The sequence below is a fragment of the Rhizobium grahamii CCGE 502 genome (genome assembly GCF_000298315.2).
In the GTDB taxonomy this organism is placed as follows: Bacteria; Pseudomonadota; Alphaproteobacteria; order Rhizobiales; family Rhizobiaceae; genus Rhizobium; species Rhizobium grahamii.
Genome location: NZ_AEYE02000011.1, coordinates 220,138 through 276,225 on the forward strand (window position 1 = coordinate 220,138; position 56,088 = coordinate 276,225).

Consider the following 56,088-nt stretch of genomic DNA (forward strand, 5'->3'; position numbering starts at 1 on the left):
GTTCGGGCCCGTAGTTCCTGATCTCTACCATGACCTTAAGCACTTTGGCAGCGGGCCCGTAAGTTCATACGTCAAGAACCCGTTCGAGGATAAGCCGTTTGTGGTCAACCCGATGAAAAAGGCGCTTTACGAGTCTCTGGATATTGCCTGGGAAAAGTATATCGGGATTCCGGCAGTCAATCTCTCGGCCATGACCCATGAGGTTGGCTCACCATGGGACGTGGCAAGGCGACAGGGTCTATCAACAATACCCAATGCACTGATACGAGATTATTTTGTTAGATCTGCCTCCCGTTGAGACTACTCTCGTATCGATAGAAGATGCTCGGAGGGCCGAACCAACGGTACGGCCGCCAGACGAGCTTGCTCTCGAGGAGATGAAGAACAATCATGCCGCCCGCACACACAGGATGCAACGCGGCCTGATTGGACTTATTGTCGGGACGGGGCCGGAAAAGGCAGGAAACGTTGCGACCGTGGCAATCGTCGCGTCGTTTGCACTCGTGATGATCGCGTTCTTCAGATTTGATTTCGCCACTCAGTTCGAGCTTTTCTTCAAGATCCTTACAACGATGCTGGGGCCGGTCGGCCTGGCTCTAGGCTATCTGTTTGGGTCGAAAGAAAAGGGCAGCTAGAACCAGCCGCGCCGCACTACGCGCTCGTAACCAAGCCGCCTCTCCTTAGCCGGGGAGGCGGCCTTTTTTATTCTACCGTGTCGGGTTGCATCCTGCCTTGGCGATGGGGACTATAAGCCCATACTCATCCACCCCCTGTTTCATGAGGTCACAAAGTACGGGGCTCGATCCAAACGCCACCATAAATGTGTTTCTCCATCCCTCGTATGTTTTGTGGCTCCAACGCCTCGCCGCAAACGAGAGGATAGCATCCATAACGTCCAGCCTGCTCTCCGCCACAGCCAAGATCAGGTTCCTGTTGGGATCGTCGTCTTTCATCGTCTTCCCCTCGAAGAAGTACGGCCGGAGGTCGGGCTTGGCGACGAAAGTTTGCAGTTGCGCTTGCCAATCGGACGTCATCTTTTGATAGACGGTGTGGTCGGCTAGCCTGTTCGCTTCGAACCACTGCAGCGCGGCAAATAGAATGCTACAGGTAGCCAAGAGCGAAATCGCTGTTTTAAGATATTCAAGCCGAAGCTTTATTTCTTCCCGACGCTCGGCTCTTTCCCGTCCCGAACCTCCGTTTTCAGCCACTGAATCCCCTCCAGCAAATTGATTCGCTTGGGCAGCCACAGGCTGTAATTACAGCACCCTGATACGGTTCCCGCTAAGCATCTCGATATCGCCTTCAGATTGCATCGCATAGAGGGCATTGACAACCTCGTCCTGCGTAAAATTCATCTCGATCACAAGGCGAGGCCCGATATCCAAGAGGTCGATGGGGGTGCCTGGTGCCGCCTTGCTGTTGGCAGCATCGATAATCGCCGCTCTGATGTCTCTGGTGTCCATTAGCTCTTTAGATAGTGAACCCATTTCTGCAAACAAATAAACTCGAGGCCAAGGACTGATTCCACGCAGCCCTTGGCCAAGGATCTTACGACCCTGCGTCGCGGTTAACCAAACCCGTGCTCAACGCCCAGCCACGATGCCTGCCGAGGTGCCGAAAAGATATCCGTAAAATGTCGTATTTTTTGCGCGGCAGGTAAGAAAAAGCCCCACCTGAACAGGAGAACAGGCGGGGCTCTGGGACTAGGAAAGCGGAAAAAGAGGACTGTCATCTCCTTTTCCGAGCGTCCAACAAACCGCCTGGGCGTTTGTTCCCATCATCCATCGCACAAAAAGCGCTTTCTCATAAAGAAGCCCCGCCTGACACGGATCAAGCGGGGCGAGGTGGGGACTCGGAACAGAAGGAACAGGATGACGGTCCTGCACTTTCCACTGCTGCAACAAGCAGGCCCCGCAATTGTTCCTAGCAGAGAATGATCGGGTGGAAGGAAGGCTCGGGCGACAACCCCTGTGGGTAAGACCGGGAAGCTTCGACGGGTTCTTGCAACATTGCTCGAAGCCTCCCGGCGTCCGACAGGATCGGACAGTAAAGCTCGAACAAAGCATCCCGCCCTCTTGTTCCAACATACACTGCGAAAAAAGCCCTGCGCAGGCAGGGATGATAATTACTGAGGGGTTTCAAGCGACTACTGGATCGTTCACATCCCTATTGTAGCGGCAGAACTGCTGCCCCCTCGGACGGGTAATCAACCCATCCGCGATCACGGCAATATTGCTCCCCGGCAAGTACGGCTAATCGTTGACTGTCGAACGGGCCGAGCATTTGAATCGTTCCACGGAAGCTCACAATCAAGGTGCGATCGACCAAGTCGAAGATCAGTTGCATCCCATCTTCATAAGGCATAGGCCGCTCGTCATTGCTATCTTGGCTAACTGGCTCAGCTTACCAATGTTCCCGGCTAAAGGTAGCCTTCTTACGAAGGAGCTTGGTAAGACGACGATGGTAGGTCGAGCGCGGGGAAGCAGAAAGAGGGCATTTGAACTGGTTCCCAGACTGTTCGCTACCGTACAGGACGAGCAGGCGGCCGACCCACTCAATGCAGCACTGCCCTTCATGAGCCGGCCTCGCGCCGTCGTTTTGGGGTGGTCCGGCGCTTTCAAAGACATAGTGACGAGCGACTGTATCTTCTATGTAACGAACGTACGAACAGAGAAGGGGAGCCGGGAGCGGGGTGTTGCTCCCGGCGTCGAGCCCGCTACAGGAGTGCAGTGGAAGTGGGTTCGGCTTCCCTGAACAACGAAATAGGCCGACTGTTCCAGGGCAGCCCTAAAAATGCACCGCAGGACGCAACAAATTGCGGGATAATCAAGTTGGGGATGTGCCGAGGTGAAAGCAGCTCATGCGGCCGGATGCGGAACTGTATTCGAGTTCGGGCAGTATTCGAGACGCGGGCCGGCCCTACCGTCAAGTTGTATGGTCAGCGGAGGCCCTGGGGCGTGCTATATGGGGCTGGTCGATCCTCAGGGCCACCTACCGAGTTATCAGCGGGTATACGCTCCCACGGGTAACCCGATCATCGTACGCCTGTCCTCAGTTCAAGGCAAACAACCACGCAATACTCGAAGTGGGCTCGCGGCCTTCGAAACGCCACTTGGCCATCCTTGTCTCCACCAGACGTGCCGACGCCCGCACGCCTCGTATAGGGGCTGCGAGAAAGTCAGGACAATGCCGATCTACGATCGATCAAACAAGCTAGCAAGGATCAAGGGGAGCCGTTCAGACAATCGCCGGAAGAAGCACGGGTTCCGCCCTTCGTGTATGCTACTTGAGCATTTTGCGAACGGCTTCGAGAAGGAAGCTCGGCTCCGTCGGCTTCCCCAGGTTGATGGCGTCGGAGAGCACCGGGTTATATCTCAAATCATCGGCGGTATGCGCAGAGGCAAGGACGAACGGGATTTCCAATCGTTGAAGCTCCAGCGCTACCGGCGTCACAATCGTTCCATGAAGATTGACGTCGAGGACTGCGACATCTGGCCGATCCTCCTCTATCAAATCGAGCGTGTGCTCGTTGGTGGCGGCCGGGCCTAGTACCAGGAACCCTGCCGAGGTCAATATTTGTTGAAGGTCGTCAGCGATGAAAAACTCGTCTTCGACAACGAGGATTTTAATCCTGTCTGCGTCTTTCTCGTCGCCCAGGCTGCTCACGTTACCTCACAGTGGAATCTTGATGGTGGCCTTAAAGCCGTCAGGCGGATAGGTAAGTTCCGCACTCCCGCCAATATGGGCGGCGAGACCTTCGATCAGGTCGGTTCCATAGCCCTTTCGCTCCGGCCGAGAGACACGCGGACCTGCTTCTTCCCGCCAGTGGCACAGGAGGAAATTTCGTCCCCGCTTGCCGGCTTCCAGCTCCCACGTTACCCGGACCTTACCATCAGGAACAGAAACGGACCCATGTTTCATAGCATTGGTAGCGAGTTCATGAAGTATCATGCTTGCTGGAACAACCTTCGCAGATTGCAGCTCAACGGGCGGGCCAGAGCATTCGAGCCTTGACGCGACCGTCGGGCCGACTGATTCTCTCAACAGCGTTTCGTACTCAGTCATCACGCCACGTGCGGCAATTTCCTGGCTCAAAAAGGTCATGCCCAGTCTTTCAAGGACCGATTCCTTCAAGCGCGCCGCAGCCGGATCGTCGGCCCTGATGTTCTTTACGACAGTCAAGGCGACGGCCGATTGGTTCTTCATACGATGACGCATCTCCGCGATAATGAAGTCCATTTCCGCGTCATGGCGCCGACGCTCCGTGACATCTTCGAAGATGACCATAAGGTTGGGACTGTTGTCGTCCGGATGAACGAGGCGTCGAGCGTCGACGAGAAAGGTACGCTGGCCCAGCGTCGGAAAAGTGTGCGTTACTTCGAAGCCAATTACGGCGGCCGATCGCGGGATTACGAAAGATAGGAGCTGTCGCAGATCAGGAATGTTCCATTGCCCATCTCCGAGGCCGAAGAAGTTTTGCGAAAGAACATTCTCACGTTCGACTTGGAACGCCTTTATGAAGGCATTGTTGGCCGTAGTTACACAGTAATGCTGGTCCAGGACGACAACCGGCTGAGTCATGGTATCGACCACGCCTTGAGCCTGCACATGCCCTGTCTTCATCAGGCGATACAAATCTTCCAGTAACATTGATACCCCGGCGACCAGTCCATCCGCTGTAAGCCTCGTGGCTGTTAGGAACTAATAGCGGTAACCGCGATTAGTTCCATGACACTGCCAACAACAAGGAGAAGAACAATGGCGAACCCGGGTCCAATCGCATCAATAGACAAAAGACCTGAAACCAGAAATAAGCTCAACAAGCGATCCAAGGCTAACGCCTTCCGAACTGTCCAGGTACTACCCCCGCATAGGGTCGATCTGACGCTGCATCCGACCACTCAGGAGCAGATGAGCATTCCCCCGAAGATCAATCGCAAGAATTAGAGGCCGGCACCTACCAGTGTCGACCTCTGGTTGTCCCCGATACTAACGGCTCGAACAGTTCTTGCTGCGCATTGCGTTCTGAATCGCCTGCACCTTGCCCTTGGCGACAGCGACTTGGCCTTCCTTGTCGCCACCGAACGTGCTTGATGTCGGGACGCCAATTAGGAACACGCCGACGGCATCGCCTGTTGCGGCGTCGTTCTGGGCCTTGGAGACAGTAGCGAGGTTTTCCTGTTCTTTCACCAGTTCAGCTGCGAGCACCGGACAGCTCGACCCAGTGTATGCTGCCATTGGAATGTCAACCGGCACGATCGCGTCAGGACGCTTCGCACAGGAAGTAGCGGCCAGCAGGCTTGCCAGCACGACGTATCGCAATTTCATGAAAACCCCTCGGAAAATAGTCTTAACCCGCGGCTACCTATGCATGCCGTTAATTTGCGGGGAAGGGGTCATTTAAGGTTGCGCGGACTTTTCCACTGCAGCAACTATGCGAGCGCACCAGCACAAACAAAAAAGGCCGGCGCCTCCCCAGCGTCGACCTTCCTCAACCTGTCTCAACAACAACCGCCAGTACATGCGTGGTCGGGCCGATGGAGACACGGTAAATTGAGTGTAGACCTTTGTAGGCAGGCGTCAAGTATTGCTCACGGAGCGTGCTGCCACCACTTCACGATGCGCTGCACCTCCGCCTTGCCTTCGTCTGTCAGCGCGTATGTCTCAACCCCATCGCGGTAGCCTGCAAAGCGAATAGCGCCCTTGTCAATCAACCATTGAATATGGCTCGGGCCGGCCAATGGGATCTCATCCAAGGTCTCGCATTCCGGATGATTGGCCATGAACATGAGTACGCGCTCGAGCTTCCTGTCTAAGCCGAGCTGCGGCCGGTATTTCTCACGCCGCTTCTGCTTCTTGATTTTCCATTGATCGTAATTGCTCAATGGGTGCTCATCGTCCTCCGACGGCGCTTCCGCAGAAGCTGCTAAACCGCTCAGATCATCGAGCTTTAGGTCGATCGCCTTCCGATCCCATTTGCGGGTGCCTGGGATTGCGGGCGGCATCTTGCCGGATGATACCCACATAGAAAAACAAGTTGGCCAGACCCCGCAGTAGGCGGCGGCTTCTTTGCGTCCGATGAGGCGGGGAGGGTCGGTCATGAGCCACCCCATTTAACGTGGGTGCGGCTCGCCAGAAGTGGGTCCTTCCACCAATCCAGACTACGCCAGAGATCCGGTACGGGCAGGGTGTTGATCGTCTGTAGCAAGGACTCGCGCGGCACGTTGGTGTAGAGACGGCTCATATCGTCGGCAGCGTGGCCCAATATCTGGTCTTTGATGTGCTGGTGGACGCCGTTGACAACTAGCTGTGTCGAGACACTGTGCCTGGCTGTGTAGGGGCTAATGTCGTTGATGGGATCCATGGCCCTGGCAAGGCGCTCGCGTGCGCCGCTAATCGACCCTTTCAACTGGCCGCCCCTGCCTTCGAACAGGGTGTATGGGCGGCCTCTGTAAGTGCGAAACAGCTGGCGGTACTTGTCCCTGCGCGCTTTCAACGACGCAAATAGCGGCACCAGGAACTCATGCATTGGCACTCCTCTCGCCTCGCCAGTCTTTGAACTGCAGACCACGATCCACCGCTTGTCGACATTCACGTCCGCCGCCTCGAGCGTGAAGAGTTCGATTGGGCGCATCCCTGTGTAAAACAGCGCAGTCATTACCATGGCTGGTGCGGGCGACATATTGCTGACGAAGACTGCCGCACGATCATATTCAACTGGCCGATTACCGCTCCTCGAACTGGTCCGGCGCCTTGCCGTTCCTTTTGGCTTGCGCGGCCGTTGCCACTTCCGCAGATCCGCCCAGTCGTTCTTAATTGCGTTGTTCCACACAGCAATAAACGGGGTGTAGCACTGTCGATTTCTGGTCTCGGGCAGCGCGCCCTCGTAGAGCTTGAACGCGAGCGCATCGATGTCGCGCTGGTTTATCTCGCGCAGCAGCTTCGATCCAAAGGCTTCCGTCAGCGTCGAGAGATATCGTGGGGAGCCGCCGCTGTGCAGATAGGCGTCAGCGGCCTCTTGAAACGTCACGCTGACTTTCTTGCCAAAAATGCTTTCCTGAAGCAGCCGCTGCTCTCTGACAATGCGTATCATCTCAGCAGCGTCACGGTCCGAGGTTTTGGTGCTTTCCCTGACTTTTAGGCCACGCACGCTTCCTTGCAGGATCCAATTGGGGGACTCGCGACGCCTGACCAATTTCAATGGCATGACCTTGACCTCCGGAAAGAGTAAACCTTTGCCGCCGGCACGAATGCCGAGAGCTGAGCGAGGTCTCCTCTTGGTGGTGGTGTCCGTTGTCCGAAGACCGCGGGTGCGGATTGGTGAGCCGCAAGGGAAATTTAGGCAGCCGGTGAGGGCGGTCAACCTTGAATGTATTGGCTGAAGTGTTCCGAGACTAGCTCGAATAAGTCGTCCGCTTCCCGTGGATCGAGCCCTTGCACGATGAGGAACCAGGCCGTCCATTCACAATCTGACGCTCGGTCTAGATGACTAATGAGGTGGCGGCCAACTACCTCCATAGTCGAGGTGGCGCCGTCGCCGTTGATGGTGAGAGTGATCCGGTCCCCAACACTCGGAACAGTGTTGCTCAGATCGGACAGCAAGTGCTCGGCTTGGATCTCGTATTTTCCGTCGCTATCTCGCTCAAGGAAATACACCACGTCATCGATGATTTTGTTTGCCAATGGGCCATCCTATCCGCCGATGGTGCCGGTGCCGCTTTCTGGGCGGTCGCGTAGCTTTATGACACCTTCGCCGCGGTCCTCCTCGATGAAGACGACGCCGGCCGATTCGAGGGCGGATTGGATTGCGGCAAGGTTGTTTGCGATCGGCATGCGCTTGCCCGATTCAAAATCCCGTAAAGTGGATGGTGAAACCCCTGCTGCGGCAGCGAGAGACGGCTGCGTCATCTCTACCATGGCCCTAGCGGCTCGGCATTGTGCGGGAGTCATAGCTGGCAACCTCATAAAAAAACGACAATGTCATTATTTTTTATTGACATTGTCTTGGTGTTGGTGTTTTCTACTGACATACACAATTGGTAATGCCAACGCAACGAGGAGCCACCACAATGACCACTCACGCACCCATCAAACATTCCGACAGAACCGCTTTGCCGCGCGGCCTCCTTCCGAGAAGACGACGGTTCGTGAATCCTGATTATGAAATGACTTACCAGATCGGCCAGCCGGTCACCCTCAAATGCACGGACGAGGCCGCGTATGTAGTCGGCCGGATCCAGATCGTCGGATGCTTGGACGAGTATTTAATCCAAATCGTCGGCGCAGATTGCGACGCGCTCCGAGTGCTCGAGCATCAGATTAGTTGAGTTTCTTACCCCGGCCGGGGCGGCTTGGCGCTTGAACACGTCGGGCCGGCCGGGCGGCAGGTGGCACATGACGCCTCCGCCCGGTACACCTTGAGGCGCGATGTTGCGCGCCGGCTAGCGAAAACGCTGGCCTCTTTTCTTCGCCGGTCTCACCAATCGGCAACGCCCGAGCCACCACGAAGGGCGCACCACAGAGGAGACTGGGCCGTCGGCGCGAATGCCGCCGGTTTTTTTTGTTTACCGGATCTCAGGTGCCGTCTTAACCGGGACCACCTGATATTTCGCCATCAGCTCGTCGAGGTAGTTTTCGAAACGCCGATCGTACCCGCCGAACTCTTCGGATGTCGGGTCTGTTTCAATGTACTCTCTGTAGCTTGGCCACCGGAGCATCGCGATGATAAATCGCTCCCAGCCGGGCCATTGGAAATCGGCGATCTCCGTCGTCCGCGCTCGATTCACCCACGCATTTTCAAAGATTGACGTAAGCATGTCGTAGAAAAGCATCCTGCGTGCACGGTCTGCCGATGACATTTTGTCGGGAGTGTCCATCCACGGCATGACTCCAAGCTCTGGATACTGAAGCAACGTGGTTAGAAGACTGAAGTATTTGTCATTGATGGACCGATATCCATCGTTATATGCATCGATCCGAGCTTGTTCGGCCGCCTCCGCCGCCTCTCTGGCTTCCTTCCTTCGCTCTCTCAACCAGTTGAACCCTTCCCAAAGGAGCCCGAGAGCACCAAGCGAGAGAAGTGCTTTTACGTAGACTACAAGATCACCCCAATAGACAGCAAACAACGACCACAGAGTGTCCATGCCAATCGCCTCACCGGTTCGATCCTCGGATGCTGCCAGAAGTAGTGTGTGGTGTCGATTGCGCGATTCCGGCGGCCGGCTGCTCAGCCGCAGTATTGCGTAGCGAACGACGTGGGGCGGATTAAAAAGGCCCGGAAAACTGGGAGTAACCGGCCCCCTGGCCCCATGAGGGTTAGAGGCCAGCTTTGCAATGTGGCTGTCATAGAACATTGCGGATCGTAACTGATACCGATGCGGAAGGTTCCAAAGAAAGGCCCGGCGGGGAGGGTACCAGCCGGGCCTTTTGCGGACCTTGGCAAATGGGCAATGCTTGGTCCCAGCAGCGTGTGTGTGGGGGCGCTGCAGCTAGGTAAACAGACGGCGAGGTAAAAGGTTCCGAATGGCCACCGCTGACGTTTTAGTGATTGCTTAAGTATTTGGCGGTTACATTCACGTGGTCACGGAGGTTATCGTGACAACGCAACGCCGACTTGACTCGAAAGGCTCGTCTCCTGTTCCTAGTGGCGAGCCTTTTCTTATGGCGCTGGCAAAAAAGGCCCGACGCTAATGCTCGAGCCTCCAGCGCTGGACTCTGTTGGGACTGGATTCCAGCTTTGCAACGGTTGTGACATCATTGCTACCAGCAAACATACAGCCGAAGCGGAAGTTCCGTCCAGAAAAGCGAAGCCAGGCGAGGGAGGGCATCCTACGCCGGGCCTGATGTGGACCTGCGATGCTTGGTCCCACAGCGTGTGTACGCAGCGCTGCAACAGTAAAACCTGCGCGGCGGCAGAAAGTTCCGTTCTAAATTTTAGTAATTACTTAAGTAATGGCAGCTACAGTCAGATTGTCGCGGACAGGTTATCGTGACAGCAGGCAACATCTACATGCATGACTCGAAAGGCTCGTCCCTGTGCTTAGTGGCGAGCCTTTTCTTATGGAAGAACTAGGGCATCCAGCCCGGGGGCGGATGCCGGGGCTTTTTAGGTGCCGTCGTTAACGGAGACAATGTCCCGTGCGGGCTCTAAGATCCGCATCGCATGGCATCGTCGTCACTTGCACTTCCAAGTTTTGCTAAACGACACAGCCATGAGGCCGGCGGCGCCGTCATTTCTGTACTCTGGAAACGTCTTCAGATACTTACAATACACGTCGGCCAACTGTCCGGCAGTCACCCCTGATGGTATACAGTAGAACCGCGTAGCGTTGTCTTTCTCAGTAAGCAGTTGATACGTGTCTACGACACCCATCACCTAGCTCAATACGGAGCCGCGACGATCGTCGGTACGGCACTGCTCGTAGATGTCGTTTCCCGTCAGGAAATCACAGAAGCCCTGCGAAGGGAGCAAAGCAACGGCTCCGGCGATAATGAGTTTTTTCATATCGCGAGGGACCTACTGATTTTTCGTCCGACCGACTTCAGCAAGCCAATAGGCATGGGCCTCAGCCTTGCTGTGAAAATCCCTTTCCTGACGAGCCTTGCCGTCGGCGTTCGTGGTGACGACCCGCCACCCCCCATCTTTTTCTTCTATCCCAACAGTTACCGTTGGTTTGTCCCTGAAACCCATTTTCCCCTCCAAGCTGGCCGATCCGGCAACAAACGCATACGAGTTGATTTGCGTCAATGGCAGGATTGCAACACGAGACCGGCCGTCTAAATCTTATCTCCGTGGCCCCGCAAGAATTTCCTCTGTCGGGATAGCATCTTCCAGAATCAGGTCCGCCCAGATCTGCGCCAATGCCTTGCGCCTCTCGATATGCTGAGCTCGGTTATAGGCGCCTTCGACCTTATCTTTGGGAACGTGGGAAAGCATCAGGTCGATTACTCGATTGTCGGCCGGGAAACGCTCATTCATCACCGATGAGAAGGTGGACCGCCAACCGTGCGGGACATGACGTCCGTGATAGCCGGCGCGATTGAGGAGATACCCGATCGCATTCTCGCTCATAGGCTTGTGGGAGTGTCGGGTATTCGGAAATACCCACGGTCCTCGGCCTGTGAGGGCGCGCAATGCGGCGATGACTTCGGTGGCTTGCCTTGGCAGCGGAACAAGATGATCCCTTGCTTCATCGTCCTTGTGACGCAGGCGCATCTTCATCCTAGCAGCGGGGATGACCCAGAGATCGTCATAGATACCATTGAGTTCCGACCATGGTGTAGTCTGGACGGCACCGGGTCGGACAAATGTCATGGCCAGGAGACGATGCGCCAATTTTGTGACTGGATGGGCTTTCTCTTGCTCCACCCGTCGAAGCATTTCCCGTGCCTCTTCGAGGCTCGTTATTGCGGGTTGACGCCCCTTCTTCAACGGAGCGAGTGCGCCGATGACCTGGGTAGCCGGGTCGAATTCGGCTAATCCAGACGAAATTGCGAATTGAAAGACAGCGCTTATTCGTTGTCGGAGCCGACGGGCCGTCTCAATTGCTGGCCGGGCCTCGACCAACCTCAGCACTCCGACCAGGCTAGGAACATTGATCTCCCGGACGGGCACATTTCCAATGTGCGGAAAAACCATCTTCTCTAGGCTACCGATCACGTCATTCGCGTGTCGCGGTACCCAAGTTTCCTTGTTGAGCTTGAACCATTCGCGCGCGACAGCTTCGAAGGTATTTTCGACATTCTGGACAGCACTGAGCTTTTGCAGTTTTTTGACTGTCCCTGGATCTTTCCCGGCGCGAAGAAGTGCTTTCGCCGAATCACGCTGACTCCTTGCCTCCAGCAGGGAGATTTCAGGGTAGGGGCCGATTGACAGAAGTTTTTCGGAGCCGTTGTACCGGTACTTTAGTCGCCAGAGCTTCGATCCGCTTGGGGCAAGTAGGATATAAAGGCCGCCACTATCAGCCAGCTTCTTCGGCTTTTCCGAAGCCTTTGCCTTCTTGATCTGCATGTCAGTTAGCATCAATACCCCCAATCTATCGCCATGCTACCCCCATATGCACCCCCAGAAATGCGGGATCGCACGAAAAAGCATGGGAAGGCACGGCAAAAGCAACAGCCAGAAAACCCAGGTTTTCAAGGCTTTCCGACAATGTATGGGAAAAGGTGAAAAAGACAATTGGCGGAAGAGGTGGGATTCGAACCCACGGTACGGTTTCCCGCACGCCGGTTTTCAAGACCGGTTCCTTAAACCACTCGGACACTCTTCCATGCAGTCGATTGAATGCCGTTTTTGAAACCGGCTATTTTTGCTGCGTCGCCTATCGCGGTCAACGCAGGCATGGAGCGTTTAAAGCCGTTCGCTGACAGCGTCAACTGGTCTATCGGCGTAGGGTTAGTACTGGAAGGAACTTTGCGCCTGCTGCGTCACTCGTGGAGCGCATTATCGGGAGTCTTAAATTAGTGATTTATTAACCATATTAATTAGAATTATCCCTATCTTGGCGAAATGCTTCGCAAAATTGCCATGAAAGCCGCATGATTAAAGTCTCGTTAGGTTGGTGGGATTAGGGGTGTCTGACCCGGATCGGGGCAGATTTCTTAACCATAACGGTCTTGAGCGGCGTGGGACATATGAGACGAGACTACGGGGCGGCGTCATTCGCAACAGGAATGCGATGGGTTGGGCTATCGCTGATCTGTGCAACGGTTACGGCTTGTGGCACCGCGCCGACACCGACAAAACGCACGCACGGCAAGGAATATTTTTCCGAGAAGGAATACGGCGTCAAGGCCAGTCCGCGCGTTGCCACCGGGAACAATATCCCGAAGGGCGGCGGCCGCTATATGGTCGGAGACCCCTATGTCGTGAAGGGCAAGTGGTATTATCCGAAGGAAGATTTCTCCTACAACAAGGTCGGCATCGCGTCCTGGTACGGCTCGGCCTTCCATGGTCGCCTTACGGCAAACGGTGAAGTCTACGACCAGATGCACCTTTCCGCTGCACATCCGACATTTCCCTTGCCGAGCTATGCGCGCGTGACGAACACGGAAAACGGTGCGTCCGTCGTCGTGCGTGTCAACGACCGTGGCCCGTATCACGAGGGGCGCATTATCGACCTATCCAATAAGACCGCTGATATGCTCGATCTGCAGCATAGTGGCACCGGAAACGTCCGCGTTCAGTATGTTGGTCGTGCCCGCATGGATGGCCACGACATGCCCTATCTGATGGCCTCCTATGTGCCGAAGGGCAGCCGCATTCCAGGGATCAATCCGGGCGGGGGACAGATCGCCAGTGGCGTTATGGTCGCCTCCAACAGCAAGCGCATAACGGCTGATCAGTTGCAAAGCTTCGGCGGCTTCACGCCGGAACCGGAAAATGTGCCTGTGCCGGTTTCGGCGACGTCTTATGCCGGCTCGACCCCCAGTGCCCGCTACAACGCCACGCCTATTCCGACGCCAATGCCGTCACCGTCCTTCGGTGGCGTCGCTCCCTTGGCGGAGCCAGGGGCCGGGCAGATGGTTGTCCTGCCGGAGTTTGGACCCTTCCCATACGAGCGTCCCTATGGCGGCTCACGGGGTTCTCTCGCGATGGGATATCAGGAGGAACGTGCAAAGACCGTGACGGTCGAGCTCGCCTTCGATGCGGTGATGGTTCGCAACGATGGACTGACGCAGGACTCCATCCTTGCATCCTTCAAACGGCAGAAGGCGGCGGCTGTATCCGGCAAGTAACAGACGCGATTGCGTCGCGGCCGGTCCGCCATTAGCATCTTCAAAGTCGCCCGAGCTATGGGGTTTTCGGTGTTGAAGCGTCTCGTTCAACTCTGTGTTTGTATCCTGCCTTTTGCAACGGCGGCCGTTGCCGCAAGCAATGATATCAACGCATCCTTTGTCACCAAGGCCGCGCAAGCCTATATGATCGAAGGATCCACCGGCACGGTGCTTCTTGCCAAGAACGAGAACCAGACTTTCTCGCCGGCGTCGCTGGCGAAGCTGATGACGATGGATCTCGTCTTTGATGCGCTCGCGAAGAACCAGATCACCCTCGATACGCAATATCCCGTTTCCGAATATGCTTGGCGAACCGGCGGTGCGCCATCGCGCACGGCAACGATGTTTGCTGCCCTCAAATCGAACGTCCGCGTCGAGGATCTGATCAAGGGCATCGCCATTCAAGGGGCTAACGACAGCTGCATCATTCTCGCTGAAGGAATGAGTGGCGGCGAGCCTGCCTTTGCCGCCGCCATGACCCGGCGGGCTAAGACTCTCGGCATGGAGCGGTCCGTCTTCGGCAATTCGACCGGACTGCCTGATAGCAAGAGCAAGACGACTGCGCTCGACATGGTGACTTTGGCTGCGGAATTGCAGAAATCCTATCCCAATCTCTATCCCTATTTCGCCCAGCCAGATTTTGAATGGAACAGGATCTTCCAGCGCAACCGCAATCCTTTGCTCGGTTTCAACATGGGTGTTGATGGGCTGGCCACCGGCTTTGCCGAAGGGGAGGGGTACTCGATCGTCGCCTCGGCTGAGCGCGACGGCAGGCGGCTGTTCATGGCGCTGGGCGGGATTGCCTCCGACAAGGAGCGCACGGAGGAAGCGAAGCGAGTGCTCGAATGGGGGCTGACCGCATTCGAAAGCCGGCAGATTTTCGCCGACGCCGAGGTAATTGGCCAGGCAAGCGTGTATGGCGGAACGCCGCGCAGCGTAGATCTCGTCGCCAGGGCTCCTGTGAGCGTCTATATACCGATCAATAATCCCGAGCGGCTGTCGGCGCGCATCGTTTACCGCTGGCCTTTGGTGGCGCCGGTGGAGGCGGGGCAGGAAATCGGAACGCTTCGCATCTCAGCGGGCGCCCGCCTGCTGCGTGAGGTGCCGCTCTATACGAAGGAGACGGTGGCAGTGGGCTCGTTGAGCAGCCGCGCCGTCGATGCTCTCATGGAACTTGGTGAGACGCTGCTGTTCTCGTGGCTGTGGGATAAGCCCGAACCCACCTGATTGCCTTATTTAGTGTTCACCATGAGAGTTGCTGTCGGGCGGTTTCGTTTTTCGCCGCCTTCCGCTAGATGTACGGCAGTGATGCGCCGTAATGCAGGAAGTAGTCATTGCCATCCAGTACTGGATTGTTCGTAACGTTTGAGGGCGGGGAGGGCGCGGGTAAGTCGACTCAGATCCGTCGCCTTGCCGAAGCTCTTCGCACTCGGGGCCATGAGGTGCTGCTGACGCGAGAGCCGGGCGGTTCGCCAGGTGCGGAAGCGGTGCGTCATGTGCTTTTGTCGGGTGCAGCCGAAGCCTTCGGGACACGCATGGAAGCGATCCTTTTTGCAGCCGCGCGCAATGATCACGTTGAGGAAATCATCCGACCCGCGCTTACGGGCGGAAAGGTTGTCCTTTGCGATCGTTTCATGGATTCTTCCCGCGTCTATCAGGGCGTGACCGGCAATCTGGAGTCGGAATTCATCGAGGCGCTGCAGCGCGTGGCGGTGAATGGGATCGTGCCGGATTGCACGCTTGTTCTCGATCTGCCGGCCCAGGTCGGCTTGGAGCGTGCCCGCAGACGGGGGGTGGCGGTCGACCTAAGCCCGGATCGTTTCGAGAAGGAAGAGCTCGAGACCCACGAGAAGCGCCGGGAAGCCTTTCTCGATATCGCCGCCCGCGAGCCAGGCCGTTGCAGCGTGATCGACGCAATGCAGACTGAAGAGGCCATCGCGGTAGAGATTCTGGAGATCGTCTGGCAGCGTCTGCAGCACCCGGCGGCGGAGAAGGTAGCGGAAGCAGCGCATGAGTGATGAACGGCCGGGATTGCTCGACGGCGCCATTTGGCCAGCCGAGAACATGAAGCTATTTGGTCACGAGAACGCCGAGGAGTTCCTTGCGCAATCGTACCGCTCGGGTAAGGGTCACCACGCGGTTCTAATCGAAGGGCCGCCGGGCATCGGCAAGGCAACTCTGGCGTTCCGGTTTGCCAATCATGTCCTAACGCATCCTGATCCTGCGCGTGCGCCGGCGTTGTTGGCGGATCCTGATCCCGCTTCACCGGTTAGCCGCCAGATTGCCTCCGGCGCGTCGCACAATCTGCTTTACCTGGCGCGTCCCGTTGATGAGAAGACGGGGAAGGTCAAGTCCGCGATCACTGTCGATGAGGTGAGGCGGGCAGGGCGCTTCTTTTCACAGACATCTGGCACCGGTAATTGGCGGATCGTCATCATCGATCCGGCGGACGACATGAACCGCAATGCCGCCAACGCCATCCTGAAAATTCTCGAGGAGCCGCCGAAGCGCGCCCTGTTCCTGCTCATCTCGCATGCTCCCGGAAAACTGCTGCCGACGATTCGCTCTCGCTGCCTGCCGCTGAAGCTAACGCCGCTTGAAGACGGCGCCCTCGGTGCGGCGCTTGCACATCTTGGCATCGAGGCCGGCGACCCTGATCTGCTTGCCGCCGCGAACGGCAGCGTCGGCGAGGCGCTGAAGCTGGTGAACTACGGCGGCGGCGAGATTGTCGAAGCCTACAACGAGGTTCTGCGAACGCAAGGGGCATCGGCGCGCAGGGCGATGCATCGGCTGGCGGATGCCCTTTCCGGCAAGGACAGCGACACAATCTTTGAGTTCTTCACGGGTCACGTCAGCGAAGACCTGATGCGCAGGGCGCGGGCGGCCGCGATTGCGGGGCAGGTTGCGGCCGCCGAGCGGCTCGCCCGCCTGCATTCCGACATAAGCGAGCGGCTGACGGTTTCGGACGATTACAATCTGGATCGGAAGCAGACGATCCTCAGTATCCTGGGCGACATCAAGCAGCCCGGTCCTTGATCAGGTCGCCAGCAGCTTCCAGGCGACGACGGAGAGTGTCAGCGCAAGGACGATGCGGATCGTTCGTTCATGAAGCTTTGGTGCGATCAGGCTGCCGGCAATGATGCCCGGTATCGAGCCAACCAGAAGCGCAAATAGCATTCCCCAGTTGATCTCACCGATCATCCAATAGCCCATGCCACCAATCAGCGTCAGCGGGACGGCGTGGACGATATCCGAGCCGACGATTTCTCGGACATCAAGTCGCGGGTAGAGCACGAGCAGGACAGTCACACCCAGGGCGCCGGCACCAACCGATGTCAGGGTCACCAGTATGCCAAGAGCCAGGCCGAGCACCGTTGTCCAGATGGCAACCGTAACCGGCTTAGGTGGAGAGCGCTCTCCGATTGCGCGTAAGGCGAATCCCAGGACCTGCTTGCGAAAAACCAGCATCAACGCCGTCATGACAAGCAGCCACCCAAGCGCCGTCGTGATCGTGTGTGCGACTTCCACGCTTTTGCGGTCGACACCCGCCATCAGCCAAAGCATCAATAGGGCAGCTGGAACGCTGCCAGCGGCAAGACAGCCGACGATACGCCAGTTTATCCTACCGTGCATGCCGTGCACCGCCGTGCCTGCCGTTTTGGTGACTGCCGCGTAGAGCAGGTCGGTGCCAACGGCCGTGGCCGGATGAACACCAAAGACCAGCACCAGCAGTGGCGTCATCAGCGATCCGCCACCAACGCCGGTGATGCCGACCAGCGCGCCGACGAGTAGCCCCGAGAGGGAGTAGAGAGGGTCGAAGCTCGAAAAGTCAGTCAAGCAGGCGACCTCGGTTCTGCGCGTGAATGCTGCTGCCAAGTGCTGGAGATGTCACGTCGCCGATGCCCCGCCTTTTGAGTTTTCTTTGGGTAGAATGCGCCTAAAATCGAGTCAAGTGCAGCACACCAGTCATCGGCAAATCGCCGATGCTTTCGAAACTTGGTGTTTCGCTTCGCCATGACATGCGCTAAGAGCGGCTAACAAATTTTATAGAGTAAGCCGGACAAGAATGGCCGCCATGACAGACAAGACACCCTTTTACATCACCACCGCGATTTCCTACCCGAACGGCAAGCCGCATATTGGCCATGCCTACGAATTGATCGCGACGGATGCGATGGCGCGCTACCAGCGCCTTGATGGCAAGGATGTGTTCTTTCTGACCGGCACCGACGAGCATGGCCAGAAGATGCAGCAGACGGCTCGCGCTGAAGGCATTTCGCCGCAGGAGCTTGCGGACCGCAACTCCGGCGAATTCCAGGCGATGGCGAAGCTGCTCAATGCGTCGAATGACGATTTCATTCGCACGACACAGGAGCGTCACCACGAGACGTCCAGAAACATCTGGAACCTGATGGCCGATAACGGCGATATCTACAAGGATTCCTACGCGGGCTGGTACTCGGTGCGCGACGAAGCCTACTATCAGGAAAACGAAACCGAGCTGCGCGCCGACGGCGTGCGCTACGGCCCGCAGGGCACCCCTGTCGAATGGGTGGAAGAGGCCAGCTACTTCTTCAAGCTTTCCGAATATCAGGAAAAGCTGCTCGCACACTATGAAGCCAACCCGGATTTCATCGGCCCGGCCGAGCGTCGCAACGAAGTGATCTCGTTCGTGAAGTCGGGGCTCAAGGATCTGTCGATCTCGCGGACGACGTTCGATTGGGGCATCAAGGTCCCGAATGACCCGTCCCACGTCATGTACGTCTGGGTCGACGCCCTGACCAACTACATCACCGCGACCGGCTATATCGAAGACAAGAATAGTCCCCGCGCCAAATACTGGCCGGCAGATGTTCACATCATCGGCAAGGACATCATTCGCTTCCATGCGGTCTACTGGCCGGCCTTCCTGATGTCCGCCAAGCTGCCGCTTCCCAAGCGGGTCTTCGCGCACGGCTTCCTGCTCAACAAGGGCGAGAAGATGTCGAAGTCGCTCGGCAACGTTGTCGACCCGGTCAACCTTGTGAACCACTTCGGCTTGGATCAGGTGCGCTATTTCTTCCTTCGCGAAGTTTCCTTCGGCCAGGACGGCAGCTACAGCGAAGAAGCGATCGGCACTCGCATCAACTCCGATCTTGCCAACGGCATAGGAAACCTTGCCAGCCGCTCGCTGTCGATGATCGTCAAGAATTGCGACGGCATGATTCCGGAATGCGGCCCGCTGACGGATGAAGACAAGGCCATGCTGGCTCAGGCCGACGCGCTGCATGCTTCGACGCGCGACGATATGGGCAAGCAACTCATTCATCGTGCGCTGGCATCGATCATCGCGGTCGTTTCCGAAACGGATCGCTATTTCGCTGGTCAGGAGCCCTGGGTGCTGAAGAAGACTGATCCGGCGCGCATGGGCACCGTGCTCTATGTCACGGCCGAGGTCGTACGCCAGATCGCGATCTTGCTGCAGCCTTTCGTGCCGGAATCGGCCGGCAAGCTGCTTGATCTTGTTGCTGCACCTGCCGGAAAACGCGACTTCGCCGCACTCGGCGAGAGCGGTCGTCTTGTCACTGGCACGCCTCTCGAAGCGCCGAAGCCAGTCTTCCCTCGCTACGTTGCGCCGGAAGCGTGAGGACGTCATGCTGATCGATACGCATTGTCATCTGGACTTCGCCGACTTCGAAGAGGAGCGCGACGAGATCGTCAAGCGCGCTCACGATGCCGGTGTTAAGCAGATGGTGACGATCTCGACGCGCGTGCGCAAGCTCGATGGACTGCTGGCGATCACCGAGAGATATCCGTCGGTCTTTTGCTCCGTTGGTACCCATCCGAACAATGCTGGCGACGAGCTTGATATCCTGACGGACGACCTCGTCCGACTGGCCAACGCACATGAGAAGATCGTTGCGATTGGTGAAGCCGGTCTGGATTACTTCTACGATACGCAGAAGCCGGAAGACCAACAGACCGGATTGCGGCGCCATATTGCGGCGTCGCGTCAGACGCAGCTGCCGCTGGTGATTCACAGCCGCAGCGCCGACGAGGACATGGCGACAATCCTCAACGAGGAAACGGGGAAGGGGGCGTTCCCTTTCATTCTTCATTGCTTCTCGTCAGGTGCGGAACTCGCACGAGTTGGCGTTGAACTGGGCGGTTACGTCTCCTTCTCGGGCATCCTGACTTTCCCGAAGTCGGAGGAGCTCCGAGACATCGCCAAAACCATCCCGCACGATCGTTTGCTCGTTGAGACCGATGCACCCTATCTGGCGCCGAAGCGCTGGCGCGGCAAGCGCAACGAGCCATCCTATGTCGTGAATACGGCTGAGGTTCTGGCCGAGACGCTCGGTCTCAGCTATGCCGAGATGGCTCGGATTACGACCGAAAACGCATTCCGCATTTTCTCGAAGATGCCAAGGATCTGACAGCGTGGGTTACAGACGGCGTTTCACCATTCTCGGCTGTTCGTCGTCGCCTGGCGTGCCGCGCATCACCGGCGATTGGGGTGCCTGCGATCCCGCCAATCCGAAGAACCGCCGCACCCGTGCAGCCTTCATGGTGCAGCAATTCGACGACAATGGCGGCGTCACGACTCTCATCGTCGACACGGGGCCGGATTTTCGCGAGCAGATGATTGCCGCGCGTGTCACGCACATCGACGCAGTCCTCTATACACACGCTCATGCCGACCATATTCACGGTATCGACGATCTGCGCGGCTATTTCTACGGTGGCCAACAACGGGTTCCGATCCATGCGACGCCGGATACGATGGACCGCATTCGTCAGGGTTTCGGCTATTGCATCGAAACGCCGCCCGGTAGCAACTATCCGCCAATCGTTGAGGCAAAAATCATCCAAAACCTCGATTCTCCGCTGCGGATTAGCGGCGCCGGCGGGACCATTTCCATCTGGCCACACCTCCAGCAACACGGCGATATTCACTCACTCGGCATTCGGGTTGGTGACGTGGCTTATTGCAGTGATATCAGTGACTTTCCGCCGGAAACTGTCGAAAAACTTCAACAGCTCGATGTTCTCATCATCGATGCCTTGCAATACCGATATCATCCCAGCCATCTGTCGCTCGAGCAGTCTCTGGATTGGATCGATCGCCTGAAACCGAAGCGTGCGATCCTGACCCACATGCATACGCCGCTCGACTACGACACTGTGATGGCCGAGACGCCGGACCATGTCGTTCCGGCCTACGACCAGATGAACTTTGATATCGAATTGGCGGATATCGAAGGCCTCTGACTTCGCGATCGGCACGTTTGAACTGAACTGCGTTCCATCACAGGAGATGTCTTTCCCAGTTGGATATATTCGATAGTTCCATAACCTGTCTTATCTGATTTGTGGATGTAGCGGGGGTACATTCTATTTCCAAGTGTTGGTGTGGACGGCCTCCGATCGAGCTTCGCAGTGTGCGAAAGTCAAATTGGAGATTTTTTGCAAAGGAACCGTCCCATGGAGTACATCACAAGAATTGGTATGGATACGTCCAAGCATCTCTTCCAACTACATGGCGTTGACGCCGAGGAAAACGTCGTGTTGCGGCGCCAGGTTCGGCGCTCGCAGATGTTGACGTTCTTTCAAAAACTTCCGCCGACCGTCATTGGTATCGAAGCATGTGGCGCCTCACATCACTGGGCGCGAATGCTGCAATCCCTTGGCCACGAGGTCAGACTTCTTCCGCCCCAATACGTAAAGCCGTACGTAAAACGGAATAAGAATGATGCCGCCGATGCCGCAGCAGTTTGCGAGGCGATGAGCCGACCACATATGCGATTTGTTCCTGTGAAGACAAAGGACAATCAGGCAGTGCTGATGCTGTTGGGGGTTCGTGAGCGACTTTTGCGGGTTCGCACTCAGCTCAGTAATGCGATCCGAGGATATGCAGCCGAGTTCGGCCTGACAGTAGGGAGAGGCATATCCAGGCTTGAGCATCTGTTCGAGCGGATTGCGGGAGATACCTCCCTACCCGCCTTGGCGCGGGAGCTCTTCAGCTTGCATGCGCAGGAATATCGGGATCTGCAGATGCGGATTGCTGAAATCGAAGACAGGCTTGATGATTGGCGTCACGAGAACGAGAAAGTCCGCCGATTAACGAAGGTTCCGGGCATCGGCCCCATCGGTGCTTCATTGCTGGTGATGAAGACTCCTGATCCCGAGTGCTTCCGATCTGGCCGTGATTTTGCAGCGTGGATTGGGTTAACACCCAAAGATCATTCAAGCGGCGGCAAAAGGCGTCTGGGCGGGATCACGCACGCGGGCGACGAAGCCTTGCGAAGTGTACTAGTCGCGGGGGCTACAAATTTAATCCGATACGCGCGTCTCGGCCGAGGTCAAGTATCGCCATGGCTCGCAGCTCTAATCAAACGCAAACCTCCCATGCTGGCGGCTGTCGCATTGGCCAACAAGATGGCCCGCATTGCCTGGAAGCTCCTCGTTAGTGGTGAAGCCTATGCGCAATCGTCGAACTCGCGCCAGTTATCAGCGCAACCCGGGTAGCTCCTGACCCGTCGCTTACAAATATTGCAGTGGATAGATAGATGGTGTGATCGATCGATCCGAGACGGAAGACATTCCGAATGTCGCATAGGCTGCCACAAGCCGCCCAAGTGTTAGGAACTTTCGTCGCGGAAACCATCTTGGCCAGCGGTCCTATGCTGCCGCATGAACAGGCCGGACATATGATCGCAAGCGATCCGATCACATAACTTTTATCCCCTTGCGAGGCGGAGGCCGTCCACATATGCGACATGCCAATGATTTCAACGGCTTCACTTTGGAGATTTTGGCATGTCCCGATGCTATACGCAGCTTGCTCTCGCCGACCGACGACGCCTACATCAGCTGGTGGCGGCAAAAGTTCCCATCAACGAAATGGCCCGTCAGCTTGGCAGCCATCGTTCGACGATTTACCGCGAGATCAAGCGCAACACGTTTCGCGATCGTGAACTGCCGGACTACGACGGTTACTACAGCACGGTTGCTCACGATATCTCTAAGGAACGGCGACGCCGGCTGAGAAAGCTGCGGCGGCACCCGAATTTACGCACGGAGATCATCAACCAGTTGGAGGCACGCTGGTCTCCGGAGCAGATCGCCGGGCGCCTGTTGTTGGAGGGGCACAGCCTCGTCCGCGTTTGTAAAGAGACAATCTATCGCTTCATTTACAGCAAGGAAGATTATGGGCTTGGCCTCTATCAGTATCTACCGGAAGGGCGTCGCAAACGTCGTCCGCTGCGCTCCAGAAAGCCGCGCGACGGTGTGTTTCCAGCCTCGCATCGCATATCCCAACGTCCTGATTTTATTGGAGATAGATCGCAGTTTGGACATTGGGAGGGCGACCTCCTCATCTTTGAGCGTCCACTCGGCCATGCCAATGTCACGTCGCTCGTCGAGCGCAAGAGCCGCTACACCGTTCTCATCAAGAATCCAAGCCGGCATTCTCGCCCGATCATGGACAAGATCATCAGAGCTTTTTCGCCTTTGCCGGCCTTTGCGCGTCAGAGCTTCACGTTTGATCGCGGTACCGAGTTTGCCGGATTCCGGGCTTTGGAAGAAGGGATCGGCGCGCATAGCTGGTTTTGCGACCCAAGTGCGCCTTGGCAAAAAGGAACGGTCGAGAACACCAACAAACGCGTTCGACGTTTCCTGCCGGGCACCACAGACCTGGCAATTGTGTCACAACGCGACCTTCTCCATCTCGGGCGCCATATCAACGATCAGCCGCGCAAATGCCTCGGATACAGGACGCCGACCGAAGTGTTCATGACGCATTTGCAAGAGGGAGGCTGATCCCCTACCCTTGAAGACAGGCATGATGCACACGGCTATATGTCCTGCTTGATCACCATGTCGCAGACAGAAATTGCACCTTTGCTTTGCTCCGCCGCTCTTAACGATCAGTCGCGAACTGGTTCGGGATTTCTGCCATAATCGCGACACTCCGATAACGGCGCCGCCGCCGGGCGGTATGTATAGTTGTTGAGCGCAACAGCCCGTATGCATCGCGCTTGTTTTGATATTAGCAATAATGTATATAAGGATCGTCTGATATTAATCAGGTGGATAACTCGGCTTTCTCCATCGCCAGTTATCCGTTTCTACCCGTTTCTTTGGTTCCCTCAGCCATCCTTGCCCGCGTGAGTGGGCAGCCGATGGAGAATGGCGAGGAACTTCGTTCTCGATCCACTCGATCGGGGGAAGTTCCTTGCTTGGATAGCGGGTTTCTCTCGATCTTAACAGACAAGAGGAATCCTATGAATCTCCTCAAAGCAACTGCCATTATTCTTACGGTATTCTGCGGCCTTTCCGCTTTCGCGATTGCTACGCTGCCCATGATTTTTCCGACGGTGCACAGCACCGCGATGCTTGACGAACTTTTCAAGGTGATGATCTTCCTGTTTTCGACAGGTGCGGGCGCATTGCTCTTCAAGGCCCTCGGCTAGACCATAGACGCGGGCGGGGTCGCGAGGCGTCGCGACCCCGCCACCAAAGCGAAAGCGCCATGCAGTGACACTTCGCCAGGCGACGCGAGTGTGCCCGCGCTTCCTGCCCCTTCCCTTGTCCGTAGACTGCTTTAGAATGCGCTGACAAAGCCGGAGCCGTTGCCATGCGCGCCATTCTTGCAATTTTCATTCTGTGCGCCGCGTCTTTCGTTTTTCTTGGTACCACTCGGGCCGAGGATCCGATCGACACGACGCGTACGATGATCGAGGCGCAGATCAAGGCATTCTTGAACGACGATGTTGATACGGCCTATTCCTATGCCGCGCCCGGTATCAAGGCCATCTATCCCGACAAGAACGTTTTCTTCGCGATGGTCAAGAAGAGCTATGAGCCGGTTTATCATCCCGGCAACTATGCCTTCGGGCGCAGCCGATCGATCGACAACGGCGCGATGATCTATCACGAGGTACTGATATCAGGACGCGACGGCAAGGACTGGACCGCAATTTATCAGGTGGCCCGCCAACCCGACGGAAGCTACAAGATCAATGGCGTTCAGATCGTGCCGAACACCGAAAGCAAGGGCATCTGAGTGGCGGGCAGGCGGCTTCCACCGGACGGAGCGCAGTGCCCTTCCCGTCTTACGCCGGCTCCAGGTCGCCCCTCGCCCATTCTGCCTGGGTCTCTGCCATAAAGTCGGCAAACCGGCCTTCAGCGATCGCCTTGCGGATACCCTGCATCAGTTCCTGGTAGTAAGCAAGATTGTGCCATGAGAGCAGCATGCCACCGAGCGCCTCATTGGCGCGCACGAGATGATGCAGATAGGCGCGCGAGTAGTCGCGCGAAGCCGTGCAATTCGACTGGTCATCGAGCGGACGCATATCCTCGGCGTGGCGGGCGTTGCGGATGTTGACCTTGCCGCGGCGGGTGAAGGCAAGACCGTGCCGGCCGGAGCGGGTTGGCATGACGCAGTCGAACATGTCGATACCGCGGGCTACGGATTTCAAGATATCGTCGGGTGTGCCGACGCCCATGAGGTAGCGCGGCTTTTCCGTCGGCAGCACCGGCAGCGTTTCCTCGAGCATCTTCAGCATGACGTCCTGCGGCTCGCCGACAGCGAGGCCGCCGACCGCATAGCCCTTGAGATCGAGATCGGTCAGCGCCGCGGCCGAGCGGACGCGAAGTGCCGGCACATCCCCACCCTGCACGATGCCGAACATCGCCTTCCCCGGCTGGTTGCCGAAGGCGATCTTGCATCGTTCGGCCCAGCGTAGCGACAGCTCCATGGCGCGCTCGATTTCGCGCGGTTCCGCAGGAAGTGCCACGCATTCGTCGAGTTGCATCTGGATATCGCTGTCGAGCAATCCCTGGATCTCGATCGAGCGCTCCGGCGACATGTGATGCAAGCTGCCGTCGACGTGCGATTTGAAGGTCACGCCCTGCTCGTCGAGTTTGCGCAGGCCCGAGAGCGACATCACCTGGAACCCGCCGGAATCGGTCAGGATCGGATGCTCCCAGCGAATCAGCTTGTGCAGGCCGCCGAGGCGTGCCACGCGCTCGGCCGTCGGACGCAACATGAGATGATAGGTATTGCCGAGGATGATGTCGGCGCCGGTGTCGCGAACCTGCTCAAGATACATCGCCTTGACGGTACCGACGGTGCCGACGGGCATGAAGGCCGGCGTGCGGATCGTGCCGCGCGGCATCGAGACCTCGCCTAGGCGAGCACCGGCATCGGTCTTCTTGAGGGTGAACTGAAAGTTCTCGGTCATTTAGTCTTTCCGGAAAAGAAGGCTGGAGTCGCCATAGGAATAGAAGCGGTAGCCCGTCGAAATCGCGTGGCTGTAGGCCGCACGCATGGTCTCGAAGCCGGCAAAGGCCGAAACGAGCATGAACAGCGTCGAGCGAGGCAAATGGAAGTTGGTCATCAGCATGTCAACCGCCTTGAAGCGGTAGCCGGGCGTGATGAAGATGCCGGTGGCGCCGGCCCAGGCACGGATCTCGCCGTTTTCTTGGGCCGCACTTTCGATCAGTCGCAGCGACGTCGTGCCGACGCAGATGATGCGCCCGCCCCTTGCCTTCACGGCATTGAGGCTCGCAGCCGTCTCGGCGCTGACATAGCCGCTCTCAAGATGCATCTTGTGATCGTCGGTGTCGTCGGCCTTTACAGGTAGGAAAGTACCGGCGCCAACATGCAGTGTGACGAAATGCCGTTCGACGCCTGCCTTGTCGATGGCTTCGAAAAGATCAGCCGTGAAGTGAAGCCCGGCGGTCGGGGCTGCAACTGCACCCTCCTCGCGGGCATAAATTGTCTGGTAGTCGGCACGGTCGCGCTCGTCTTCGGCCCGTTTGGCGGCGATATAGGGCGGCAGCGGAATATGTCCGACGGAATGGATTGCCTCGTCGAGCATCGGTCCGGAAAGATCGAAGGCAAGCGTGACTTCGCCGCCCTCGCCCTTTTCTTCGACAGTGCATTCGAGCTTGCCAAGAAGGCAGCTGCCACCATCGTGGCCGAACGAGATACGGTCGCCGATCTTGATGCGTTTGCCGGGCTTTGCGAAGGCCTTCCAGCGGCTGGCGCCGACGCGCATGTGCAGTGTCGCCGAAACCTGCTGACCGCCAGCACCTTCGCGATGACGGATGCCCTCAAGCTGTGCCGGGATCACCTTGGTGTCGTTGAAAACAAGCGCGTCCCCTGCCCTGAGAAAGCTGGGCAGTTCGCTTACTCGATGGTCCGACAGCTGTACCTCCCCGCCAGGGTCGACGACGAGCAGACGCGCGCTGTCGCGCGGCTCGGCTGGCCGCAGGGCGATCCGTTCATCCGGCAGGTCGAAATCGAAGAGGTCTACGCGCATCACTTAAATCCAGGCAAAGCGAAACCCGCCCCACGCTTTCGCGCAAGGGCGGGTTTCAGCAGAAATCACAATCAGACGTCGGCGGCAACCCGCATCGAGACGATCGAGTCCGGATCGGTGACCGGCTCGCCCTTCTTGATCTTGTCGACGTTGTCCATGCCTTCGATGACCTGACCCCAGACGGAGTACTGCTTGTTCAGCCAGGGAGCGTCCGTGAAGCAGATGAAGAACTGCGAGTTGGCGGAGTTCGGGTTCTGCGAACGAGCCATCGAGCAGGTGCCTCTGATGTGGCTGACAGCCGAGAACTCAGCCTTCAGGTCAGGCTTCTCGGAGCCGCCCATGCCGGCACGGCCCGGGTTGAAGCTCTCGCTGCCCTTCTTGCCGAACTTCACGTCGCCGGTCTGCGCCATGAAGTCGTTGATCACGCGATGGAAGACAACGCCGTCATAGGCCTTCTCGCGAGCGAGTTCCTTGATGCGGGCCACGTGTTCCGGCGCCACTTCCGGCAGCAGCTGGATGACAACCTTGCCCTTGGTGGTTTCCAGGATGATGGTGTTTTCGGGATCCTTGATCTCGGCCATTCTTCTTCTCCTACTTGTCTTGAAACTTACTTCTTGCCGACGGTGACCTTGATCATCCGGTCGGGGGTGCTGACTTCGCCGTTCTGGCCTTCGCCACGCTTGATCTTGTCGACGTTCTCCATGCCGGAGACGACCTTGCCGACGACCGTATACTGGCCATTGAGGAAGGAGCCATCGGCGAACATGATGAAGAACTGCGAGTTTGCCGAGTTCGGATCCTGCGAGCGGGCCATGCCGACCGTGCCGCGCACGAACGGTGTCTTCGAGAATTCCGCCGGCAGGTCGGGCATGTCGGAGCCACCGGTACCGGCGAGGCTCGCATCGAAGCCCTTTTCCATGTTGCCGTACTTCACATCGCCCGTCTGGGCCATGAAGCCTTCGATGACGCGATGGAAGGCGACGTTATCATAGGCGCCCTTTTTGGCGAGCGCTTCGATCTGCGCAACGTGCTTCGGGGCGACGTCGGGCATAAGCTGGACCACCACTGGACCGTCCTTCAACTGGATTGTCAGCGTGTCGCCGGACTGTGCAAATGCGTCGCCCGCGAAGGAGGCAAGGTAAAGCACGCCTGCAAATGCGAGATAGAAAAGTTTCATGTTGGCTCCGTTGCGGCGAAAATGTCGCCTAGGATTTGCGCTTGGATTGAAGGGCTTTCAAGACGGCAGCCGGCACAAAGGCGCTGACATCGCCTCCCATGGCAGCGATTTGCCGGACCAATGTGGCGGTTATGGGCCGCGAGGCCGTTCCGGCTGGCAGAAAGATGGTTTGAATGTCCGGCGCCATCTGGCGGTTCATTCCGGCCATCTGCATTTCGTAGTCGAGATCGGTACCGTCGCGCAGACCACGGATCAGGAGCGCAGCACCATGGGTACGCGCCGCATCGACGACGAGATTGTCGAATGCAACGACTGAGATATTGCCTGTCTTCTCAGGCAGCGCGTCCGCGAGCGACTGGCGAATGAGATCCGCCCTCTCGTCGAACGAAAAGAGCGGTGTCTTGCCCGGATGGATGCCGATCGCGACAATAACCTCGGACGCAACATTCAGCGACTGGATGAGAACATCCAGATGTCCGTTCGTCATTGGGTCGAACGACCCCGGATAGAAAGCTGTCGTCATTGGCCTAGCCGTTTGTTTCGACGCCTTTTGTCATGGATAAAGCTCGCCCGCAAGTCGTTTGCCCGTCGCTGAACGGTTCATGAATGCGGCGTTCAAGGCGGCTTCAGACGGGCTCGCTATAACGGAGAACGTCAACACCGATGTCGCTCCGGCATCGGCCCCTTCCCCGGAAACGCTCATGCTGATCATCCTTATTGCTTTCGCTATTTTCGTCTCGCTGCTTGCAGAATTTTTCTACGGCTGCGTGCGGGATGTCCAGGATGCAAGTTGGGTTCGGACAAGCGTCCGGGAACATTACGCAATCGTGCGTGCAACGGGAAAGGTGGCGTTTAAACCGATTAAGGATTCTGAACGCCAGATGAACGAGGCATTCAAAGTCGCTTCAGATCATGCTTGGTAAACGACCGGCCAATGCCGCACTGGAACCATTTTCGCACGCATGCGTTCATTCAACCAGCGTAACGCGATACGCCGCACAAGGAAGATAATATGCCCAATAAAATTACCATGATTAATGCTGTCTGGATGGTAATGATGACTGGTATGCTTGCAGCGACTGTCGCGCTCTACGATCACAAAGTGGATGCGTCCAAGGTATATGGCCCCTATGCGTCGGCACGCGCGGCGTTAACGAGCCAATACTAAGGAACGTGAACGCAAAGCCCAGGAGGATTGCTCATGTTCACGATATTGACTGTGCTTACTGCCCTAATCAGCATCATGTTTGTCGTGTCTGTGGCCTCCACCATCGCCGCTCTTCGCCATGAAAGCGAAGAGATGAAGAAGGTCGATGGAAAGCACAGTTGGTTTTAACCGCTGTCCGTGACCTGGGAATTCTCTGATTTCAAAAGGCTGGATGACTCTGTCGTCCGGCCTTTTTCATGTCTGCGGGCCGGATCATCGGCTCCTCCTTCGAGTGTTCGGCGGGCCAGCTGCGAAGACCCCTCGATCTGTCCAAAAAAGAAAACCGGGCAGCTTGCCCGGTTTTCAAAGTCGCAATTTCAGTACATCAAGCGTCCGCGTCAGGCGTGCTCTCGGCGGCGGGCCCAATGTCATCGCCATTTTCGGCGACGTCTTCTGCCTCTTCTTCCTCGGGCTCGCTGATGCGCTCGACGGATACCACCTTTTCGTCCTTAGCCGTCGAGAAGATAGTCACGCCCTTCGTCGCGCGGCTGGCGATGCGGATGCCGCCCACGGGGACGCGGATGAGCTGCCCGCCATCGGAAACCAGCATAATCTGGTCGCCCTCGTTAACCGGGAAGGCCGCCACCAACTCGCCGATCTCCGCGGTCTTCGACGTATCGGTAGCCCGAATACCCTTGCCACCGCGGCCAGAAATCCGGAAGTCGTAAGAAGAGGAGCGCTTGCCGAAGCCCTTTTCGGAAACCGTGAGCACGTATTGCTCGCGCGCCTTCAGTTCTTCGTAGCGCTCGTCGCTCAGTTGCCCCTCTTCGGTAACCTCCTCGCCGACGAGCGAGATTTCCTCGGCGTCACCTGTCGTCAAGCGTCGCTCGCTTGCAGCACGCTTGAGATAGGCCGCGCGCTCCCAGGGCTCGGCATCCACGTGGCCGACAATTGTCATCGAGATGATGCGATCGCCATCACCGAGGTTGATGCCGCGGACACCGATGGAGTTGCGTCCGGCGAAGACGCGGACGTCATCGACCGGGAAGCGGATGCATTGGCCCAGCGCGGTGGTCAGAAGCACGTCGTCATGTTCGGTGCAGGTCTCGACGGAGAGGATTTCGTCGCCCTCTTCCTCCAGCTTCATCGCGATCTTGCCGTTACGGTTGACCTGGACGAAGTCCGAAAGCTTGTTACGGCGAACGGTGCCGCGCGTTGTCGAGAACATCACGTCGAGCTTGTCCCAGCTTTCCTCGTCCTCGGGCAGCGGCAGAATGGTGGTGATGCGTTCGCCTGGCTCCAGCGGCAGCATGTTGATCAGCGCCTTGCCACGCGCCGTCGGCGTGCCGATTGGCAGGCGATAGACCTTCTCCTTGTAGACGATACCGCGCGATGAGAAGAACAGAACCGGCGTATGCGTGTTGAGAACGAATAGCTGGCTAACGAAATCCTCGTCTCTCGTCGTCATGCCGGAGCGACCCTTGCCGCCACGGCGCTGCGCGCGATAGGTCGTCAACGGCACGCGCTTGATATAGCCGAGATGCGAGACGGTCACGACCATGTCTTCACGGGCAATGAGATCCTCATCGTCCATCTCAAGCCCGCCGTCCATGATTTCGGTGCGGCGCGGCGTGCCGAATTCGTCGCGAACCGCAGCAAGCTCTTCCTTGACGATTGTCTGGATCCGGACGCGCGACGAAAGGATTTCAAGATAATCCTTAATTTCTTCGCCTATCTTATTGAGTTCGTCGCCAATTTCGTCGCGGCCAAGAGCTGTCAGACGCGCCAGGCGCAATTCGAGGATGGCACGCGCCTGCTCTTCCGAGAGGTTGTACGTCATATCCTCGTTGATACGGTGACGCGGATCATCGATCAGTCGGATCAGGCTCTCGACGTCGGATGCCGGCCAACGGCGGGTCATCAGTTCTTCGCGTGCGGTCTGCGGATCCGGCGCCTGCCTGATCGTGCGGATGATTTCATCGATATTGGCGACGGCAATTGCTAGACCGACCAAGACGTGCGCCCGCTCGCGCGCTTTGCGCAAGAGAAATTTCGTTCTCCGGCTAACGACCTCCTCGCGGAAGAAAACGAAGGCGCGCAGCATGTCAAGCAGCTGCAACTGTTCCGGCTTGCCGCCGTTTAGCGCTACCATGTTGCAGCCGAAGGATGTCTGCAGCGGGGTATAGCGGTAAAGCTGGTTCAGGATCACGTCGGCATTCGCGTCGCGCTTGAGCTCGACGACGACGCGGTAGCCCTGGCGGTCGGATTCGTCGCGAAGGTCGGAGATACCCTCGATGCGCTTGTCGCGCACCAGTTCGGCCATCTTCTCGATCATCGTCGACTTGTTCACCTGATACGGGATCTCGGTGATGATGATCTGCTCACGATCGCCGCGCATCGGCTCGATCGTCGCAACGCCGCGCATGATCACCGAACCGCGGCCGGTCTCGTAGGCCGAACGAATGCCAGCGCGGCCAAGAATCTTGGCGCCTGTCGGAAAATCCGGGCCAGGAATAATCTGCATGATATCCGGAAGTTCGATGGCCGGATTGTCGATCAGGGCGATACAGCCGTCGATGACTTCGCCAAGATTGTGCGGCGGAATGTTGGTCGCCATGCCGACGGCGATGCCGCCTGCCCCATTGACCAAGAGGTTCGGGAATTTCGCTGGAACGACGACCGGCTCGGACAGCGTGCCGTCATAGTTGTCGCGGAAATCGACCGTTTCCTTGTCGAGATCGTCGAGCAGCGAATGCGCGGCCTTTTCCAGGCGGCATTCGGTGTAGCGTTCAGCCGCCGGCGGATCGCCGTCGACGGAGCCGAAGTTGCCCTGGCCGTCGATCAGCGGCAGGCGAAGAGACCAGTCCTGGGCCATGCGCGCCAGCGCGTCGTAAATCGCCAAGTTACCGTGCGGATGGTATTTACCCATCACATCCCCGGTTACACGGGCACATTTGACGTATTTCTTGTTCCAGTCGATGCCGAGTTCGGACATGCCGTAGAGGATGCGGCGATGCACGGGCTTGAGGCCGTCACGCACATCAGGCAAAGCGCGGCTGACGATAACGCTCATCGCGTAATCGAGATACGACCGCTGCATTTCCTCCATGATGGAGATGGGCTCGATGCCTGGCGGGAGCTTCCCGCCGCCGGGGGGTGTTTGCTCAGTCAAAACGGATCACGATCTCTTCTAGAATCACTTGAAGATTTATAGCGGAAAGGCTGTTCCTGCGCCAATTTTGGCGAGGGTTTTGAACAGTCTTTTGCGGTCTTATGAGGGCAATTTTGGCCTCAATGGCAACTATTTACGCCATTCGAAGAGCGCCATTTGCCAAATTGATTTCTCCGCATCACAATCGTCCAAAACCGAGCGTTTATATGGGCTCATGGAGGGACAATGGCAAGCGCCGACCAACTGATCAACGCCTTCACGACGCTGCTTGTCACCATCGATCCGCCTGGCCTTGCGCCAATCTTCCTCGGCCTAACCACCGGTATGAGCCGTAGCCAGCGAAAGCAGGTGGCGCTGCGCGGCTCGATCATCGCCTTTGTCATCCTTGCCATCTTCGCGCTGTTCGGCGCGAGTGTACTCGGCGTTCTCGGCATCTCGATCGGCGCCTTTCGCATCGCCGGTGGCCTTCTCTTGTTCTGGATCGCGTTTGAAATGGTTTTCGAGAAGCGGCAGGACCGCAAGGAGAAGACGAGCACGGCCGCAATCACCATCGATCATATCCACAATATTTCGGTTTTTCCGTTGGCGATTCCGCTAATCGCCGGTCCCGGCGCGATTTCCGCGACCATCCTGATTGCCGGGTCAATGCACAGCTCCATCGAGCGCGCGCAATTGATCGTCGTCCTTGCATCGAACCTGCTACTGCTCTTTTTCTCCTTGCTTGTCGCCGAAAGAGTCGATCGGTTCCTGGGTGTTACGGGGCGCGCAATTCTGACGCGCCTTCTCGGTGTCATCCTGGCCGCCCTGGCAACGCAATTCGTCGTTGACGGCCTGAAGTCCACCTTGGTTACAATGCCCGCGGGCTAGGCCTGGAGTAGGCGCCTTTGTGCTTCCAGGATCATTTGCCGAGGCGCATCGGCCCGTTCGAATATTTGATAAAGGAATAACTTTACTGCCTCGGCTTCTCGAAGCACGACCAAGGTCAGTGCCGGATCGGTTTCGGCCCATGCCCTCATCGTGGCGATCGATCTGCCGATGGCGCCAGACCTGCGCATCGCGGCGGAGTTGAACAGTTTGCTCTCAACCACGTACCAGACGAAAATCCGGATTGCGACAGATCTGATGTGCGGCTCCTCTGCGCGGAGAGACTTGAATTCGCCCCACAGCGTCCGCAGGTGGTTTTCGCTCAGGCGGTCGAGATCCAACCCCAATTCAAGAAGGTCGTCCGCGACCATCGTTCTCGCGGCACTGGCCGTCATTGACCGAAATTGGGTATTCGCTTCTTTCATCCCACGAATATCGCGCGGGTCTGGAGATTTGAGAACCCAACCGTGCCTATCCTTTCGGAGAGTGAAGCGCCGTCACTTTGACTAGAATGATCGACTGAAATGCATCGCGTCCGCCTATTCGACTGAGGTTCGCGATGGAATGGTGACCGGGCGCTGCCGATATGGGCCCGGTCCGGCTGACGTCTTGGGCCTGTAAGAAAGCCGGCAGCGCCGAGCCTCGAGCCAAAACGCGTACGGCGCACCTCTCGGCGCGCCGTCATAGATGCCGTCGATGACGGCTTCGATCAGAACGGGATATCGTCGTCGAGATCGCGCGAGAAGTTTCCGCCACTACCGCTGCTGCTGCGACCGGACGATTGCGAGGGTGCGCCGTAATCGTCGCCGTAGCCACCGCCGCCACCGAAATCGCCACCGCCGGCATTGCTGCCGCGACCGCCGCCAAAGCCGGAGCTTGCGCCTCCGCCCTCGCCGCGACCGTCGAGCATCGTCAGCGTCGAGCCGAAGCCCTGCAAAACGACTTCCGTGGAATAGCGGTCCTGGCCATTCTGGTCCTGCCATTTGCGGGTCTGCAGCGCGCCTTCGATGTAGAGCTTGGCGCCTTTCTTCACATACTGCTCGACGACCTTGCAGAGGCCCTCGTTGAAGACAACGACAGTATGCCATTCCGTCTTCTCGCGGCGTTCGCCAGAGTTGCGGTCGCGCCAGGTCTCGGACGTCGCGATGCGAAGATTGGCGATCGGCCGGCCGTCCTGGGTCCGCCGGATTTCGGGGTCAGCGCCCACGTTCCCGATCAGAATTACCTTGTTTACGCTGCCAGCCATACTTTCACCTTACCTGCCGCCCTGCCCGGCGGCGCTTGAAACAATCGGTGCACCTTAAACCATAGGGCGCTGGCGATGGGCGCCCATAGCCGGTTCATCCACAGAGAATTTTGTTCTTTATTTGTTCTAGTTTATCCCTATGATCCTGTCAACCGAATCGAAAACCTTGCAGCAGACGGACATTGAGCCTCGACTCGCCAGCCGGCATCACTAAATAAGGGGCTTGTTCCAGCACAGAAGCAGAAGACGATGAGCGAACTGAAGACGATTTCCATCCGCGGCGCGCGCGAGCACAATTTGAAGGGCATCGATCTCGATCTGCCGCGAAACAAACTGATCGTCATGACCGGGCTTTCGGGATCCGGAAAGTCGTCGCTTGCCTTCGATACGATCTATGCCGAAGGCCAGAGGCGCTATGTCGAAAGCCTGTCGGCCTATGCGCGCCAGTTCCTCGAAATGATGCAGAAGCCCGACGTCGACCAAATCGACGGGCTGTCGCCGGCGATTTCGATCGAGCAGAAGACGACCTCGCGCAATCCGCGCTCGACGGTCGGAACGGTGACCGAGATCTACGACTACATGCGTCTGCTCTTTGCGCGCGTCGGCATACCGTATTCGCCTGCAACCGGGCTACCGATCGAGAGCCAGACGGTCAGTCAGATGGTCGATCGCGTGCTGGAGTTCGGGGAAGGCACGCGTCTCTACATCCTCGCGCCGCTCGTGCGCGGGCGTAAGGGCGAGTACAAGAAAGAGCTGGCGGACCTGATGAAGAAGGGCTTCCAGCGCGTGAAGGTCGATGGCCAGTTCTACGAGATCGCGGACGTCCCAGCCCTGGATAAGAAGTACAAGCACGATATCGATATCGTGGTCGACCGCATTGTCGTACGCCCCGATATGGCATCGCGCCTCGCAGACAGCTTCGAGACCTCGCTAAAGCTTGCCGACGGCTTGGCCGTTGCGGAGTTCGCCGACAAGCCGTTGCCGCTGGAGGAAACCGCCGCCGGCGGGTCTGCCAACAAGTCGCTCAACGAAACGCACGAGCGAGTCCTCTTCTCGGAAAAATTCGCCTGCCCGGTGTCGGGCTTCACCATTCCCGAGATCGAGCCGCGGCTATTCTCGTTCAACAATCCAGCCGGCGCCTGCCCGACCTGCGACGGTCTTGGCGCACAGCAGAAGATTGACGCTAATCTGATTGTGCCCGAGCCTGAGCGCACGCTACGCGATGGCGCCATTGCGCCGTGGGCGAAGTCGACATCGCCCTATTACAACCAGACGCTGGAGGCCCTCGGTAAACACTACGGCTTCAAGCTCGGTGCGCGGTGGAACGATCTGTCCGATGTGGTCAAGGACGTCATCCTGAATGGCACCGACGAGAAGATCGAGTTCCACTATGCCGACGGTGCGCGGTCGTATACGACGCACAAGAATTTCGAGGGCATCATCACCAATCTCGAGCGTCGCTGGAAGGAGACGGATTCCGCCTGGGCGCGCGAGGAAATCGAGCGCTATATGTCGGCGGCCCCCTGCCCGTCTTGCGGCGGCTATCGCCTGAAGCCGGAGGCACTTGCCGTCAAGATCAACGCGCTGCATATCGGCCAGGTGACCGACATGTCGATCCGCGTCGCCCGAGACTGGTTCGAAGTTCTGCCGCAGTCGCTGAGCGCCAAGCAGAATGAGATTGCCGTTCGCATCCTCAAGGAGATCCGCGACCGCCTGCGCTTCCTCAATGACGTCGGCCTGGACTATCTCAGCCTGTCGCGAAACTCCGGCACCTTGTCCGGTGGCGAGAGCCAGCGCATCCGGCTGGCGTCGCAGATCGGTTCCGGCCTAACCGGCGTCTTGTATGTCCTCGACGAGCCGTCGATCGGCCTGCATCAGCGCGACAACGCTCGATTGCTCGATACGCTGAAGCACCTTCGTGATATCGGCAACACCGTGATCGTGGTCGAGCATGACGAGGACGCGATCCTGACCGCCGACGACGTCGTCGACATCGGTCCGGCTGCCGGTATCCACGGTGGCCAGGTGATCGCCCACGGCACGCCGCAGGAGATCATGGCAAACCCGAAGTCGCTGACCGGGAAATATCTTTCTGGCGAGTTGGGCGTTCCTGTCCCCGACGAGCGACGCAAACCCAAGAAGGGTAAGGAAATCAAGGTCGTCGGTGCCCGCGGCAACAATCTGAAGAATGTCACCGCTTCTATTCCGCTTGGCGTCTTTACGGCGGTCACCGGTGTATCCGGCGGCGGAAAATCAACGTTCCTGATTGAGACGCTGTATAAGTCGGCTGCACGTCGTGTCATGGGCGCGCGCGAAATTCCGGCTGACCATGATCGCATCGACGGCTTTGAGCACATAGACAAGGTCATCGATATCGATCAGTCGCCAATCGGCCGTACGCCGCGGTCCAACCCAGCGACCTATACGGGCGCATTCACCCCGATCCGCGACTGGTTTGCCGGACTGCCGGAAGCGAAGGCCCGTGGCTATCAGCCCGGCCGCTTCTCGTTCAACGTCAAGGGCGGTCGCTGCGAAGCCTGCCAGGGCGACGGCGTCATCAAGATCGAGATGCACTTCCTGCCTGACGTCTATGTCACCTGCGATGTCTGCCATGGCAAGCGCTACAACAGGGAAACGCTCGACGTCACGTTCAAGCACAAGTCGATTGCCGACGTGCTGGACATGACTGTCGAGGAAGGGGTCGACTTCTTCGCGGCTGTTCCAGCTGTGCGTGACAAGCTGCAGGCGTTGAAGGATGTCGGCCTTGGCTACATTAAGGTCGGTCAGCAGGCCAATACGCTGTCTGGTGGCGAGGCGCAGCGCGTAAAGCTGGCCAAGGAGCTGTCGAAGCGATCGACGGGCCGCACTCTCTATATCTTGGACGAGCCGACAACCGGCCTGCATTTCCACGATGTCGCGAAGCTCCTGGAAATGCTGCAGGAGCTGGTCAATCAGGGTAATTCGGTCGTTGTGATCGAGCACAATCTCGAGGTCATCAAGACAGCGGACTGGATTCTCGATTTCGGTCCTGAAGGCGGCGATGGTGGCGGCGAAATCGTCGCCGTCGGCACGCCTGAAGCGATCGTCAAGGAGAAGCGGTCCTATACCGGGCAATTCCTGAAGGAGTTGCTTGAGCGGCGACCTGCTCGAAAAGCCGTAGTGGCAGCCGAGTGATGCTGAGAGCGGCGTCGCTCGATGATCTGCAGGCGGTCGAAGCGCTGACCGCCGAAGCCTATGCTCCGTACACGCGTCTCCTTGGACGGCCGCCGATCCCCGTCACCGAGGACTACACACCGCGCATTGCTCGCGGTGAGGTCTGGTTGCGGGAAGTGCAGGACGAGCTTGTCGGTCTGTCCGTCATCGAGCGGCACCCGGACCATCTGATGCTCTTCAGCATCGCCGTCTCGCCGAAATTTCAGGGCGGCGGTCACGGTCTTGCCATTCTGAGGTGGGTGGAAGCGATGGTGCGGGAATGGCGGCTTCCGGAAGTGCGTCTCTACACGAATGCGCGCATGGAGCGGAATATTGCGCTCTATCGAGCATTTGGCTTTCAGGAAACGGGTCGCCGCGAAAATCCGCATAGGCCAGGATGGGTGATCGTCGACATGGCAAAGCATGTCGGCGCACAGATATAATCAGAGGAGGAAGGAATGACGAAATCCGGCAATGTTCGCGTCGGCATCGGCGGCTGGACCTTCGAGGCATGGCGGGACCACTTCTATCCTGGGGATCTGAAGCAGAAGGACGAGCTGCACTACGCAAGCCGCCAGCTGAAGGTCATCGAGATCAACGGCACCTATTACAGCTCGCAGAAGCCCGAAACCTTCGCCAAATGGGCTGCGGATGTGCCTGACGGCTTTGTCTTTTCGCTGAAGGCCAGCCGTTTTGTCACCAATCGTCGCGTGCTGGCGGAGGCTGGCGAGTCGATGGAGCGTTTCCTGACCCAAGGTTTAACGGAGCTTGGTCCGCACCTTGGACCAATCCTCTGGCAGTTCGCACCGACGAAGAAGTTCGATCCGGATGATTTCGAAGGCTTCCTCAAGCTGCTGCCTGACAGACAGGATGGCCTGCCTCTGAAGCACGTTGTCGAGGTGCGCCATGACTCGTTCAAGGCGCCGGAATTTGTGGCGTTGCTAGCGAAGTATGCGGTTGCGCCTGTCTGCGCCGAGCATTTCGACTACCCGATGATCGCGGATGTGACAGCCGACTTTGTCTATGCACGTCTCCAGAAGGGTTCCGATGAGATCAAGACCTGTTACGCACCGAGTGATTTGAAAGCTTGGGCCACGCGCCTCGAAACCTGGGCGGATGGCAAGGTGCCGGGCGATCTGCCTCTGATTGATGGCGAGCGCAAGGTTGCGACCGAGCCGAGGGACGTCTTCGCCTTCATGATCCACGAAGGCAAAGTCAACGCGCCCTTTGGAGCAATGGCGTTACAGGAAGCGGTGTCGCGATAGGTCTGCCGTCAGAGCGGACGAACCTGCGTCGCCAGGTCTTCCGCCGTGAGCCCTTCGCCCGCCCGCATGCCGGCCTCTCCATGCATGTAGACGCCCGCAGCGGCGGCCTCGAAAGCGGGAACGCCTTGAGCCATGAGCGCTCCGATGATCCCCGCCAGAACATCACCGGAGCCGGCGGTCGCGAGCCAAACAGGTGCATTGGTGTTGATGTAGGCTCTGCCGTCGGGTGAGGCGATGACGGTGTCAGCGCCTTTGTAGACGATTGCGGCGTTTGCCCGTGCCGCTGCCGCGCGCGCCTTGTCGATCTTTCCCATGGCAGTGTCGGCGGCGATATCGGGAAACAGTCTTCCGAACTCGCCCTCGTGTGGCGTAAGCACCAGACGCGGCTTTCCGGAAAACTTTGAAAACAGCTCGTCAGGGGCACTTTTGAACGAGGAGAGCCCGTCGGCATCCAGCACCAGATGCCTCTCGGACAACGCGGCGACGAACCGACGCGCCTTCTCGCCGACGCCGAAACCTGGCCCGAGAACGAAGGTGTGCAGCCGCGCGTCGTGCAGCCAATCGCGGAGTGCCGCCTCGTCCTCGATCGGATGCAGCATGATCGCGGTCAGATGTGCTGCATTCTCGTCGACCGCATCGTCCGGCGCGGCGATTGTCACCAGCCCTGCCCCCGCCTTCAGGCCTGCCATAGCAGACATCCGTGCGGCGCCTGTCTTGGTCGCTTCGCCGGAGAAGACGACAAGGTGACCTCGCTTGTATTTGTGTGTCTCCAGTCCCCTCGAGGGCAGCGCGTCGCGCCAACGCTGGGGTCCATTCTCGGCGATCTGCTGTTTCTTCTCGGCGCGGATGATGCGGCCGGGTATGCCGATATCAAAGACTTCGAGTTCACCGCAGAGCTCGCGCCCGGGCATCAGGAGATGCCCGGGCTTTCGCGTCATGAAGGTGACGGTTCTGTTGGCGGCAAATGCCGCGCTTCGGACCGATCCGCTGCGACCATCAACGCCGGATGGCAGGTCGACGGCAATGATCGGCACACCCGCTCCACTTACCCGTTCGATTGCGTCTCTAACGTCGGCCGGGACATCGCGGGCAAGGCCAGCGCCAAAGATGGCGTCGATCACCACATCGCCGCTCCGCGGCTGATAGGATTCAAGTGGCCGAACCATGGTCGGGAAGCTATCCCTTGCCCGAGCCGCATCTCCCTTGAGCCTCGCCGGTTCCCCCAACTGGAAAATCTCCACGGCAACGCCGCTCACTGCCAGGTGGCGCGCTGCGACGTAGCCATCGCCGCCGTTATTGCCAGGCCCGCAAAGAACGGCGGCGCGAAGGACGGCGGGAAAATGACGTAACAAAGTGGCGGCAATTGCCGCTCCTGCTCGCTCCATGAGCGCATAGCTGTCGATCCCGGATCGGGTTGCCGCCGCATCGACTGCCGTCATTTCCTCTGGAGTAAGGAGTAACTCGGAGATTTCATCGATCATCGCCGCATTCAAACAGAAATCGCCTAAATAACAACCGGTTGATTGATTGTCGGCAAGCTCACGAAATAATCAAATGCATAAAATATATACAATTGCCGCGCATTTGTGCGGACCATTAGCGCGGGCGAATGTTCCGGAAAAATGGCCCGAAATTGCGTCTGGCGGATCGATTCTGAAAAATTTTGGGCCGAAAATCGATGTAAATCCCCGAGATTGCGGACTTTTACGAGCAACGAGGCTCGTTTTCCGAAAAATCAGCTTCCCAACTGGCACGATAACTGCATCATCACGGCAGCAGGTTTGAGCCTGCCATTAACGGGAGAAGCGGAGAGTCATTTTCTCATGAAAAAGATCGAAGCGATCATCAAGCCCTTCAAGCTCGACGAAGTGAAGGAAGCCCTTCAGGAAGTTGGCCTGCAGGGCATCACAGTCACGGAAGCGAAGGGCTTCGGTCGCCAGAAAGGCCATACGGAACTCTACCGTGGTGCAGAATATGTCGTCGACTTTCTGCCGAAGGTAAAGGTGGAAGTCGTCCTCGCGGACGAAAATGCGGAAGCTGTCATCGACGCCATCCGCAAGGCCGCACAAACCGGACGCATCGGCGACGGCAAGATTTTCGTGTCAAATGTGGAAGAAGTCATCCGCATTCGTACCGGCGAGACCGGTATTGACGCAATCTAATCTTTATCGCCTTTCCGGCGAGCCAAAGTATCGTCATCTCAAATAAAGGATCTATTTAATGGCGACCGCAAGCGAAATTCTTAAGCAAATCAAGGAAAACGACGTCAAGTTCGTCGATCTGCGCTTCACCGACCCGAAGGGCAAGCTGCAGCACGTCACCATGGACGTCGTCTGTGTCGACGAAGACATGTTTGCCGATGGCGTCATGTTCGACGGTTCCTCGATCGCTGGCTGGAAGGCCATCAATGAATCCGACATGGTGCTGATGCCCGACCCGGAAACGGTCCACATGGACCCGTTCTTCGCGCAGTCGACCATGGTCATTCTTTGCGACATTCTCGACCCGGTTTCCGGCGAAGCCTATAACCGCGACCCGCGCGGCACCGCCAAGAAGGCTGAAGCTTACCTGAAGGCATCGGGTATCGGCGACACTGTGTTCGTTGGTCCGGAAGCTGAATTCTTCGTCTTCGACGATGTCCGCTACAAGGCCGACCCCTATAATACCGGCTTCAAGCTGGACTCCACGGAACTGCCGTCCAACGACGACACCGAATATGAAACCGGCAATCTCGGCCACCGTCCGCGCGTCAAGGGCGGCTACTTCCCGGTTCCGCCGATCGACAGCTGCCAGGACATGCGTTCCGAAATGCTGACGGTTCTGTCCGAAATGGGCGTTGTCGTCGAGAAGCACCACCACGAAGTGGCTGCTGCTCAGCACGAGCTCGGCATCAAGTTCGACACGCTCGTTCGCAACGCCGACAAGATGCAGATCTACAAGTACGTCGTGCACCAAGTCGCCAATGCCTACGGCAAGACGGCAACCTTCATGCCGAAGCCGATCTTCGGCGACAACGGTTCGGGCATGCACGTACACCTTTCGATTTGGAAGGGCGGCAAGCCAGGCTTCGCCGGCGACGAGTATGCAGGTCTTTCCGAATCCTGCCTCTACTTCATCGGTGGCATCATCAAGCATGCCAAGGCGCTGAACGCGTTCACCAACCCGTCGACGAACTCCTACAAGCGTCTCGTCCCGGGCTATGAAGCACCGGTTCTGCTCGCCTATTCGGCGCGCAACCGATCGGCTTCGTGCCGCATTCCGTTCGGCAGCAACCCGAAGGCAAAGCGCGTCGAAGTCCGCTTCCCGGATCCTATGGCGAACCCGTACCTCGCCTTTGCAGCGATGCTGATGGCTGGCCTCGATGGCATCAAGAACAAGATCCATCCCGGCAAGGCCATGGACAAGGATCTCTATGATCTGCCGCCGAAGGAACTGAAGAAGATCCCGACAGTCTGCGGCTCGCTGCGCGAGGCTCTCGAGAGCCTCGACAAGGACCGCAAGTTCCTGACCGCTGGCGGCGTCTTCGACGACGACCAGATCGACAGCTTCATCGAGCTGAAGATGACGGAAGTCATGCGCTACGACATGACCCCGCACCCGGTCGAATACGACATGTACTATTCGGCTTGATCTCAAAACCGAGGCCCCGGCTACCGCCGGGGCTTCACCGACCGATGTCATGGTCGTCAAATGGCGTATGTGACACTCATGTGACGAGATCCCGCACAAATCTTGATTTGAGTGGGACCAATCACCAAATCAGGTGATGAAAGGAAGTCGTACCATGAAAGAAAGAGTAGCTAAGTTCAGTATCGGCGAAGTGGTTCGGCACAAGGTATTTCCGTTTCGCGGCGTGATCTTCGATGTCGATCCGGAATTCGCGAACACGGAAGAATGGTGGAACTCCATTCCTGCCGAAGTGCGCCCCAGCAAGGATCAACCCTTCTACCATCTGCTGGCCGAGAATGATGAAAACGAATACGTTGCCTACGTATCCGAACAGAACCTGGTGAATGACGAGAGCGGAGTTCCGCTTCGCAATGAGCAGGTCTATCAGATTTTCGATATGGCACCGACGGGGCAGTTCAAACCCAAGATGAGCTTCGCCCACTAACGTCCACTGTCATAATTCAAAACCCCGCTTATGGCGGGGTTTTTCTTTGCCTGGATTGGGCAACAAAAAACCCGGCGCAAGGCCGGGTTCTTCGAGAATTCCGATGGGCTCGGATTACTGAGCCTTGGCAGCCTTCTGGGCTTCTTCGAGCTTCTTGCGCGCTTCGTCAGCCTTCTTCTGCATGCTGTCCTGCAGGCTCTTCTGGCTTTCTGCGAGCTTAGAGGCGGAAACCGCTTCGCCATCGAATGCGCCGGTGAAGCCTTCGAGCGAGATCTTGATCGGGTTCGGTGCACGACGGAAGTTGATCGAGGTCAGAACCAGATCGGTGCCCTTCTTCAGGCTGGCGACCATGGCGTCGGTCAGCGGGATCTGGGCAACGCAACGGTCGGGCATGCACATCAGGTAGTCGATCTTCTGTGCCTTGCCGCCGTCGATCTGCATCGCGACGCCTGGCGGGATCAGACGTGCCGGAGGAACCGAAACCTGAAGGCTCTTGTTGTTGATCTTGCCGGAAACGCTGATGAGGCCGACGCCCGTAACGAGCTGGCCGCCGCCTGCGAGAACGACGTTCTGGACGACGCAGACGTCATTGTCTTCCTGCTTGCTGCAGGTCTTGTACCAGCCGAGACGCGGAGCGCCAGCAGCCGTGGCGGGAGCGTCTGCCGAAGCCGCTGCATCCTGCGCGAAGGACGACGCGGGAGCTGCTGCGGCACCGAGCATCACTGCCAGAACGGACAGGGCTGCCCGCGTTTTGTTTTCAGCCTTGAACATCATAACGAATTCCGTCTCCTGAAATCCCCTAGGGACGACAACGTGCCATCCTCACCAACGGGGTTGTTCGCACTCCACCTCTTAAAACAATGAGGCAAATGCATGACCCCCCGACTTCGGGTTTCCCTGTTACATCGCGTCGGGCTAGATATCCAGTGTTTCTTTGCCCTTTTCAGGGTGATCCGAAAGAATTCGGCGCGGATGGTGAATTGCGGTAGCCGCGTGATAGTCTTGCGCCGAATCGTGCCGTTCCCGGAAAGGACCTCAACGATGCTCCGGATCGTTCTTCCCGTCATTTTCACCTTGGTTGGCAGCGCCGCTCTGGCTGAGCCTGTGCATGGTATTGCAATGCACGGGGTGCCGGCCCTGCCCGCTGATTTCAAGCACCTTCCCTACGTCAATCCAGATGTGAAAAAGGGCGGCAAGATCAGTTATGGCGTCGTCGGCACCTTCGATAGCCTCAATCCCTTCATCCTGAAAAGCATGCGCACGACGGCGCGCGGCATGTGGGACCCGGAATATGGAAACCTTGTCTTCGAGACACTGATGCTGCGCTCGCGCGACGAACCTTTCGCGCTCTACGGGCTGCTGGCGGAATCCGTTGAATGGGATGATGACCGGACCTTTATCCAGTTCAATCTCAACCCGGCGGCCAAATGGTCTGACGGTCAGCCGGTGACACCCGACGATGTGATTTTCACGCTCAATCTGCTCAAGGAGAAGGGCCGCGTTCCCTTCAGCACGCGGTTGAATGCCGTCGAGAAGATGGAGAAGGTCGGCGATCACAGTATTCGCTTCACCTTTAATGATAAGGCCGATCGCGAATTCCCGCTGATCCTGGCCGGCTCCACGCCCATCCTGCCGAAGCATGCCATCGATCCGGAGACATTCGATCGTTCGACGCTCACGCCGCCCGTCGGGTCCGGCCCCTACAAGATCAAATCGCTGAAGCCCGGTGAAAGTATCACCTTCGAGCGCGACCCAAACTACTGGGGCAAGGATATTCCGGCCAAGGTCGGCCTCGACAACTACGATCAGATATCGGTCCAGTATTTCCTGCAGGACACGACCCTCTTCGAGTCCTTCAAGAAGGGTGAAATCGACATTTATCCAGACGGCAGTCCCGGCCATTGGGCAAGTGCTTACAACTTCCCTGCGGTCGCTTCAGGCAACGTCGTCAAGGACACGTTCGAACCGAAGCTGCCGAGCGGCATGTTCGGCTTCGTCTTCAACACGCGGCGGCCGGTCTTTGCCAACGCGAAGCTTCGCGAGGGGCTGTCACTGATCTTCGATTTCGAATGGGCAAACAAGAATCTATTCTCGAACGCCTATATTCGCACTGAGAGCTTCTGGCAAAACTCCGAGCTGTCGAGCTTCGGCGTGCCGGCTGACGAACGCGAGTTGAAGCTTCTCGGCCCGATCAAGGATCGAATCGATCCAGCGATTCTTGACGGCACCTACAAGCTTCCCGTTACCGATGGTTCAGGTCGCGATCGCAATGTTCTGAAGCAGGCAGCCGCGCTCCTCAAGGAAGCGGGTTACATGATCAAGAATGGCAAGATGAGCGATGCCGACGGACGTCCGCTTGCCTTCGAGATCATGACGCAGAACACCGACCAGGAGAAGCTCGCGGTCTCCTATCAGCGTTCGCTGCAACTGCTCGGCATTGCAGCGACAATCCGCACGGTGGACGACTCGCAGTATCAGAGTCGCACCAGCAGTTTTGACTACGATGTGATCGTAAAGTCCTACACCTCATCCCTGTCTCCGGGTATCGAGCAGCTGGGGCGTTGGTCGTCCGCGGCCAAGGAACGGGATGGCACCGACAACTTCGCCGGCGTTGCCGACCCTGACGTCGATACGCTGATCCAGCATATCCTCACCGCCCGTTCGGCGGAGGATTTTACCGCTGCGGTACGCTCGCACGATCGAATGCTGCTATCTGGCCACTATGTCCTGCCGCTTTATCATGTTGATAAGCAATGGGTTGCGCGTAGCAAACGCATCGCCCACCCGGATACCGTGCCGCTCTACGGCTATCAGTTGCCGGCGTGGTGGGATCAGAGTGTGCAATAGCAGGTTCCTTTTTCCTGCCTGGTTGAAGTCGCCCGCCACAGGGCCTAGATGGCGGGAAGGTTCGATTTCAGGAAGAAAAAGGAAAAGCCCATGGAACGCATTACCATCGACGTTGTCTCCGACGTCGTCTGCCCGTGGTGCTATCTCGGCAAGGCGCGGCTGGAGCTCGCGATTGCCGAGGTTCAGGATGAGGTTGGTGTGGATATCAACTGGCGCCCCTACCGCCTCAACCCCGATTACCCGCCTGAGGGCGTCGACCAGAAGAAGGCACTTGAGCAGAAGCTCGGCGGTGCCGAGCGCGTCGCGCAGGGGCACAAGATGCTGAGTGAGCTTGGTCGTGAGGTTGGTATCAAGTTCGATTTTGACGCGATCAAGATCGGCCCGAATACGCTGGATGCGCATCGACTGATCCATTGGGCAATGGTTGAGGACCGCGACAAGGCGGACAAGGTCGTCAACGGCCTGTTCAAGGCGAACTTCGAGGAAGGCCGCAATGTCGGCGATCATGCCGTGCTGCTCGACGTTGCCGAGAAGGCAGGCCTCGACCGCACGGTCACTGCGTCGCTGCTCGCCTCCGATGCCGATAAGGTCCTGGTGGTCGAAGAGATCGAGGCGGCGCAGAAGATGGGCGTGAACGGTGTGCCGTTCTTTATCTTCGATCAGCAATACGCCGTCAGCGGCGCTCAGACCCCAGACGTTCTGGCGGGCGCGCTTCGCGATATCGCCAAGGCGAAGGCGGAAGCGCGCGCCGGCATGAACTGAGCCCTTACCCTTTCGCCATTTCTGCAAGCTGCGTCATGATAACGGCTGCGCCCTGCAGCCGCTTTTCCGGCGTCGGCAGATCGCGTGTGAGGAAGACGCTCTGGTCCGGCCGAATCTTCGCCATGGTTCCCTGCTTGGCGATATAGCCAACCAGGTTCGCTGGATTCGGAAACTCCTTATTACGGAACTGGATGACCACCCCCTTGGGACCTGCATCCAGCTTCTCCACGTTGGCGACCCGGCAGAGCGATTTCACATACACGATCTTTAGAAGGTGCTGGACCTCGATTGGCATGGGGCCGAAGCGATCGATCATTTCTGCGCCGAAGGCATCGATTTCCTTCAGTTCCGTGATCTCCCCGAGGCGGCGATAGAGTGCCATCCGCAGGTGCAAATCAGGCACATAGCCATCCGGGATCATGACTGAGGTGCCGACCGAGATCTGCGGCGACCAGCCGGTGTCCTGGATCTCATCGACGCCCTTTACTTCCGCGACGGCCTCTTCAAGCATCTGCTGGTAGAGTTCGAAACCGACTTCCTTGATATGGCCGGACTGCTCTTCGCCGAGCAGGTTTCCTGCGCCGCGAATGTCGAGATCGTGGCTGGCAAGCTGGAAGCCGGCGCCGAGCGTGTCGAGCGACTGCAACACCTTGAGGCGACGCTCGGCGGTTGCCGTCAGCACCTTGTTGACCGGCAGTGTGAAGAGCGCAAAGGCGCGCACCTTCGAACGTCCGACGCGCCCACGCAGCTGGTAGAGCTGCGCCAGGCCGAACATGTCGGCGCGGTGCACGATCAAGGTATTCGCCGTCGGCACGTCGAGCCCCGATTCCACGATCGTCGTGGAGAGCAGTACGTCATAACGGCCCTCGTAGAAGGCATTCATGATGTCCTCAAGCTCGCCCGCCGGCATCTGGCCGTGCGCAACAGCGACCTTCAACTCCGGCACGTCTGACCGTAGGAAGGCATGCACGTCTTCCAAATCGGCTAGACGCGGGCAGACATAGAAACTCTGGCCGCCGCGATAGTGCTCACGCATCAGCGTTTCGCGGATGACGAGCGAATCGAAGGGCGAAATGAAGGTGCGGACCGCCATGCGGTCGACCGGGGGTGTCGTGATCAGCGACAGCTCGCGCACCCCAGTCATCGCCAGCTGCAGCGTCCGTGGGATCGGTGTCGCCGACAGCGTCAGGACGTGGACATCGCTTTTCAGTTCCTTCAGCCGTTCCTTGTGCTTGACGCCGAAATGCTGCTCTTCGTCGATGATCAGCAGCCCGAGATTGGCGAACTTGATCCCGGCGCCAAGAAGCGCGTGGGTACCGACAACGATATCCGTCTTGCCCTCTGCTACCTCCTTCTTCGTCAACGCCAGCTCCTTCGAGCCGACGAGGCGCGAGGCCTGCTGAATGCGAACCGGCAGGCCACGGAACCGCTCAGCGAAGGTCTTGAAGTGTTGGCGCGCTAGCAGTGTGGTCGGCACGACGACGGCCACCTGAATGCCGTTCATCGCCGCGACGAACGCTGCACGAAGCGCGACCTCCGTCTTGCCGAAACCGACGTCGCCGCAAACGAGGCGATCCATCGGTCGACCGGCTCCAAGGTCAGAGCGCACAGCCTCGATGGCATTATCCTGATCCTCTGTCTCGTCGTAAGGGAAGCGAGCGGCAAACTCGTCGTAAAGCCCTTCCGGCGTGGTTAGCACGGGCGCATGGCGGGTCAGGCGTTCGGCGGCGATGCGGATCAGCGCATCCGCCATATCGAGTAGCCGCTTCTTGAGTTTGGCCTTGCGCATCTGCCATGCGCCGCCGCCGAGCTTGTCGAGCTGCGCTTCCGTCCCCTCGCCCCCATAGCGCGACAGGAGATCGATGTTCTCGACCGGCAGGAACAGCTTCGCCTCGTCTGCATATTGTAGCTCGAGGCAGGCGTGCGGAGCGCCCGCAGCTTCGATGGTTCGTAGGCCGACAAATCGGCCGATACCATGCTGCGCGTGGACGACGACCGAACCCTCGTCGAGTCCGGCAACTTCGGAGATGAAATCGGCGGCACGCTTGCGTCGCTTCGAGCGCCGCACCATGCGGTCGCCGAGAATGTCCTGTTCGCCGATGACGACCAGATTGCCGACTTCAAATCCAGATTCGAGACTGAGCACGCCGGCCGCCGCCTCGCCCTTGGCAAGGCCGTCGATCTCCTTCAGCGCACCAACCGGCTTCACGCGCTCAAGGCCGTGTTCGTTCAGCACCTGCAGCAGACGTTCCAGCGAGCCCTCGGTCCAGGCGGTGATTAGTACCTTCGCGCCGGAGGAGCGCTTGTCGGCAATGTGCTTCACAACCGCGTCGAAGACATTGATGCGCTCAGCATTTCCCCCACCCTCGGCGTTCGAGCGCGCCCAGCGCTCGCCTTGGCGAGCGTCGAGATTGATCACGCGACGCGCCTCTCCCTCATGCTCGTTAAAGGGTGAAATGCGCATCGCGTTGAACGCGTCGAGCGTGTTGGCGAAAGTCTTTCCGTCCAAATAAAGCTGGCCGGGCGTCACCGGCTTATAGGGCGTTCCTTGCGCCATCTGCCCCTTGGCGGGCTGTCCGGAATTCAGGCGCGCGTCATAGTAGTCGAAGACGAGCTTGGAGCGTTCCTCAGCAGCTTGGCGCACAGTATGATCGGTGACCATCCGGAAGCCTCTGAGATAGTCGAACACCGTCTCCAGCGTCTCGTAGAAAAGCGGCAGCCAATGCTCCATGCCGGGGTAGCGTCTCCCCTCCGATATGGCGAGATACAGCGCATCGTCGCGTGTCGCCGCGCCGAACGAAGAGAGGTAGTTTTTCCGGAAACGGCTGATCGTATCGGGCGTCAGCGTGACTTCGCTCATCGGGTTGAGGTCGAGCGAGCGGATCTGCCCAGTTGTGCGCTGGCTTGCCGGATCGAAGCTGCGGATGCTTTCCAGCGTATCGCCGAAGAAATCGAGGCGAACGGGTTCCTCGGAACCCGGCACGAAGACATCGAGAATGCCGCCGCGCACCGCGTATTCGCCGACCTCGCGAACGGTTGCAACACGGTCGAAGCCGTTGCGTTCCAGGCGCCCAGCAATATCGTCCATCCGCACTGTATTTCCGGGACGGGCCGAGAAGGCAAGGCTTTCGATAATCTCTTGAGGAGCAACTTTCTGCAGCATTGCATTGACGGTCACCAGCACGATCGCCGCATGCGGCTTCCTGTGATGGGCAATCAAACCGCCCAGCGCCGCGAGACGGCGCGCCGATGTGTCGGCGCTCGGCGAAACGCGGTCATAGGGAAGACAGTCCCAGGCAGGCAGAGTCAGCACCGGGATCTCGGGGGCAACGAAACCGAGCATCTGCTCAAGGTCTATCATCCGCTGGCCGTCGGAAAGCACGTAGGCGACCGGTTCGCCGGCGCGTGCCAGATCGGCCAGCAACAGAGCTTCCATACCTGTCGGCACATTGCCGATTGTCAGCGGCTCGGCGATCGCTGACAGCTTCCTTGCGTCAAAACCTGAGGTCATTAGGCATTCCTGGCGAGGGCGTCGGCTGGATATTCGAAATCGGGCTTGTAGGCGGCAAGGCGCGCAAACATTGGCGTCTGGAAACGCTCAGGCACTGGCCAGGTTCCCATAATCCAGCGCACGAGATCGTTGTCCTCTTCGGCCATGATGGTTTCGAACTCGTCGAGCTCGGCTTCCGACAGGGTGGCGATCTCCTTCTCGGCGAACTGCCCGAACACCAGATCCATTTCGCGGATGCCGCGATGCCAGCAGCGAAAGAGGATTCGGCGGCGACGCGGATCAAGATCGGCGCTCGAGAGTGACACACCCGTCATGGCTTTACCTTCCTGTTGATGCGCCTCTATAGACCCTCGAAAGCGGCTTGTCAGCCTTGCCAAGGCCGCATTGTTCATCGCATTTTGCCGCCATGCGCCCAGCCATTCTCGATCCGCTGTTTTCGCCAGTTTCCGCCCTGCCCGGCGTCGGCCCAAAGATCGCCGAGTTGCTGGTGAAGCTGCTCGGGCGCGAGACGCCAGATGATACGCGTGTCGTGGACCTGTTGTTCCATGCGCCTCACTCCCTGATCGATCGTCGAAACCAACCGGGTATCGCCCGCGCGCCGCAGGGTGCCATCGTCACCGTCACGGCGCGTGTCGATCGTCATCAGGCACCGCCGCGCGGCAAGAGCAACATTCCGTATCGCGTCACACTACACGACGAAACGGGCGAACTGACCCTTGTCTTCTTTCGCGGCCAGGCGGCCTGGCTGGAAAAGCAGCTGCCCTTGGACGAGGAGGTGACCGTTAGCGGCAAGATCGACTGGTTTAACGGCCGTGCGTCAATGGTCCACCCCGACTACATCGTGAGGGCAAGCGAAGCCGAGAACCTGCCCCTCGTCGAGCCGATCTATCCGCTCACGGCAGGTCTTTCACCAAAGACACTGCGCAAGATCATCGAAGCGGCGCTGCCACGTACGCCCGAATTGCCGGAATGGATCGATCTGGCTCTCGCTGAGAAGCAGGGGCTGCCGTCGATATCAGACGCCTTCCATGGACTCCACGAACCACGCGATCCCTCGGATATCGACCCGCAGGCCCCTGCCCGCCGCCGGCTTGCCTATGACGAATTTCTCGCGGGCCAACTATCGCTGAGCCTCGTTCGCCAGCGTTTGCGCAAGGTTGCCGGCCAGCCGGTACACGCTACCGGCCAGGTCAGTAGGCAGATCCTACAGGCTCTGCCGTTTTTGCCGACCAACAGCCAGAATAGCGCGATTGCCGACATCCTGAAGGACATGGCTGGCGAGGACCGGATGCTGCGCCTTCTCCAAGGCGACGTAGGCTCCGGCAAGACGCTGGTTGCTCTTTTGTCGATGGCCGCGGTGATCGAAAGCGGGGGCCAGGCAGTCCTCATGGCGCCAACGGAAATCCTTGCGCGCCAACACCATGCGACGATCTCCAAATTTGCCGCTTCCGCTGGCCTCGGGATCGAGGTTCTCACCGGCCGCACCAAAGGGCGCGAGCGTGAAGACATCCTGGAACGGATCGCATCCGGAGAGGCGCAGATCGTCATAGGCACGCACGCCCTCTTCCAGGACAGCGTCAACTACCGCAACCTCATGCTGGCCGTCGTTGACGAGCAGCACCGCTTCGGCGTTCACCAGCGCCTGCGCCTGACGGCGAAGGGTATCACGCCGCATATGCTTGTCATGACGGCCACGCCGATCCCGCGCACGCTGGTGTTGGCTGCCTTCGGCGACATGGACGTCTCCAAGCTGACGGAGAAGCCCGCTGGCCGAAAGCCGATCCAGACGATCACTGTTCCGACAGAGCGCATCGGCGAGATCGTCGGACGTCTGAAAAGCGCCCTGGCGGAAGACAAGAAGGCGTACTGGATTTGCCCGCTCGTGGAGGAGTCGGAAGAGAGCGATCTCATGTCGGTCGAGGAGCGTCACGCAACACTCGTCTCGTCGCTCGGTCCGAGTATCGGCCTGATCCACGGCCGCATGAGCGGCCCGGAGAAGGATGCCGCGATGATGGCGTTCAAGAGCGGCGAAATCCGCCTCTTGGTCGCAACAACTGTCGTGGAAGTCGGCGTGGATGTCCCCGATGCGACCATCATGGTGATCGAGCATGCGGAGCGCTTCGGCTTGGCGCAACTGCATCAGCTGCGCGGTCGTGTGGGCCGTGGCGACGAGGCTTCGACCTGTATTCTGCTCTACAAGGGCCCGCTTGGCGAGACAGGTCATGCGCGCTTGTCCATCATGCGTGAAACCGAAGACGGCTTCCGCATCGCGGAGGAAGACCTGAAGCTGCGTGGCGAAGGCGAGTTGCTCGGTACGCGCCAGTCGGGAACCCCGGGCTTTCGCGTCGCGAGCCTTGAGGCACACGCCGACCTGCTGGAAATCGCCCGCCGCGATGCAGCCTATCTGATCGAGCGCGATCCGGAACTTGCTAGCGAGCGGGGCAAGGCCGTACGCACCCTGCTCTACCTATTCCGTCGCGACGAGGCGATCCGCTTCCTGCATGCAGGATGAGGCCGAGCCGGCCCCCAGCGCGCTCAAGCCGTCCTACAGCGTCCGGAACATCACAAGAGCGTCAACGTAGCCTTTTGTCGGGTGCTCGAAGGCGCCGGGCAAGCGGCCGACCGTCTCAAAGCCCAGCGATTGCCAGAGGCGAACGGCGCGTTCGTTGGCGCTGACGACGAAATTGAACTGCATCGCCCGGAAACCACGCTCTCGGGCTCGGACGAGCGAGTGCTCGTGCATCTGTCGTGCTATGCCTTTGCCGCTCGCCGCTGCGGCGGTCATATAGCCACAATTGCAGACATGTGCGCCACCGCCCGCCTGGTTGGCGCGGAGATAATAGGTGCCGAGAATGTCGCCCGTTTCGTCTTCGGCGACGAAGGTCTCTTTGTCCGGCCCCAGCCAATAAGCAAGCGCATCGGTCTCGCTCATGTCGCGGTCGAGTGTGTAGGTCTGGCCTGCGCGAATTGTCGGTTCGATGACAGTCCAAATGGAGGAGCGGTCTTCAGTGGTGGCGAGTCTGATCAGCATTGCGTATGTCATCCTTCAACCGCCATGCACTGCGATACGGCGAACGAGCTGACGTGATCCCGGATGCAGGCCGGCCAAGTGCGGAAGTTACATCTCGATCGGCGCCGGCAGTGGCTTGCGCGTTCGCTCTTGTTTCGCCATGCGCGCGGCAAGCTCTTCCGGCGTGACGAGGCCACCGGAGATCAAGAGCTTTGCAGCGTCCTCTGGCGACATGTCGAGTGGCACGATCTTCTCTCGTGGGATGAAGATCAGAAATCCTGCCGTGGGAACCGGAGTTGGCGGGAGAAAGACGCAAACCATGTCCTGACCCATGGCTTTGAATTTTGTTGCAATTTCGCCTCTGGCATCTGTCGCGATGAATACGAGTGCCCACAGGCCGGGGCTCGGATACTCGATGAGGCCGACCTTTTTGAACGAGTTCGTCTTGTCCTTCAGCACCGTCTCAAAAATCTGCTTCACGCTCTGATAGATGCTGCGTACCAGTGGCACGCGCACCACCAGCGATTCACTGAACTGAACGATACTTTGGCCGATCAGGTTTTTGCCGAGGAAGCCGATTAGCGTTATAGCGACGAGCGCGATCAACAGCCCGGAGCCTGGAACGGCGAAGTTCAGATAGTTATCCGGGTCATAGCGGGCGGGCAGATAGGGCTTCACCCAACTGTCGGCCCATTTGACGATCGACCATGTCAGCCATAGCGTGATCGCGATAGGCGCGCAAATGATAAGCCCCGCCAGGAAGTTGTTCCTGATGCGGGTAGCTATCGGCAATCGGGGCAGTTTTTCCGTCATCGCGTGCTGATAAACTCCGTTGAGCAGACCGGCTATCGGAAATCAGCTCCCCCATGCTTTCCTGGTTGAAAAGCTGCCAGAAATTGGGGTGCCACACAAGTATCAGAAGATCCGGCGACCGGTCACTCCACCGTTACCGACTTTGCCAGATTGCGCGGCTGATCGACGTCAGTGCCCATGAAGACCGCGGTGTGATAGGCGAGCAGCTGGATCGGTAGCGAGAAGATCATCGGCGCGATGATTTCGTTGACATTGGGCAGCACGATTGTTGCCATCGTCTGTAGCTTCGATGCCGCCGCGCCTGCCTCGTCCGTGATGAAAATGATGCGACCGCCGCGCGCGGCAACCTCCTGCATATTCGATACTGTCTTGTCGAAGAAACGGTCGAACGGCGCGATTACGATGACCGGCATGTTTTCATCGATCAGTGCAATAGGCCCGTGCTTGAGCTCGCCAGCAGCGTATCCCTCGGCATGGATATAGGAGATTTCCTTGAGCTTGAGCGCGCCTTCCATGGCCAGCGGAAAGCTGGTGCCGCGACCGAGATAGAGGACGTCCCGGCATTTCGAGAGTTCGCGTGCGAGGCTTTCCATCTGCGGCTGGATGAGGTTCAGGACCCGGCTCATGACGCGGGGCATTTCCGCGAGATGACGGACCAGTTCCGTTTCCTGCTCCGCACTGATCGTTCCCCTCGCCTTGGCTGCGCCGAGCGCCAGCGACGCCAGGACGGCCAACTGGCAGGTGAATGCCTTGGTCGAGGCGACGCCTATCTCCGGGCCAGCCATGATCGGGAATGCGGCATCCGACTCACGGGCAATGGTCGATTCCTTCACGTTGACGACAGCGCCAATCTTCAGACCGTGGTCCTTGCAATAGCGCAGCGACGCCAGGGTATCCGCGGTCTCGCCCGACTGCGATATGAAAAGCGCGGCCTGCGATGGCGACAGCGGCATTTCGCGATAACGGAATTCGGAGGCGACATCGATCTCGACGGGCAGGCGCGCATAGCGCTCGAACCAGTATTTGCCGACGAGGCCGGCGAGATAGGCGGTTCCGCACGCGGAGATTGCCAGACCGGAAGCGGTCTTGAAATCGATCGCATTGACGTTGTCGCTGATCCTATTGCTGGCGAAGTCGACGTAATGGCTGAGGGCATGCGAGATGACCTCGGGCTGCTCGTAAATCTCCTTCTCCATGAAATGGCGGTGATTGCCCTTGTCGACCACATAGGCGGTCGTCTGCGAGATCTGCCGCGGGCGATGCACCTCATTGCCGGAAAAGTCGAGGATCGTGGCACCGTCCCGCGTCAGCACGGCCCAATCGCCGTCGACCAGATAGGTGATCTCGTTGGTAAAGGGGGAAAGGGCAATCGCGTCCGAGCCGAGGAACATTTCACCCGAGCCGTAACCGATGGCAAGCGGCGGGCCGGAGCGCGCAGCCATGATCGTGCCGGGGTCGTTCCGCAGCATGATCGCCAGCGCATAGGCGCCGGTCACCCGGTTCAGCATCTTGAGCATCGCCGACCGTGGCTCGAGGCCATCACGCAGATACTTCGCCATGAGATGCGCTACAACTTCAGTATCCGTTTGCGTCTCGAAGACTGCACCTTCTGCGATCAACTCGTCACGCAGCTCGGAGAAGTTCTCAATGATGCCATTGTGAACGACGGCAACACCCTCGACGAAATGGGGATGCGCGTTGGTTTCGTTGGGCACGCCATGGGTCGCCCAGCGCGTGTGCGCGATGCCGATCGTTCCAGGCAGTGGATCGCTGTCCAGGCGCTTTTCGAGATTGAAGAGCTTTCCTTCGGCGCGACGACGCGCCATCTCGCCGTCATGTATCGTGGCAACACCCGCCGAGTCATAGCCGCGGTACTCGAGCC

General features: G+C 58.4%; 57 protein-coding genes and 1 tRNA gene (2 of these 58 cut by a window edge). 26 read left to right on the forward strand and 32 right to left on the reverse strand.

Translation table 11 applies throughout. From position 1 onward, the window contains the following. Window positions 1-298, forward strand: partial view of a Panacea domain-containing protein gene (locus RGCCGE502_RS34465; RefSeq protein ID WP_016553919.1) — the 3' portion only. 167 nt of this gene lie to the left of the window's left edge; the window shows 298 of its 465 coding nt (coding positions 168-465); its start codon lies off the left edge, out of view; its stop codon occupies window positions 296-298. A 178-nt stretch (window positions 299-476) separates the two neighbouring features. Beyond that, on the forward strand, window positions 477-635 hold the full coding sequence (locus RGCCGE502_RS37755) for a hypothetical protein (protein WP_206742491.1): 159 nt from the start codon (window positions 477-479) through the stop codon (window positions 633-635). A 72-nt stretch (window positions 636-707) separates the two neighbouring features. Here the strand turns inward: RGCCGE502_RS37755 and RGCCGE502_RS09385 are convergent, their stop codons facing one another. The 10 genes from RGCCGE502_RS09385 to RGCCGE502_RS09440 form a co-directional block, all read right to left on the reverse strand. Continuing rightward, entirely contained in the window at window positions 708-1,208 is a 501-nt protein-coding gene (locus tag RGCCGE502_RS09385; protein WP_016553921.1) for a hypothetical protein, read from the reverse strand. A gap of 48 nt (window positions 1,209-1,256) precedes the next feature. Beyond that, entirely contained in the window at window positions 1,257-1,463 is a 207-nt protein-coding gene (locus RGCCGE502_RS09390; RefSeq protein ID WP_016553922.1) for a hypothetical protein, read from the reverse strand. Window positions 1,464-2,166: 703 nt separating this feature from the next. Next, window positions 2,167-2,364 (reverse strand): hypothetical protein, encoded by a 198-nt coding sequence (locus RGCCGE502_RS09395; RefSeq protein ID WP_040674265.1) that lies wholly within the window; start codon window positions 2,362-2,364, stop codon window positions 2,167-2,169. A gap of 918 nt (window positions 2,365-3,282) precedes the next feature. Then, a complete protein-coding gene (locus RGCCGE502_RS09405; protein ID WP_016553924.1) occupies window positions 3,283-3,666 on the reverse strand; it encodes a response regulator in 384 nt (127 codons plus the stop codon). Between the two features lie 6 nt (window positions 3,667-3,672). After that, window positions 3,673-4,650 carry a PAS domain-containing protein gene (locus RGCCGE502_RS09410; protein ID WP_040674271.1) on the reverse strand — a complete coding sequence of 326 codons (978 nt, stop codon included), beginning with the start codon at window positions 4,648-4,650 and terminating at the stop codon, window positions 3,673-3,675. Window positions 4,651-4,989: 339 nt separating this feature from the next. After that, on the reverse strand, window positions 4,990-5,328 hold the full coding sequence (locus RGCCGE502_RS09420; protein ID WP_016553927.1) for a hypothetical protein: 339 nt from the start codon (window positions 5,326-5,328) through the stop codon (window positions 4,990-4,992). A 263-nt stretch (window positions 5,329-5,591) separates the two neighbouring features. Next, entirely contained in the window at window positions 5,592-6,101 is a 510-nt protein-coding gene (locus RGCCGE502_RS37210; RefSeq protein WP_016553928.1) for a helix-turn-helix transcriptional regulator, read from the reverse strand. Next, window positions 6,098-7,207 carry a tyrosine-type recombinase/integrase gene (locus RGCCGE502_RS09430; RefSeq protein ID WP_016553929.1) on the reverse strand — a complete coding sequence of 370 codons (1,110 nt, stop codon included), beginning with the start codon at window positions 7,205-7,207 and terminating at the stop codon, window positions 6,098-6,100. The genes RGCCGE502_RS37210 and RGCCGE502_RS09430 overlap by 4 nt, the downstream gene beginning before the upstream one ends. Window positions 7,208-7,359: 152 nt before the next feature. Next, entirely contained in the window at window positions 7,360-7,683 is a 324-nt protein-coding gene (locus RGCCGE502_RS09435; RefSeq protein ID WP_016553930.1) for a hypothetical protein, read from the reverse strand. Window positions 7,684-7,692: 9 nt separating this feature from the next. Next, window positions 7,693-7,965 (reverse strand): helix-turn-helix domain-containing protein, encoded by a 273-nt coding sequence (locus tag RGCCGE502_RS09440; RefSeq protein ID WP_040674273.1) that lies wholly within the window; start codon window positions 7,963-7,965, stop codon window positions 7,693-7,695. A gap of 104 nt (window positions 7,966-8,069) precedes the next feature. Here RGCCGE502_RS09440 and RGCCGE502_RS09445 point away from each other — a divergent pair, with 104 nt between their 5' ends. Further along, complete coding sequence (locus RGCCGE502_RS09445) at window positions 8,070-8,327, forward strand: hypothetical protein (RefSeq protein ID WP_016553931.1); 258 nt, start codon at window positions 8,070-8,072, stop codon at window positions 8,325-8,327. Window positions 8,328-8,564: 237 nt separating this feature from the next. Here the strand turns inward: RGCCGE502_RS09445 and RGCCGE502_RS34470 are convergent, their stop codons facing one another. The 6 genes from RGCCGE502_RS34470 to RGCCGE502_RS09465 all read right to left on the reverse strand — a co-directional run bounded on the left by RGCCGE502_RS34470 (window position 8,565) and on the right by RGCCGE502_RS09465 (window position 12,269). Then, window positions 8,565-9,143: a hypothetical protein gene (locus RGCCGE502_RS34470; RefSeq protein WP_016553932.1), complete on the reverse strand. Its 579-nt coding sequence runs from the start codon at window positions 9,141-9,143 to the stop codon at window positions 8,565-8,567. A gap of 1,031 nt (window positions 9,144-10,174) precedes the next feature. Beyond that, window positions 10,175-10,372 (reverse strand): Rap1a/Tai family immunity protein, encoded by a 198-nt coding sequence (locus tag RGCCGE502_RS39070; protein WP_016553933.1) that lies wholly within the window; start codon window positions 10,370-10,372, stop codon window positions 10,175-10,177. Window positions 10,373-10,375: 3 nt separating this feature from the next. Continuing rightward, window positions 10,376-10,504, reverse strand: a complete 129-nt coding sequence (locus RGCCGE502_RS38720; RefSeq protein WP_019279821.1) for a hypothetical protein — start codon at window positions 10,502-10,504, stop codon at window positions 10,376-10,378. 12 nt (window positions 10,505-10,516) lie between these two features. Next, window positions 10,517-10,690: a hypothetical protein gene (locus tag RGCCGE502_RS37215; protein ID WP_019279822.1), complete on the reverse strand. Its 174-nt coding sequence runs from the start codon at window positions 10,688-10,690 to the stop codon at window positions 10,517-10,519. Window positions 10,691-10,783: 93 nt separating this feature from the next. After that, window positions 10,784-12,022, reverse strand: a complete 1,239-nt coding sequence (locus RGCCGE502_RS09460) for a tyrosine-type recombinase/integrase (RefSeq protein ID WP_019279823.1) — start codon at window positions 12,020-12,022, stop codon at window positions 10,784-10,786. 157 nt (window positions 12,023-12,179) lie between these two features. Next, window positions 12,180-12,269, reverse strand: a tRNA-Ser gene (locus tag RGCCGE502_RS09465). Window positions 12,270-12,633: 364 nt separating this feature from the next. Here RGCCGE502_RS09465 and RGCCGE502_RS09470 point away from each other — a divergent pair. From RGCCGE502_RS09470 to RGCCGE502_RS09485, 4 genes are all read left to right on the forward strand, one after another. Further along, window positions 12,634-13,737 carry a septal ring lytic transglycosylase RlpA family protein gene (locus RGCCGE502_RS09470; RefSeq protein WP_040674276.1) on the forward strand — a complete coding sequence of 368 codons (1,104 nt, stop codon included), beginning with the start codon at window positions 12,634-12,636 and terminating at the stop codon, window positions 13,735-13,737. A gap of 57 nt (window positions 13,738-13,794) precedes the next feature. Continuing rightward, window positions 13,795-15,003, forward strand: coding sequence for a D-alanyl-D-alanine carboxypeptidase family protein (locus RGCCGE502_RS09475; RefSeq protein WP_016553936.1), 1,209 nt, complete (start codon window positions 13,795-13,797; stop codon window positions 15,001-15,003). 107 nt (window positions 15,004-15,110) lie between these two features. After that, complete coding sequence (gene tmk, locus RGCCGE502_RS09480) at window positions 15,111-15,794, forward strand: dTMP kinase (RefSeq protein WP_040674278.1); 684 nt, start codon at window positions 15,111-15,113, stop codon at window positions 15,792-15,794. Beyond that, window positions 15,787-16,812, forward strand: a complete 1,026-nt coding sequence (locus tag RGCCGE502_RS09485; RefSeq protein WP_016553938.1) for a DNA polymerase III subunit delta' — start codon at window positions 15,787-15,789, stop codon at window positions 16,810-16,812. Before tmk ends, RGCCGE502_RS09485 begins: the two co-directional genes overlap by 8 nt. Here RGCCGE502_RS09485 and RGCCGE502_RS09490 read toward each other — a convergent pair whose 3' ends face one another. After that, the gene (locus RGCCGE502_RS09490; RefSeq protein ID WP_040674363.1) at window positions 16,813-17,613 is read right to left on the reverse strand and encodes a sulfite exporter TauE/SafE family protein; all 801 of its coding nucleotides are present in this window, start codon (window positions 17,611-17,613) and stop codon (window positions 16,813-16,815) included. A gap of 238 nt (window positions 17,614-17,851) precedes the next feature. On the opposite strand from RGCCGE502_RS09490, the gene metG reads away from it, so the two are divergent. From metG to RGCCGE502_RS09525, 7 genes are all read left to right on the forward strand, one after another. Further along, window positions 17,852-19,402, forward strand: coding sequence for a methionine--tRNA ligase (metG, locus tag RGCCGE502_RS09495; RefSeq protein ID WP_016553940.1), 1,551 nt, complete (start codon window positions 17,852-17,854; stop codon window positions 19,400-19,402). A gap of 7 nt (window positions 19,403-19,409) precedes the next feature. Beyond that, window positions 19,410-20,192, forward strand: a complete 783-nt coding sequence (locus tag RGCCGE502_RS09500; RefSeq protein ID WP_016553941.1) for a TatD family hydrolase — start codon at window positions 19,410-19,412, stop codon at window positions 20,190-20,192. Between the two features lie 4 nt (window positions 20,193-20,196). Beyond that, window positions 20,197-21,027 carry an MBL fold metallo-hydrolase gene (locus RGCCGE502_RS09505; RefSeq protein ID WP_016553942.1) on the forward strand — a complete coding sequence of 277 codons (831 nt, stop codon included), beginning with the start codon at window positions 20,197-20,199 and terminating at the stop codon, window positions 21,025-21,027. A gap of 213 nt (window positions 21,028-21,240) precedes the next feature. After that, window positions 21,241-22,284, forward strand: coding sequence for an IS110 family RNA-guided transposase (locus RGCCGE502_RS09510; RefSeq protein ID WP_016553943.1), 1,044 nt, complete (start codon window positions 21,241-21,243; stop codon window positions 22,282-22,284). Between the two features lie 291 nt (window positions 22,285-22,575). After that, on the forward strand, window positions 22,576-23,577 hold the full coding sequence (locus RGCCGE502_RS09515; RefSeq protein ID WP_016553944.1) for an IS30 family transposase: 1,002 nt from the start codon (window positions 22,576-22,578) through the stop codon (window positions 23,575-23,577). Between the two features lie 464 nt (window positions 23,578-24,041). Beyond that, entirely contained in the window at window positions 24,042-24,230 is a 189-nt protein-coding gene (locus RGCCGE502_RS09520; RefSeq protein ID WP_016553945.1) for a hypothetical protein, read from the forward strand. 164 nt (window positions 24,231-24,394) lie between these two features. Further along, window positions 24,395-24,823, forward strand: a complete 429-nt coding sequence (locus tag RGCCGE502_RS09525) for a DUF4864 domain-containing protein (RefSeq protein WP_016553946.1) — start codon at window positions 24,395-24,397, stop codon at window positions 24,821-24,823. Between the two features lie 49 nt (window positions 24,824-24,872). Here RGCCGE502_RS09525 and tgt read toward each other — a convergent pair whose 3' ends face one another. The 5 genes from tgt to coaD all read right to left on the reverse strand — a co-directional run bounded on the left by tgt (window position 24,873) and on the right by coaD (window position 28,786). Further along, a complete protein-coding gene (tgt, locus tag RGCCGE502_RS09530) occupies window positions 24,873-26,003 on the reverse strand; it encodes a tRNA guanosine(34) transglycosylase Tgt (protein WP_016553947.1) in 1,131 nt (376 codons plus the stop codon). After that, window positions 26,004-27,086, reverse strand: coding sequence for a tRNA preQ1(34) S-adenosylmethionine ribosyltransferase-isomerase QueA (gene queA / locus RGCCGE502_RS09535; RefSeq protein ID WP_016553948.1), 1,083 nt, complete (start codon window positions 27,084-27,086; stop codon window positions 26,004-26,006). Between the two features lie 71 nt (window positions 27,087-27,157). Beyond that, entirely contained in the window at window positions 27,158-27,667 is a 510-nt protein-coding gene (locus RGCCGE502_RS09540) for a peptidylprolyl isomerase (protein WP_016553949.1), read from the reverse strand. A gap of 26 nt (window positions 27,668-27,693) precedes the next feature. Continuing rightward, complete coding sequence (locus RGCCGE502_RS09545; protein WP_016553950.1) at window positions 27,694-28,263, reverse strand: peptidylprolyl isomerase; 570 nt, start codon at window positions 28,261-28,263, stop codon at window positions 27,694-27,696. Between the two features lie 28 nt (window positions 28,264-28,291). Further along, window positions 28,292-28,786 (reverse strand): pantetheine-phosphate adenylyltransferase, encoded by a 495-nt coding sequence (coaD, locus tag RGCCGE502_RS09550; RefSeq protein ID WP_016553951.1) that lies wholly within the window; start codon window positions 28,784-28,786, stop codon window positions 28,292-28,294. 79 nt (window positions 28,787-28,865) lie between these two features. Between coaD and RGCCGE502_RS09555 the strand changes: the two genes are divergently transcribed. Beyond that, window positions 28,866-29,186 (forward strand): hypothetical protein, encoded by a 321-nt coding sequence (locus RGCCGE502_RS09555; protein WP_019279827.1) that lies wholly within the window; start codon window positions 28,866-28,868, stop codon window positions 29,184-29,186. Between the two features lie 278 nt (window positions 29,187-29,464). After that, complete coding sequence (locus RGCCGE502_RS38725) at window positions 29,465-29,599, forward strand: hypothetical protein (RefSeq protein WP_016553954.1); 135 nt, start codon at window positions 29,465-29,467, stop codon at window positions 29,597-29,599. Window positions 29,600-29,795: 196 nt separating this feature from the next. Here RGCCGE502_RS38725 and gyrA read toward each other — a convergent pair whose 3' ends face one another. Next, window positions 29,796-32,582, reverse strand: a complete 2,787-nt coding sequence (gyrA, locus tag RGCCGE502_RS09560) for a DNA gyrase subunit A (protein WP_016553955.1) — start codon at window positions 32,580-32,582, stop codon at window positions 29,796-29,798. Window positions 32,583-32,807: 225 nt separating this feature from the next. Between gyrA and RGCCGE502_RS09565 the strand changes: the two genes are divergently transcribed. After that, window positions 32,808-33,449: a MarC family protein gene (locus tag RGCCGE502_RS09565; RefSeq protein WP_016553956.1), complete on the forward strand. Its 642-nt coding sequence runs from the start codon at window positions 32,808-32,810 to the stop codon at window positions 33,447-33,449. Here RGCCGE502_RS09565 and RGCCGE502_RS09570 read toward each other — a convergent pair. Both RGCCGE502_RS09570 and RGCCGE502_RS09575 read right to left on the reverse strand, forming a co-directional pair. Next, window positions 33,446-33,817 carry a hypothetical protein gene (locus tag RGCCGE502_RS09570; RefSeq protein ID WP_019279829.1) on the reverse strand — a complete coding sequence of 124 codons (372 nt, stop codon included), beginning with the start codon at window positions 33,815-33,817 and terminating at the stop codon, window positions 33,446-33,448. The genes RGCCGE502_RS09565 and RGCCGE502_RS09570 overlap by 4 nt on opposite strands. Window positions 33,818-34,155: 338 nt before the next feature. After that, window positions 34,156-34,692, reverse strand: a complete 537-nt coding sequence (locus RGCCGE502_RS09575; RefSeq protein ID WP_016553958.1) for a single-stranded DNA-binding protein — start codon at window positions 34,690-34,692, stop codon at window positions 34,156-34,158. Between the two features lie 249 nt (window positions 34,693-34,941). Between RGCCGE502_RS09575 and uvrA the strand changes: the two genes are divergently transcribed. The 3 genes from uvrA to RGCCGE502_RS09590 are packed head-to-tail and all read left to right on the forward strand — an operon-like array spanning window position 34,942 to window position 39,149. Next, the gene (gene uvrA / locus RGCCGE502_RS09580; protein WP_016553959.1) at window positions 34,942-37,866 is read left to right on the forward strand and encodes an excinuclease ABC subunit UvrA; all 2,925 of its coding nucleotides are present in this window, start codon (window positions 34,942-34,944) and stop codon (window positions 37,864-37,866) included. Then, window positions 37,863-38,327 carry a GNAT family N-acetyltransferase gene (locus RGCCGE502_RS09585; RefSeq protein WP_040674281.1) on the forward strand — a complete coding sequence of 155 codons (465 nt, stop codon included), beginning with the start codon at window positions 37,863-37,865 and terminating at the stop codon, window positions 38,325-38,327. Before uvrA ends, RGCCGE502_RS09585 begins: the two co-directional genes overlap by 4 nt. A gap of 15 nt (window positions 38,328-38,342) precedes the next feature. Continuing rightward, a complete protein-coding gene (locus tag RGCCGE502_RS09590; RefSeq protein ID WP_016553961.1) occupies window positions 38,343-39,149 on the forward strand; it encodes a DUF72 domain-containing protein in 807 nt (268 codons plus the stop codon). Window positions 39,150-39,157: 8 nt separating this feature from the next. On the opposite strand, the gene RGCCGE502_RS09595 is transcribed toward RGCCGE502_RS09590, so the two are convergent. Beyond that, on the reverse strand, window positions 39,158-40,630 hold the full coding sequence (locus RGCCGE502_RS09595) for a bifunctional ADP-dependent NAD(P)H-hydrate dehydratase/NAD(P)H-hydrate epimerase (RefSeq protein ID WP_040674366.1): 1,473 nt from the start codon (window positions 40,628-40,630) through the stop codon (window positions 39,158-39,160). Window positions 40,631-40,972: 342 nt separating this feature from the next. Here RGCCGE502_RS09595 and RGCCGE502_RS09600 point away from each other — a divergent pair, with 342 nt between their 5' ends. The 3 genes from RGCCGE502_RS09600 to hspQ all read left to right on the forward strand — a co-directional run bounded on the left by RGCCGE502_RS09600 (window position 40,973) and on the right by hspQ (window position 43,263). Beyond that, window positions 40,973-41,311 carry a P-II family nitrogen regulator gene (locus tag RGCCGE502_RS09600; RefSeq protein ID WP_003539626.1) on the forward strand — a complete coding sequence of 113 codons (339 nt, stop codon included), beginning with the start codon at window positions 40,973-40,975 and terminating at the stop codon, window positions 41,309-41,311. Window positions 41,312-41,369: 58 nt separating this feature from the next. Continuing rightward, entirely contained in the window at window positions 41,370-42,779 is a 1,410-nt protein-coding gene (gene glnA, locus RGCCGE502_RS09605; protein ID WP_016553963.1) for a type I glutamate--ammonia ligase, read from the forward strand. 154 nt (window positions 42,780-42,933) lie between these two features. Further along, a complete protein-coding gene (hspQ, locus tag RGCCGE502_RS09610; protein ID WP_016553964.1) occupies window positions 42,934-43,263 on the forward strand; it encodes a heat shock protein HspQ in 330 nt (109 codons plus the stop codon). Window positions 43,264-43,377: 114 nt separating this feature from the next. Here hspQ and RGCCGE502_RS09615 read toward each other — a convergent pair whose 3' ends face one another. Next, window positions 43,378-44,037: an invasion associated locus B family protein gene (locus tag RGCCGE502_RS09615; RefSeq protein ID WP_016553965.1), complete on the reverse strand. Its 660-nt coding sequence runs from the start codon at window positions 44,035-44,037 to the stop codon at window positions 43,378-43,380. 267 nt (window positions 44,038-44,304) lie between these two features. Between RGCCGE502_RS09615 and RGCCGE502_RS09620 the strand changes: the two genes are divergently transcribed. Both RGCCGE502_RS09620 and RGCCGE502_RS09625 read left to right on the forward strand, forming a co-directional pair. Beyond that, on the forward strand, window positions 44,305-46,110 hold the full coding sequence (locus RGCCGE502_RS09620; protein WP_016553966.1) for an extracellular solute-binding protein: 1,806 nt from the start codon (window positions 44,305-44,307) through the stop codon (window positions 46,108-46,110). A gap of 90 nt (window positions 46,111-46,200) precedes the next feature. Beyond that, window positions 46,201-46,872 carry a DsbA family oxidoreductase gene (locus RGCCGE502_RS09625; protein WP_016553967.1) on the forward strand — a complete coding sequence of 224 codons (672 nt, stop codon included), beginning with the start codon at window positions 46,201-46,203 and terminating at the stop codon, window positions 46,870-46,872. Between the two features lie 4 nt (window positions 46,873-46,876). Here RGCCGE502_RS09625 and mfd read toward each other — a convergent pair whose 3' ends face one another. Both mfd and RGCCGE502_RS09635 read right to left on the reverse strand, forming a co-directional pair. Next, the gene (gene mfd / locus RGCCGE502_RS09630) at window positions 46,877-50,383 is read right to left on the reverse strand and encodes a transcription-repair coupling factor (RefSeq protein ID WP_016553968.1); all 3,507 of its coding nucleotides are present in this window, start codon (window positions 50,381-50,383) and stop codon (window positions 46,877-46,879) included. Then, complete coding sequence (locus tag RGCCGE502_RS09635) at window positions 50,383-50,697, reverse strand: FAD assembly factor SdhE (RefSeq protein WP_016553969.1); 315 nt, start codon at window positions 50,695-50,697, stop codon at window positions 50,383-50,385. The genes mfd and RGCCGE502_RS09635 overlap by 1 nt, the downstream gene beginning before the upstream one ends. Window positions 50,698-50,789: 92 nt before the next feature. On the opposite strand from RGCCGE502_RS09635, the gene recG reads away from it, so the two are divergent. After that, complete coding sequence (gene recG / locus RGCCGE502_RS09640) at window positions 50,790-52,895, forward strand: ATP-dependent DNA helicase RecG (protein ID WP_016553970.1); 2,106 nt, start codon at window positions 50,790-50,792, stop codon at window positions 52,893-52,895. 33 nt (window positions 52,896-52,928) lie between these two features. Here recG and RGCCGE502_RS09645 read toward each other — a convergent pair whose 3' ends face one another. The 3 genes from RGCCGE502_RS09645 to glmS form a co-directional block, all read right to left on the reverse strand. After that, window positions 52,929-53,414 carry a GNAT family N-acetyltransferase gene (locus RGCCGE502_RS09645; protein ID WP_016553971.1) on the reverse strand — a complete coding sequence of 162 codons (486 nt, stop codon included), beginning with the start codon at window positions 53,412-53,414 and terminating at the stop codon, window positions 52,929-52,931. An 87-nt stretch (window positions 53,415-53,501) separates the two neighbouring features. After that, window positions 53,502-54,206: a DUF502 domain-containing protein gene (locus RGCCGE502_RS09650; RefSeq protein WP_016553972.1), complete on the reverse strand. Its 705-nt coding sequence runs from the start codon at window positions 54,204-54,206 to the stop codon at window positions 53,502-53,504. A 122-nt stretch (window positions 54,207-54,328) separates the two neighbouring features. Further along, window positions 54,329-56,088, reverse strand: the 3' portion of a protein-coding gene (glmS, locus tag RGCCGE502_RS09655; protein WP_016553973.1) for a glutamine--fructose-6-phosphate transaminase (isomerizing). It continues 67 nt past the right edge of the window; the window shows 1,760 of its 1,827 coding nt (coding positions 68-1,827); the start codon falls outside the window, past its right edge — the gene reads right to left on this strand; the stop codon is at window positions 54,329-54,331.

Coding starts and splice junctions, on each gene's coding strand:
- RGCCGE502_RS38720 (WP_019279821.1), bottom strand. CDS start 10,504: ATGAAAAAACTCATTATCGCCGGAGCCGTTGCTTTGCTCCCTTCGCAG.
- tgt (WP_016553947.1), bottom strand. CDS start 26,003: ATGACCGAGAACTTTCAGTTCACCCTCAAGAAGACCGATGCCGGTGCT.
- RGCCGE502_RS09555 (WP_019279827.1), top strand. CDS start 28,866: ATGAATGCGGCGTTCAAGGCGGCTTCAGACGGGCTCGCTATAACGGAG.
- RGCCGE502_RS09500 (WP_016553941.1), top strand. CDS start 19,410: ATGCTGATCGATACGCATTGTCATCTGGACTTCGCCGACTTCGAAGAG.
- RGCCGE502_RS34470 (WP_016553932.1), bottom strand. CDS start 9,143: ATGGACACTCTGTGGTCGTTGTTTGCTGTCTATTGGGGTGATCTTGTA.
- RGCCGE502_RS09645 (WP_016553971.1), bottom strand. CDS start 53,414: ATGCTGATCAGACTCGCCACCACTGAAGACCGCTCCTCCATTTGGACT.
- RGCCGE502_RS37210 (WP_016553928.1), bottom strand. CDS start 6,101: ATGACCGACCCTCCCCGCCTCATCGGACGCAAAGAAGCCGCCGCCTAC.
- RGCCGE502_RS09445 (WP_016553931.1), top strand. CDS start 8,070: ATGACCACTCACGCACCCATCAAACATTCCGACAGAACCGCTTTGCCG.
- mfd (WP_016553968.1), bottom strand. CDS start 50,383: ATGACCTCAGGTTTTGACGCAAGGAAGCTGTCAGCGATCGCCGAGCCG.
- RGCCGE502_RS09615 (WP_016553965.1), bottom strand. CDS start 44,037: ATGATGTTCAAGGCTGAAAACAAAACGCGGGCAGCCCTGTCCGTTCTG.
- queA (WP_016553948.1), bottom strand. CDS start 27,086: ATGCGCGTAGACCTCTTCGATTTCGACCTGCCGGATGAACGGATCGCC.
- RGCCGE502_RS09515 (WP_016553944.1), top strand. CDS start 22,576: ATGTCCCGATGCTATACGCAGCTTGCTCTCGCCGACCGACGACGCCTA.
- RGCCGE502_RS09540 (WP_016553949.1), bottom strand. CDS start 27,667: ATGGCCGAGATCAAGGATCCCGAAAACACCATCATCCTGGAAACCACC.
- RGCCGE502_RS38725 (WP_016553954.1), top strand. CDS start 29,465: ATGTTCACGATATTGACTGTGCTTACTGCCCTAATCAGCATCATGTTT.
- RGCCGE502_RS09650 (WP_016553972.1), bottom strand. CDS start 54,206: ATGACGGAAAAACTGCCCCGATTGCCGATAGCTACCCGCATCAGGAAC.
- RGCCGE502_RS09460 (WP_019279823.1), bottom strand. CDS start 12,022: ATGCTAACTGACATGCAGATCAAGAAGGCAAAGGCTTCGGAAAAGCCG.
- RGCCGE502_RS09600 (WP_003539626.1), top strand. CDS start 40,973: ATGAAAAAGATCGAAGCGATCATCAAGCCCTTCAAGCTCGACGAAGTG.
- RGCCGE502_RS09625 (WP_016553967.1), top strand. CDS start 46,201: ATGGAACGCATTACCATCGACGTTGTCTCCGACGTCGTCTGCCCGTGG.
- RGCCGE502_RS09510 (WP_016553943.1), top strand. CDS start 21,241: ATGGAGTACATCACAAGAATTGGTATGGATACGTCCAAGCATCTCTTC.
- RGCCGE502_RS09570 (WP_019279829.1), bottom strand. CDS start 33,817: ATGGTCGCGGACGACCTTCTTGAATTGGGGTTGGATCTCGACCGCCTG.
- RGCCGE502_RS09420 (WP_016553927.1), bottom strand. CDS start 5,328: ATGAAATTGCGATACGTCGTGCTGGCAAGCCTGCTGGCCGCTACTTCC.
- RGCCGE502_RS09410 (WP_040674271.1), bottom strand. CDS start 4,650: ATGTTACTGGAAGATTTGTATCGCCTGATGAAGACAGGGCATGTGCAG.
- coaD (WP_016553951.1), bottom strand. CDS start 28,786: ATGACGACAGCTTTCTATCCGGGGTCGTTCGACCCAATGACGAACGGA.
- RGCCGE502_RS09440 (WP_040674273.1), bottom strand. CDS start 7,965: ATGAGGTTGCCAGCTATGACTCCCGCACAATGCCGAGCCGCTAGGGCC.
- RGCCGE502_RS37215 (WP_019279822.1), bottom strand. CDS start 10,690: ATGGGTTTCAGGGACAAACCAACGGTAACTGTTGGGATAGAAGAAAAA.
- recG (WP_016553970.1), top strand. CDS start 50,790: ATGCGCCCAGCCATTCTCGATCCGCTGTTTTCGCCAGTTTCCGCCCTG.
- RGCCGE502_RS09620 (WP_016553966.1), top strand. CDS start 44,305: ATGCTCCGGATCGTTCTTCCCGTCATTTTCACCTTGGTTGGCAGCGCC.
- RGCCGE502_RS09395 (WP_040674265.1), bottom strand. CDS start 2,364: ATGCCTTATGAAGATGGGATGCAACTGATCTTCGACTTGGTCGATCGC.
- RGCCGE502_RS09590 (WP_016553961.1), top strand. CDS start 38,343: ATGACGAAATCCGGCAATGTTCGCGTCGGCATCGGCGGCTGGACCTTC.
- RGCCGE502_RS09520 (WP_016553945.1), top strand. CDS start 24,042: ATGAATCTCCTCAAAGCAACTGCCATTATTCTTACGGTATTCTGCGGC.
- RGCCGE502_RS09575 (WP_016553958.1), bottom strand. CDS start 34,692: ATGGCTGGCAGCGTAAACAAGGTAATTCTGATCGGGAACGTGGGCGCT.
- uvrA (WP_016553959.1), top strand. CDS start 34,942: ATGAGCGAACTGAAGACGATTTCCATCCGCGGCGCGCGCGAGCACAAT.
- RGCCGE502_RS09565 (WP_016553956.1), top strand. CDS start 32,808: ATGGCAAGCGCCGACCAACTGATCAACGCCTTCACGACGCTGCTTGTC.
- RGCCGE502_RS09470 (WP_040674276.1), top strand. CDS start 12,634: ATGAGACGAGACTACGGGGCGGCGTCATTCGCAACAGGAATGCGATGG.
- RGCCGE502_RS09390 (WP_016553922.1), bottom strand. CDS start 1,463: ATGGACACCAGAGACATCAGAGCGGCGATTATCGATGCTGCCAACAGC.
- glnA (WP_016553963.1), top strand. CDS start 41,370: ATGGCGACCGCAAGCGAAATTCTTAAGCAAATCAAGGAAAACGACGTC.
- RGCCGE502_RS09485 (WP_016553938.1), top strand. CDS start 15,787: ATGAGTGATGAACGGCCGGGATTGCTCGACGGCGCCATTTGGCCAGCC.
- RGCCGE502_RS09545 (WP_016553950.1), bottom strand. CDS start 28,263: ATGAAACTTTTCTATCTCGCATTTGCAGGCGTGCTTTACCTTGCCTCC.
- RGCCGE502_RS09595 (WP_040674366.1), bottom strand. CDS start 40,630: ATGATCGATGAAATCTCCGAGTTACTCCTTACTCCAGAGGAAATGACG.
- RGCCGE502_RS09525 (WP_016553946.1), top strand. CDS start 24,395: ATGCGCGCCATTCTTGCAATTTTCATTCTGTGCGCCGCGTCTTTCGTT.
- RGCCGE502_RS09430 (WP_016553929.1), bottom strand. CDS start 7,207: ATGCCATTGAAATTGGTCAGGCGTCGCGAGTCCCCCAATTGGATCCTG.
- RGCCGE502_RS09475 (WP_016553936.1), top strand. CDS start 13,795: ATGGGGTTTTCGGTGTTGAAGCGTCTCGTTCAACTCTGTGTTTGTATC.
- RGCCGE502_RS39070 (WP_016553933.1), bottom strand. CDS start 10,372: ATGGGTGTCGTAGACACGTATCAACTGCTTACTGAGAAAGACAACGCT.
- RGCCGE502_RS09635 (WP_016553969.1), bottom strand. CDS start 50,697: ATGACGGGTGTGTCACTCTCGAGCGCCGATCTTGATCCGCGTCGCCGC.
- hspQ (WP_016553964.1), top strand. CDS start 42,934: ATGAAAGAAAGAGTAGCTAAGTTCAGTATCGGCGAAGTGGTTCGGCAC.
- metG (WP_016553940.1), top strand. CDS start 17,852: ATGACAGACAAGACACCCTTTTACATCACCACCGCGATTTCCTACCCG.